The following is a 48,804-nucleotide window of genomic DNA, read 5'->3' as shown; positions in this document are numbered from 1 at the left end:
TCGGCAGCTGCTACACGCGTCGCGCGCTGCAGGCTCGGCAGCTGCTACACGCGTCGTGCGCTGCTGGCTCGGCAGCTGCTACACGCGTCGCGCGCTGCTGGCTCGGCAGCTGCTACACGCGCTGCGCTAAAGGGTTGAGAATTTCAGCACGGTGGATTGCGTGTAGGTTTTGCCTGGATCAAGGCGTGTGGACGGGAAGTCTGGCTGATTCGGCGAGTCGGGATAGTGCTGAGTTTCCAGGGTAAATGCGCTCCAGTGGGCATAAGTCTTGCCGGCCTTGCCCTTCACTGTACCGTCGAGGAAGTTGCTGGTATAGAACTGCACGCCAGGCTCGGTGGTGTACAGCTGCAAGCGCCGGCCGGATTGCGGGTCGCTGACATCTGCGGCGAGTTTGCCAATGTCACCCTTGGCGTCGAGCACCCAGTTAAAATCGAAACCACCCTGTTTTGGTTCGGCAAATTTCAGCTGCGGGTGATCGGCCTTGATGTGTGTGCCGATTGCCGTGGGTTTAGTGAAGTCCATCGGTGTGCCGGCCACCGGCGCCAGTTCGCCGGTAGGGATCAATTTGCCGGTGACGGGCGTGTAACGGCTGGCGTGCAATGTAGCGACCTGCTGCAGTACATCGCCATTACCCGCGCCTGCCAGGTTGAAGTAACTGTGATTGGTCAGGTTCAGCACCGTCGGCTTGTCGGTGGACGCCTTATAATCGATGCGCAGCTCGTTGTTCTCGGTCAGGCTGTAGGTGACCTCGGTTTGCAGATTGCCGGGAAAGCCCATTTGACCGTCCGCCGACAAGTAGCTGAGGGTCACGCCAACTGAATCTTTGTCCTTGGCCGGCTGCGCTTTCCAGACGTGTTTGTCGAACCCCTGAGCGCCGCCGTGCAATGAATTCGTGCCGTCGTTGAGTGGCACCTGATAACGCTTGCCATCCAGTTCGAAGGCGCCGTTGGCCAGGCGGTTGCCAAAACGTCCGATGGTCGCGCCGAAGAACGCGGTGCCTGTCTGATAGCCGTGCACATCATCGAATCCAAGCACGACATCTTCGAGTTTGCCATTTTTGTCCGGCACTTTCAGCGACTGCAAAATGCCGCCGTAGGTGATGACGATGGCCTCCATGCCGTGGCTGTTACGCAGGATGTATTGCTCGACTGGCGTGCCATCATCGGTCTTGCCGAAAGGTTTATGTTCACTGGTCAGGCCGTTGGCCTGGGCGGAGAGAGTGGCAATCATCAGGGACAATCCTAAGCCGTAAAGCGAGGGACGAAATGGAAGCATGCTGACCATCCTTTTGTTTTTGTGATTTATTAGTCATACCAATGATCTGTGTTTTCGATCACAACTTAGATATATAGCTAATCTGGCTCCATTTTCAATTATAAAGTATTACTAATTCGTCATCGGTCGCCGCCGGATCGCGTTATGGACCGTCGGTAATGCACTTTTTCATCTTTCGCGGCTCTATCCTTGGCCAGCCTGCGGCGATCCCCACCGCCGGCCCATGCCAAGTTCATAATCCATGGTTCGAGTTTCACCTCTCCTTTCTGCGCACATTCGCCGCCTCAGTTGGTTGCTCGCCATTCTGTCGATGTTGCTCACGTCCGGCTGCAGCCATCGCGACGGCCAAGGCATCATCACTCAGTTTCGCGAAGGTAAACCCCAGGAGTTCCTGCAAACCAGCGTTGACCGCATGGCGACGCTGGCGATGCGCGATAACCTGGACAGCCTGTATTTGCTCATGAGCAAGCTGTATCTGCGTAATCCGCAAGAGTTGAAGAAGTCCGGTTTTCTCGATGCACGCACGGCGGAAAAGCAGGTTCGAATGGCCATCGAGCAGCAACAGCCGCTGCCGACCCTGGGCGGCAAAAAGGACCTGGCGGCGCTGAGTTTTGCCATGAGTCCGGAGTTTCTTGGCGATCGGGTCGGGGCGTTCATCTATGCCATCGGCAGCATGTTGGTTACCGCTCATGGCAATCGTGTCGAGTTCTATATGACTGATGCGATCAACCCGACATTCGTCAACAACGCCGCGCGCAACATTGAGAAAGCCACGTGGATTCTCAGCCAGCGGCAGAATAAGCAGGGCGAGCCGTTACTGTTTTCAAATGAGATATCGGAGGAGGGCAGCAACCTGAGTTTTGCGGTGGAATTCGGCAAGATCGTGGCGCGCCTGGATCTGCTCACGCAGATGCTGGATGAGCGTTATCGGCGGATCGGGCTGAATTATGCGCAAAGTCTGCTGTTTTTGAATTTTTTGCCGGTGCAGTGAGGGGCTTTCTTGAGTCTTCGTCAGTATTGCCCGCCCGGTTTCGCTGAATGTATTCAGTCCCCGCAGGAGCGAAGCCTGCTCGCGAAGGCGGACTTATGATTTTGCTGGATTCTTGAGGGTGGACCCGGCCCCATGGAGCTGGCGTTCTACGGAACGCAACAACCCCCGTAGCAGCTGGCGCAGCCTGCGTCAGGCTCGGACCGCGATCGGACCGCGATCGGACCGCGATCAGGGCAAGTTCGGCCCCTACAGCTTCACGCGCCCGACCCAATCAGCGAACACCGCTGTAACAAACAATAACCTCGACCTCAGAACAGCGGAATAACGATAGTCCCCATCGTTCTAAGAAGTTATAAGAAAAATCGCTATGCTGCGGGCCAGTTTTTCCCCGCAGTCTGAGTGGATGTCTTGATGGATTTGGTGAACGTCGGGTTGGTCGTGGCAGGGCTGGTGGTGGGTTTCATCGTCGGCATGACGGGTGTGGGCGGCGGTTCGCTGATGACGCCGATCCTGCTGTGGTTCGGCATTAACCCGGCGACAGCGGTCGGCACTGACTTGCTGTACGCCGCCATCACCAAATCCAGCGGCGTTCTGGTCCATCGAAAAAACAAAAACATCGACTGGGCGATCACCGGTTGGCTGACCCTCGGCAGCGTGCCGGCCGTGGCGATGACCTTATGGTTTCTGAGCACGCTGCACACGTCTCCCGATGCGATGAATGCTGTGATCAAGCAGGCACTGGGCTTCGTCCTGTTTGCGACGGCCCTGGCGATTTTTTTCAAGAAGCGTCTGCTGGACTTCGCCCATAAGCGTGCGGGCGGCCATTACAATCCGAGTGGTTCGCGCCTCAACGTGCTGACGGTCATCACCGGTCTGGTGTTGGGCACCATGGTTGCTCTGACCTCGATCGGCGCCGGCGCACTGGGCACCGTGGCGCTGTTCATCCTCTATCCGCTGCTGCCGACCCGCCGCCTGGTCGGTACGGAAATCGCTCACGCAGTGCCACTGACCCTGGTTGCCGGTCTTGGCCACGCCAGCATGGGCAACATGGATTGGCAAGTGTTGGGGTATCTGCTGATCGGCTCGCTGCCGGGCATTTATCTGGGCAGCCACCTGACCGGCCGCATCTCCGATGAAGTGTTACGTCCGTGCCTGGCAACGATGCTGGTGTTGATCGGCTACAAACTGGCGTTCTGACCGCCAGAGGCGCGCAAATCAAACCACCGGCTGTGCGCTTTAGGTGCTACGGTGAAAAGCCAGCCTTCGTCCGCCTCTCGCGAATGACCTGTCGGCATCCCCCGTGATCGACATGACAGAGGTGGCACGTGCATTCCCAATCGGCTCAAGATTACATTCACAAAACCGGGTATTGCCTCGACATATCGTCGTGACTGCGCCGCCCAAGAGCCTGCCGTTGATACTTGACGAGCTGCGCAGTGCAACCACCCGACAGCACCAGACGCTGGAAAAACGCATTCCCTTCTTCACCGACGATCTGCAGGTCTATACCCGCCTGATCATGGCCTATTACGGATTTTACCGGCCCCTGGAAGACTCGCTGTTCAAGGTCGCGATGAATATTCCAGGTCTGGACTGGCTGATTCGCAGCAAAACCCCCTCACTCGAAGCCGACCTCTACGCACTGGGGCTGGATGCACAGGCCATTGAAGCCCTCCCGCTGTGTTCCTTCCCGTCCACAATTCCCTCAGTAGCCGACGTATTGGGCGTGTTGTACGTGCTCGAAGGCGCGACGCTGGGCGGGCAATCGCTGCGCAATGGCATTTATTCGCGCCTTGGTATCGATGAACAGGGCGGCGGGCGGTTTTTTGCGGTGTATGGTGACTCGACATTGCTGATGTGGCGCGGCTTTCTCGCCTGTCTGTATGAGATGCATGAGCCCCAGGATCGCGCGCAGTCGGTGCTGGCGGCCGAGGCTACGTTCAAGGCGTTCGAAGAGTGGCTCGACCAGTGTGGGGTTTTGGTATGAGGGCTGCAGAACTCGACGCCGCGCTGGCCGACTGCGCCAACGAACCGATCCGCATTCCGGGTTCGATACAGCCCCACGGTGTGCTGTTGGCACTCAGCGCGGTCGGGCTGATCATCGAGCAGGCCAGCCGCAATTGTGCGACATTGCTCGGCCATGACGTCGCAGCTGTCCTCGCGCAACCGTTAGCCGTTTTGACGGGTGCGACTGCGGCAGAGCAGGTGCGTCAGGCGCTCTTGGTGGATGATCTGGAAGACGTCAATCCATTGTTGCTGCATATCGGCGGACAACGGTTCAACGGCGTGCTCACCCACCAGGACGGTGTGATCCTGCTTGAACTGGAGCCACTGACCGACCCTGTCGATGATGCGACCGGGCTGCTGAAAACCCTGCGGCGAATGCAGGCGGCCAGCACGCTCGATGATCTGTACCGCGTCAGTGTGGAAGAAATTCGCCGTCTGGCGGGTTTCGACCGGGTGCTCATTTACCGCTTCCAGCCGCAAGGGCACGGACAAGTTCTTGCACAAGCGCTGGGCGGACGTTTGCCCGGCTACCTCGGCCAGTGTTTCCCCGCATCGGACATTCCACCCCAGGCGCGTGAGTTGTACCGGCTGAACTGGATCCGCGTGATCCCCGATGCGAACTATGTGCCGGTACCGATTCTACCCATGCTGCGGCCAGATAACGGACAGCCTCTGGATCTCGGGTTTTCAATACTGCGCAGCGTTTCGCCGGTGCACTGCGAGTATCTGAAAAACATGGGTGTGAGCGCGTCCATGAGCCTGTCACTGCTCGAAGACGGCCAGCTCTGGGGCCTGATCACCTGCGCCCATCCGCAACCGTTGCGGGTCAGCTATCCCGTGCGGGCGATGTGCGCGGCAATCGCGCAACTGCTCAGCGTACAGATCAGCGCTTTGCAAACGCGTGACGAGCAGGCTCAACGAACGCGAAAGTCCGGATTGATCGCGGACCTGACAGCCGCCATGCAGACGGGTCAACAGGATGTGCTGGAAGGCCTGCTGGAACATTCCGACGCGCTGTTGGCGCTGACCGGGGCCAGTGGCGTGGCCGTGCTGATCGGGGATCGCCTTGAGTTGCTTGGCGAGTGCCCGTCAGTCGATCAAGTGCGTGCACTCTATCTTTGGGTCCGCGAGCAATGTCTCGAAACGGCTGCGCCGTTGGTGACCGATCACTTGCAAAGTCTGCACAGCGCCAGCGCTCATTACAGCAACGTGGCCAGCGGCTTGCTGGCGTTCGTGCTGCCAAAACCAGTGGACAACGGCGTATTGTGGTTTCGCCCGCAAGTGCGCTCGAGCATGCAATGGAGCGGCCATCCGGACGAACATTTCATTGACCAAGGGCAGGGAACCCCACGATTGCGTCCGCGCACTTCCTTTGCACTGTGGGAGCAACTGGTCGACGGCAAGGCCCTGCAGTGGACTGCCGCAGATGTTTACGCCGTGGCTGAGCTGCGCCGTCATGCAATCGAAAACGACCTGTCCCGTCAGGTGCGTCGCGAGCATGAAGCGGTGCGCGAGCGTGATGAACTGGTGGCGGTCGTCTCACACGATCTGCGCAATCCCATGACCATTATCATCATGCAGTGCGGAATGATGCAGCGCCTGGTGGCCCGGGACGAAAGTCTGGTTTCAGTACGTCTGAGCGCGGCGTTGGGGACCGTGGAAGAAGCCTCGTCACGCATGAGCAAGCTGATTGCCGACCTGCTCGACAAGTCGAAACTCGATGCCGGTCATTACGCCCTCGAATGCAAACCGCTGGACGTGGTCGATCTGCTGCAGCAAGCCTGCTCGCTGCTGGTCACGCTCACCTCGCATAAAAACATCGAACTCAACTGCACCAGCACGGCTGCGTTGTGCATCAATGCCGACCCCCAGCGACTCTTCCAGGTGTTGTCCAACCTGTTGGGCAACGCGATCAAGTTCACCCCGGCGGGCGGGCGGATTGACCTGCATGCGCGGCAGTCCGGCGACAAAGTGTTGATTTCGGTACGTGATAACGGTGGTGGAATTCTGGCCGTGCATTTGCCACACATCTTCGACCGTTACTGGTTCGTTCGTGACGGTAACATCCATGGCAGCGGGCTGGGTTTGTACATCTGTCGCAGCATCGTGCAAGCTCATGGCGGCCAACTATGGGTGGAAAGCGAGCCGGGGACGGGCAGCGTTTTTACCTTTTCAATCCCCGCATTGGTCATCGATCAAGCAATAAAAAACGGCGGATGAGTCGCGCCCGCTCAGTTGCGCAATGGGCGCGCTGACCTAAGCTTTCAGCCAGGTGAGACATAATCAAAGAGCGTTAACCGGAACGATCACCGCGATGCGCAATCATTAAAGCGTGGATATCAAAAGGAGATGCGCATGCTCAGGTCATTGACCCTGACTACCTTACTGGCTTTCGCCTGCCCTTTGCTCGCCGCCGATGGCGACTCACCGCTGGACATGGACAAGGGCCGGACGCGGCCGCTGATTGTTATTGCGCCGAGCACGGTCGACCCGGCATGGCTGAGCCTGAAAAAGGCCTTGGATGAGCCTGAAAATCGCAAAGGCTTCACTGACCGAAGCATGGTGTTGTACACCGTACTTAATCTGATGGGCCAGCGCGAAGGCAAGGACCTGGGGCCCCAGGACACGGCGGCATTGATCCGCTCGCTGAGGCTGGGAGCTGGCGCAAAGACCAAGGTCATTCTGGTGGGCAAGGACGGCGAGAAGAAACTTGAGCAGTCGGATGACATCGACCTGCAGAAGATTTTCAGCACTATCGACTCAATGCCGATGGCGGAAAAAGAAGCCGCGATGGCGGCGCCGCCGCCAGCTACCGAAGCAGCTCCGCCCCCGGCCAAGGGCGCCAACACCAAACCGGCAAAACCCGCCAAGCCACCGCAGATGCCCGACGATTAAATCGGCGGCCTACGTTCACACTGCACAGAACCCTGTAGCAGCTGCCGAGCACACGAGACTCTGTAGCATCTGCCGAGCACACGAGACTCTGTAGCAGCTGCCGAGCCTGCGAGGCTGCGTCCGGGTGCGCAGCACTCGCCAATGCATTCGCGGTTTACCCAATCTTTCATCATCGTGCCGACGGCGATCGCTGCGCGCTCGGACGCAGCCTCGCAGGCTCGGCAGCTGCTACAAGGACATTACAGGCTCGGCAGCTGCTACAGGGACATCGCAGAACTTGCAGCTGCTATTCGGATTTGGCTGGTTGCGAGAGCGTCGTCAACAGTTGAGAGGCGATTTTGATTCGCTCCGGGATGGGGAAGTTTTTGTTGGCGAGAATCACGATGCCGAGGTCTTTCGAAGGAACGAAAGCGGCGTAAGCGCCGAAGCCGCCGGTCGAACCGGTCTTGCTGTACAGTGAATGATCGGGCTGAAATTGCGGCGGGTTCAGCCACTCGACTTTGTGCGCTTGCATCGCCATTGACGTCGAATTGCCCGCCAGCAATTGCTCAAGCGTCACCGGGTACGGGTAGATCTCCCAACCCAGGCCCTGAGTCATCTCCCCGACCTTGTAGAATCCCGTCTGCGTCGTCGCAATGGCCTTTTGCATCGGCGCTTCGAGACCAGCCGGCCGCAAGTTTGCCTGAACATAACGGATCATGTCCGCCGCGCTGGTTTTGATCCCGTACGCCTGCGAATCCAGCGCGCCCGGGCCAACCCGGACTGGCTGGTTATCCTTGTTGTAGCCCTGAGCATACAAGTCCATCTGATCCGCCGGCACCTCGAGCCAGGTGTGTTTCAGACCGAGCTTGGGCAGAACGGTTTTTGTCATGGCGTCATCGAACGGCGCGCCCATGCGCTGGGCGGCCAAATAGCCGAACAGACCCAGACTCGGGTTCGAATACTGGCGATGGGTTCCCGCCGGGTAAACCGGCTGCCAGCTTTTGAAGTAACCGAACATTTTGTCTGGCGCATCTGCTTCTGCTGGAAACTGCAGCGGCAATCCCCCGGCGGAATAAGTGCCCAGCTGAAGCACACTGACGCCGTCCAAGGCGCTGTCCTGCAGCGTCGGCAGAATCTGACCGGCCTTGTCCGTCAGCGACAGTTTGCCGGTGGCCTGGGCGTAAGCGGCGAGGGTAGCGGTGAAGGTCTTGCTGAGCGAGCCGATTTCGAACAGCGTGTCTTGAGTCACTGGTTTTCCGGCTTCTGTCGAAGTCACGCCATAGCTGAAGAAGCGCGGCTGACCCTTGACGGTGATTGCGACAACGAGACCCGGAATCTGCTGCTGTCGCATCACCGGCTCGACGGCAGCGTTGACCAGGGTTTCGATGCTATCTGCCGCCATGCAGTGGCCTGCGCCGAGCAACGGCAGGAGCAAAGCGCAGAGCGCAAGTTTATTCAGTTTTTTGCCAGGCATGACCGGTCACTTTAGCGAAGTAGGGCGAAAAATCTAAGCAGTCTCCAAGGGTTTGACAACCCTGCAAGCTGACGAGTCTTTTTCCAGACATTACCGCCCGCCGCAATGCTACGATCCTGTTAGCTCTGCTCCCGGATAATCGCCATGCAAGAAGACCTCGACGCGCCTGCCCGCAAGCGCACCCACAATCTGGCCCACGACCTGGTTGCCAAACTGACCCAGAGCATCCTGCTCGGCCAGATGCAGCCCGGCGACAAGTTGCCGTCGGAAAATACCATCGTTCTGGAGCACGGGGTCAGCCGCACCGTCGTACGTGAGGCGATCTCGAAGTTGCAGGCGTCCGGGCTGGTCGAAACCCGCCATGGCATCGGCACGTTCGTGATTGAGCGGGCACCGGAACAGGGGTTGCGGCTGAGCGTCGATACTGCGCTGGGTGTGCGCGGCATTCTGGAATTGCGTATGGGCCTGGAGACTCAGGCAGCGGCTTTGGCCGCAACCCGTCGCACGGTTCAGCAAGTGCAGCAGATGCGTGAAGCGCTGGACGACTATCAACGCCTGCTCGCCAATAGCGACAGTTGCGTCGAGGCCGACAAGCGCTTCCATCTGTTGATCGCCGAAGCCACCGGCAATGTGAGCTTCAGCGAAATCATGCAGCATCTGGGCAACGCGATGATTCCGCGCACCCGGGTCAACGCGGTCGAGCGCGGCGCGGCGGATCTGACCAAGCTGGGTCAATTGGCCAATCTGGAGCACGAGGCCATTCTCAACGCAATCAAGCGCCAGGACCCGGACGCTGCGCGCGCAGCGATGTGGCTGCACCTGACCAATAGCCGCGACCGTTTTCTGGCCGATCGTGACTGACCGCTGGTCTGCTCGACTGCACCTGTCCGCTGGAGCGTTTTCCAAACGATACGGCCCAGAGTTGCTGGACCTCATGAATGAGGTGCGTCATGTCTGACGATTCCATGTTCCAGGGCGGAACGCCCAACACCAATCCCGATGATCCCCTGACCGAATCGGGTATCGATCACGATGCGCCTCCAGGCATGGATCCTTCGCACGATCCAGCTGTCACGGAACGTCCGGATGACTGGAAGGATCCGGCGGCCGGCGAGGACATGCCACCGGCCGACGAGCCTTCGCCGCTCTCCGACGACAGGCGCTGAACAAAAAACCCGGCCAGTGTGCCGGGTTTTTTGTGGGCGGCAGGTTGATCGCGTCATCGTTGTACGCGGGTGAGTTGTGCTCCCACATGCGCTGTCCGCCGCTCCAGATTCAGGGCCAGCACACTCACCAGCACGACCACCGAGCCAACCACTACCATCAGCGTCGGCTGCTCGCCCAAGGCAAACGAGGCAATGCCCATGGCAGTGGGCGGGATCAGGTACAACGTCATCGTCGCGCGGCTCAGGTCCACATGCGCCAGCACGTACGCCCAGGTCAGGTACGCCAGGGCACTGGGAAAGATGCCCAGGCCGATCACCGCCAGTTGCACATCGGGATCCGCGCTGAGTACTTCGCTCATCAGTCCGGGCAGATACACCAACAACAGCAGCGTGCCGAACCAGACCGTGTAACACACAAGCGTCAATCCGTCGTAGCGCCGCGCATGTTGCTTTTGCAGAGCAAAGTAGAAACTCCAGGACAGCGCCGCCAACAAAATCAGCCAGCCGTGAGCGCCGATACTGCCGAACCCTCGATCGCCGGCGACCACCGTGACTACGCCGAGCAAACCCAGGAGTACGCAGCCCCAGCGCCAGGAGCTGATGCTGTCCTTGAAGACGAAGCGGGCGAGCAACGTGCTGAACAGCGGCGTCGATTGCGCCAGCACGCTGGATGCACCGGCGCTGACACCTTGCTGGCCGACGTTCAGCGCCACGTGATGCAGGCTCACTGCAAAAAAACCGAGAACTATCAGCAGCGGCAGATCGCGCAGGTTTGGCAAATGTATGCCTTTTATCGTCGCCACCAAGGCCATGAATGCTGAGGCCAGCAGGAACCGTAGCAACGCCAGATGCCCTGGCTCGTACGCCTGCAAGCCGATGTGGATGCCCGTTGGAGCATAAGCCCAGCACGCCACGACAAAAGCCATGGCCAGGGTGATCCTTACGGGGGAGGCGGTGGCGGGGCGTTCAGCTTGCATGGTCGTTCACCTAAGGGCAGATGCAGGGAGTATCAGAATTCGGACCATTCGCCACAACTGACTTATACTGGCGTTATCGTTCACTATCGGTGATGTATGGAGCTGGCGCAGATTCGCATGTTCAAGACTGTGGCGGACGAGGGCAGCATCGCTCGCGCAGCGGAGCTGTTGCATTGCGTACCGTCGAATATCACCGCCCGGTTGAAATCGCTGGAGGCGGAACTGGGTGTGCCGTTGTTTCTACGCGAAGGCCGGGGACTGCGCATCAGCCCTGCAGGCCAGACGTTTCTGATCTATGCCTCGAAGATGCTTGCCTTGGCGGCGGAAGCCAAACGCGCGGTGGATCCGTCAGCCGAACCCTCCGGCCTTTTGCGCATCGGCGCCATCGAGTCCTCCGCCACCGGCCGGTTGCCGCGCCTGCTGGCGAAATTTCACCAGCGTTTCCCGGCGGTCGCCCTGGAATTGACCACCGGCGCCTGGAGCCAGCTGCTCGATGACACCCTCAATCATCGGCTCGACGGCGCGATTGTCGCGGTCGACGTCGAGCGCTCCCGACTCAGGCGCACACCGATGTACCGCGAAGACCTGCTGCTGATTGCCTCGACATCCATGGGGCCGTTACGCGATGTCGCCGATTTGCAGGACAAGACCGTGTTCATGTGGCCCGTCGGTTGCCCGTACCGCGCGGCGCTCGAGCATTGGTTATCAGGTCAGAGGCAAGCACTGCCGATTGTCAGCCTGGCCAGTTACGGCGCAATCGTAGGGTGCGTCAGTGCCGGCGCCGGCGTTGCGCTGGTGCCTAAAGGCGTGTTCGATCAATACGCCAAGGGTGCCGGTTGTGCAGGTTACGAATTTGCCGAGCTGACCGCCATCGACAACCTGTTTTACTGGCATGAAAACGCCGGAGTGCACCCGGCGCGAGAGGCGTTTGTGGCGATGTTGCGTGAGGAGTTTGCGTAACTGGTGCGCAAGTTCCCAAAGAATGCTGCCTTTGTACACGTGCCCTGCGCGGGGTTTGTCGTTATGGATCTATGCTTGATAACAAACGGATGGCACTCGCGCGCACCGTGGCGGACTAAGCATCAGGTCGCGCAACGCGACCCTGCGGACTGACATGGATTGGACATGAACGAAAAGACATTACAGAACAAATCGCTGGTGATTCTGCTGTCCCTGGTGACCATCGCCTTCATCTGGATTTTGCTGCCATTTTACGGCGCGGTCTTCTGGGCGGTGATTCTAGGGATTGTGTTTGCGCCGATGCAGCGCCGGATGCAACTGCGATTCGGCTGGCAACGCAACATCACCTCGCTGCTGACCTTGAGCATCTGCCTGGTGATCGCGATTCTGCCAGTCATTATCATCAGCGGTTTGCTGGTTCAAGAAGGCGCGATTTTCTATCAGAACGTCGAGAGCGGCAAACTGGACATCGCTGGTTACGTGGCGCAATTCAAGCAGAGTCTGCCCGTATATTTTCAGCATCAGCTGGATCGCTTCGGCATGGGCGAGCTGAACGGACTGCGCGAGAAAATCATCAAAAGTGCAATGCAGGGCGGGCAGGTATTGGCCACTCAGGCGTTCAGTTTTGGCCAAGGCACATTCGAGTTCATTATCAGTTTTTTCATCATGCTGTACTTGCTGTTTTTCTTCCTGCGTGATGGTCCCGAGCTGGCGCGCAAAGTTCGCGCCGCCGTACCTTTGCAGGAAAACCAGAAACGTCGTCTGCAGCTCAAGTTCAACCGGGTAGTGCGCGCGACCATCAAGGGCAACCTGCTGGTAGCCGTCACGCAGGGCGCGTTGGGCGGTTTCATTTTCTGGTTTCTCGACATCCCGAGCGCGTTGCTCTGGGCGGTGATGATGGCGTTTCTGTCACTGCTGCCAGCAGTGGGGGCGGGTATTGTCTGGGCACCCGTGGCCGTGTATTTCCTGCTCAGCGGGATGATCTGGCAAGGCACTGTGCTGGCCTTGTTTGGTGTATTCGTGATCGGCCTCGTGGACAACGTGCTGCGCCCGATCCTGGTGGGTAAGGACACCAAGATGCCGGACTACATGGTGTTGATCTCGACCCTGGGAGGCATGGCGGTGTTTGGTCTCAACGGCTTTGTTATCGGGCCGCTGATCGCCGCACTGTTCTTGTCGAGTTGGGCGATCTTCAGCGAAACCAAACCACGGGTACAGTTGCCTTCCTAAGCGCAGAACCGGCTCTGTCCAATGCGCTGGGACAGGGCCTGAGCGGCGGGCAGCGACGTAAGCGGGCCACTGATTGGCTCGCCGTCCTGCATCAGGTACCAACAGGCGAGCAAGCCCAGCTCCCTGAGTTGAGCGGGTACTGCGCTGCCGATAACGGACATGATCTGAACCTGGGACATGGGTAACCTCCAATCAATCTATGGGGCTACCTTACGGATCCGGCGCGGGTACGAACAATCAACGCTTTCGATAGTCGTCATTGACGCAAGCGAGGCTTGACGGATTCAGTCAACCACCAGGTCAAGCATATGAACAACTTCCTGCTCGCTGAGCAGACCTTTGCGCACCAGGTTTTCTGCCAGCAGCGAAAGCATTTTGGCGTTGCGATGCCCTTCGAGGTGCTTGAGTTCGGTCAGTACGTTGTAGACCTTGGCTGAGGTGCACAGGCCGATGGTGCGGTGGGGGTTTTGTGTAGGCATTGAGCTCGTCCTTGTTTTTATCGACGTGTTTTGACGGACTGATCCAGATTGCGGATTTGTTGTGACATAAATATGACCTTTTTTGGCGGCGCAGGTTATTTGATCGGATCTTGCCAGATGCATTGGCGAAGGCTGTTCCGGTTGCGACGTTGAGGGTTTTCTTAGAGACGGCGTCGACTTCGGAACGCGGAGCGTCCTTGGCGGCATTCCCTCGCGGGCGTGGGAACGATCAGCAGAGGGGCGAGCCTTAGCGAGCCACCGTACGTCAGAGTCGCTTGCGCTTGGTTACTTTGTGCCGGGCCGCGCAGGCTTTTCCGGTAACCCGCTGTAATAGCGGAACCAATAGCAGCCCTGATCGCAACAACGGATATGTACACCTTCAAAATCCACCTCACCCGCACACCGCCACCGCGAGCAAGTTCAGCACCTACAGGTGTGCCGCACGAAGGGTGAAACCGTTAGCGGCCGGACTACCAGCGGCCATGCCCGTGCGGCGGACCGTAATAGCCACGGGGAGGCCCGTAATACCCCCGAGGTGGCCCGTAGTAAACCGGTGGCGGCCCGTAATAGACCGGTTGCTGCACATAGACCGGCGCCGGCTGGTAATAAACCGGCGGCGGCTGTTGCACATACACCGGCTGCGGCTGAGCATATACCGGCTGTTGCACGTAAACCGGTTGCTGAACATACACCGGCCGGTTGCTGTTGATAATGGCCGAACCGACAATCGCCGAGCCGACAATCGCACCAAATACGGCCGGACCTTGCCAGCCGTGACCGCCACCAGCCTCGGCCTGCCCCGCGACAGCAAGCACGCCAATCAGCAAAGCCACTGTGGGCATTCTACGGATCATGATATTTCCTCGATTCTTCGCCCCGGCGCTTGCGTCTGCACTAGACCCAAGGATCGTCGCGGGGATACTTCTTAAGACAGCGGTTTTGCAAAATTCAGCACAGCCGCCGGGTAAATTTTGTGTAAGGTCTGTACCGGTTTCTTTACCGTCGTGCAGTGCCCGCAGGCGTACGCCGATATGATCGATCTGAGCGCGATGGACTGGCTAATCCCGTCCATCGGAAAGTGCAATTTGAAGGAGCTTCACATGCAGATGAACCCCAACAAAGACACCCAGCTGTGCATGTCCCTGTCGGGACGTCCCGGGAATTTTGGTCTGCGTTTTCATAATCATCTTTATGAACAGTTGGGTCTGAATTTTTACTACAAGGCTTTTCGCAGTCAGGACCTACCGGGTGCCGTCGGCGGTATTCGCGCGCTGGGTATTCGCGGCTGCGGTGTGTCGATGCCGTTCAAGGAAGCCAGCATTGCCCTGGTAGACGAACTGGACGCGTCGGCGGCGGCCATTCAATCGATCAATACCATCGTCAACACCGGTGGTCACCTCAAAGCCTACAACACCGATTACATCGCCATCGCACAGTTACTGAACACGCATAAGGTGCCGAAGGCATCGACATTTGCATTGCGCGGCAGTGGCGGTATGGCCAAGGCCGTGGCCAGCGCCTTGCGTGATGGCGGTTACGGCAATGGAACGATCGTGGCCCGAAACCAGCAGGCCGGTCGTGCACTGGCGCAATCGCTGGGCTATGAGTGGCAAGCGGAACTGGACGCGCTGCGGCCACAGATGCTGATCAACGTCACGCCGATCGGCATGACCGGTGGCCCTGAAGCAGATCAATTAGCCTTCGATGCCGAGACCATTGCCGCTGCGCAAACAGTCTTCGATGTGGTGGCAATCCCCTCGGAAACCCCGCTTATCGTGCAGGGCCGTGCGCAAGGCAAACAGATTATAACGGGGCTGGAAGTCATTGCGATCCAGGCACTCGAGCAGTTCGTCCTGTATACCGGCGTGCGCCCGACGGACGAGCAGTTTCAGAAAGCGGTGGCATTCGCTCGGGCGTGAACATTGAGCGGGTGGTGGCTGGGCTGGCGTCTTCGCGAGCAGGCTCGCTCCCACACTGGAGAAAATTCACCGCAGGTGTCGCGCCCAACATCAATCCCTCGTGGAAGCGAGCAGGCTCGCTCCCACACTGGAGAAAATTCACCGCAGGTGTCGCGCCCAACATCAATCCCTCGTGGAAGCGAGCAGGCTCGCTCCCACACTGGGGAAAATTCACCGCAGGTGTCGCGCCCAACACAATCCCTTGTGGGAGCGAGCCTGCTCGCGATGCGCGGGTGCATCCTGACCTGCGGGCGCTGATTCACCGCTATCGCGAGCAAGCTATGCTGCTACACCGTAGGCGAACACCTGCGTTCCCCAACAACCGTGATCGAGACTTTTCTCATGCATCCACCGATTCTCAATCTGGATCAGGTCGAACTGGAATCACTGCCTGAAGCGTTGGCCCCCACGGGTGAAACCGCCGGACGCTATCAACAGCGATTTGCGCGTGTGGGCCAGCAGCTCGGTGCGCAGAAGCTGGGATATCGCTTGTATGTGCTGGAACCGGGCATGCGTGGCAGTCCCTTCCATAGCCATCGGGTCAACGAGGAAATGTTTTACATCGTCGCCGGGGAAGGGCACATCCGCCTGGGTCGCGAGCGATTTTCGATCCGCGCGGGCGACGTGATCGCTTGCCCGTCAGGCGATCAGGAGGCGGCGCATCAGATCATCAACACCAGCGCCGGCGAGTTGCGTTATCTGGCGGTCAGCACCCAGCAGTCGCCGGAAATCTGCGAGTACCCCGATTCCGGTAAATACGCTGTAATGGACAATTTCAAGATCGACGCCGACGGCAACGCCACAGGCTTCGCCGCCATCGCCCGCCCAGCCGACGGCATCGATTATTGGGACGGCGAGTAAGGCACCGCGGCCACACCGATTCCGGTAGCAGCTACCCAGCGCCAAGCCAAGAACTCCGTAGCAGCTGCCGAGCCCGCGCGCCTGCGTCCAGCCAAGAACTCTGTAGCAGCTGCCGAGCCCGCGAGGCTGCGTCAAGCCAAGAACTCCGTAGCAGCTGCCGAGCCTGCGCGCCTGCGTCCAGCCAAGAACTCTGTAGCAGCTGCCGAGCCCGCGCGCCTGCGTCCGCCTGCGCAGCAGTCGTGAAAAATAGGTGCCTCGATCCATCAGGCGTCCTGCGTCAGCGGACGACGACTGCTGCGCACTCGGACGCAGCCTCGCGGGCTCGGCAGCTGCTACAGGGACTGAGTGAGTGCTTACTCCAGTTGGGACAGGCGTTCTTCCAGCGCTGCAATTCGCGCTTCGAGCTCTTCGATACGCTCGACTGAAACGCCGCTGCCGCCACTGCGCTCCGCTGGATTGTGTCGCGCGGCGAGAATTGTTTCGATATCCGCCGGATCCCCCAGCGCATGCATGTAGCGATCTTCGCGTTGCCCGGACTGACGTGGAATCAACAACGCCAACCCGCGAGCGATAAGACGTTCCAGCTGATGCACTACCTGTTCGGCGTCTTCGAACTCATGCATGCGGCCGCTGCGGGTCAACAGTTCGTTGACCGTTTGCGGACCGCGCAAGAACAGCAACCCGGTCAGAATCACCTGCGCCGGAACCAGTTCCAGCGCCTTGTCGACCTTGTGCTCCCAGCGGTCGGCGCGGCTGCCCATCACCAGTTTGGTGAAGCCGCGTCCTTCAAGAGCGCGCAGGCTCTGCCCAACCTGACCCTGGGTCAGGTTCATCACCGGTTCGCGACTGGTTTTCTGATTGCAGGCGATCACCAAGGCATTAAGGGTCAGTGGATAGGTTTCCGGGCTAGTGGCCTGTTTTTCGATCAACGAACCGAGAATGCGGATTTCGGTGCTGTTGAGCCGGGGCTCTTCGAAGGTGGTTTGTTGCTCAGTGCTCATCGCGCTTTCCCTATGCCGTTGATGCTTGCAGTCGAAGCCGTCTAGCGTAATCCTTGCTGGATAAAAGACAAGCCGCAGGAGCGCCGAGCATGGCTATAATCGGCCCACTTTAACCTCCTGTCACAACACGAGACTGCCATGACCATTTCCCTGTACGACGCCTCCGTTCCGGTTTTCAAGCAAATGCTCAACGCCCTGAGCGATGTGCTGAACAAAGCCGAAGCCCACGCCACGGCGAAAAACATCGACCCGAACGCTTTCCTGCAGGCACGTCTGTACCCGGACATGTTCCCGCTGGTGCGTCAGGTGCAGATCGCCGTTGATTTCGCCAAGGGCGTATCCTCGCGTCTGGCCGAGCTGGAAGTGCCGAAGTACGAAGACACCGAAACCACTTTCGCCGAACTGCAGGCACTGATCAGCAAGGTGTTGGCCTACATCGGCGAAATCAAGCCGGAGCAGATCAACGGCCAGGAAGGCATCGAGATCGTTACCCGCCCAGGCACGCCGAAAGAAAAGCGCTTCACCGGTCAGGCTTACCTGCTGAGCTACGGCCTGCCGCAGTTTTTCTTCCACGTCACCACCACCTATGCGCTGCTGCGTCATAACGGTGTGGAAGTGGGCAAGCGCGATTACATGGGCGCGTTCTAAACCGCCGGCTACAAAAAAGCCCGCCAAGGTTCACGCCTTGGCGGGCTTTCTTTTGATGATCTAAAAGATCGTCGGCCTCCGTCCCCGTAGCAGCTGTCGAGTGAAACGAGGCTGCGATCTCTCTAGCTTCACGCCATCCGCGCAGCTTTCTCTTCTTCTCCAAGGCACGCCGCCGCCGTAAACAGCACGTCGGTGGACGAGTTCAGCGCCGTCTCGGCCGAATCCTGCAACACACCGATGATGAAGCCCACCGCAACCACCTGCATGGCGATCTCGCTGGGGATCCCGAAGAGGCTGCACGCCAGCGGAATCAGCAACAGCGAACCACCTGCCACGCCCGACGCGCCACAGGCGCAGATCGCGGCAACAACGCTCAGCAGGATCGCCGTTGGAATGTCCACCGCAATGCCGAGCGTATGCACGGCAGCCAGGGTCAGTACGGTGATGGTGATCGCCGCGCCGGCCATGTTGATCGTGGCGCCCAGCGGGATCGACACCGAGTAAGTATCCTCATGCAGGCCCAGGCGCTTGCTCAATTCCAGGTTGACCGGAATATTCGCCGCCGAGCTGCGGGTGAAAAAAGCGGTGATGCCACTTTCGCGCAAGCAAGTGAGGACCAGTGGATACGGGTTGCGACGCAGTTTCCAGAACACGATCAACGGGTTCATCACCAGCGCCACGAACAACATGCAGCCGAGCAACACGGCCAGCAGGTGCGCGTAGCCGAGCAGCGCGCCGAAACCGGAAGTGGCGAGGGTCGAGGCAACCAGACCGAAGATCCCCAGCGGCGCGAAACGGATCACCAGGCGCACGATCAGCGTGACGCCGTTGGACAAGTCGCCGAGCACTTCACGGGTGGTTTCGCCGGCATGCCGAATCGCAATGCCCATGCCGATCGCCCACGCCAGGATGCCGATGAAGTTGGCATTCATCAACGCGCTGACCGGGTTATCCACAACGCTCAGCAACAAACTCTGCAGCACTTCACTGATGCCGCCCGGCGCCGTCACCGCGACGTCATGGGTGGCGAGCACCAGATTCGAAGGGAACATCATACTTGCAACCACCGCCACCACTGCCGCGGCAAAAGTGCCCAGCAGATAAAGGAACAAAATCGGCCGGATGTGAGTTTCCTGACCGTGCTTATGGTTGGCGATCGATGCCATGACCAGCACAAACACCAGAATCGGCGCGACCGCTTTCAGGGCCGAAACGAAGACCTTGCCGATAAACGCAGTGGATTTGGCCATCTCGGGCGCAAGCAGTGCAAGGACGATACCGGCGATCAGGCCGATGACGATTTGCGTCACCAGGCTCAAGCGTTTCAAACGGTTTAAAAGTGAAGGGGATGGGGCAGTCATAAAACGGCATCTCTGATTTTATTAGGTGCGCGGGCGGCGTGACGGTATCAGGCCAACGCTGGCGAATAGGGTGGGTATCGCAGGCCGCGGACTTTATCACAGCGTCGTCTTTTTCCTTCAGGCCTGTGACGAACTGTCGCCCGTGTGTTCAACGTGATCGACAGGTTCGTGCAACCGCGCGCGGAAACACTCTGTTAACATTACGCATCCTTCTTTCATGTTCCGCCAGTGGGCCTTCGGGCAATCGCTGGTGTTGTCGTTTTCCTGGAGTTCTGCATGCTGTTGCCCATTCTCCTGTTGTCCGCCGCCGGTTTTACCGTGCTGACCACAGAGTTCATCATTGTCGGCCTGCTGCCGGCCATCGCCCGGGACCTGGCGGTGAGCGTTCCCCAAGCGGGATTGCTGGTGACCCTGTTTGCTTTCACAGTCGCCGCTTTCGGTCCATTCCTGACCGCTTATTTCGCCCGGTTCGAACGGCGCAAGCTTTTCATTTCGGTGCTGATCATGTTCGGCCTCGCCAACACGCTGGCGGCGTTCGCACCGAACATCTGGGTGATGGCCTTCGCGCGCCTGGTTCCAGCGCTGGGGCTGCCGGTGTTCTGGGCGTTGGCCAGTGAAACGGCGGTGGACATCGTCGGGCCCGATTACGCAGGGCGCGCCATTGCCAAGATCGGTTTCGGCATCGTTTGCGCCACAGTGTTCGGGATTCCCGTCGGGACGCTGATATCCGACGCACTGGGCTGGCGCAGCGCCTTCGGCATTCTCGCGTTCATCGCCTTTGCCAAAGCGTTGCTGCTGTTTATTTACTTGCCGAAAACCGATCTGCATCAACATCAGGTCAGCTTCCGCTCGCAGTTCAAGATCTTGCGCAGCCCGTTGATGATCGGGCATGTGCTGCTGTCGGTGCTGGTGTTCAGCGGCATGTTCACTGCCTATACCTACCTGGCGGACATTCTCGAGCGCCTGGCCGGCTTCAACGGCACGGTGGTCGGCTGGTGCCTGATGGGTTTCGGCGCGGTCGGGCTGATCGGTAATTCGCTGGGCGGCCGCGCGGTGGACCGTCATCCGCTGATCGCATCGATGACGTTCTGCGCGTTCATGATTGCCGGCATGGTGACGCTGGTGCCGAACATTCATTCGCCGCTGGGGCTGGCGGCGGCGATGGGTATCTGGGGCGTGACCCAGGCCGCGTTGTTCCTGGTCAGTCACGTACGCTTGATGAAAGCAGCGCCTGAAGCGCCAGCCTTTGCCGCATCGTTGAACATCGCCGGGGCTAACCTCGGCATTGGCCTTGGCGCCATGGTCGGCGGTCGGGTGATCGACAGCGTGGGCCTGCAAGGTCTGGGTTTTGCGGCGGCCGGTTTTATTCTGCTCTCGATTTTGCTGGCGATGGCGCTGATGACGTTCAAACCGCGCGAAGTTTGCGCCTGAGCCGTCAAATATCGGTAAACAGCTCGCGACGAGCACCCTCGGTGATGGCGACAATGCCAGGGTGCTTGACCTTGCGCTCTACGGAAATGGCGTAAAACGATTCGGTCACCGCGTCGGTCTGGCCGATCAGCACCACGCCGTACTGGCGTTTCACCTCGTCCGCAATCACGCTCGGACCAATGAAAATCCCGCTGCCTGATTGGCCGAATGCCTGCATCAAGGCGCTGTCATCGAACTCGCCGACGATGCGTGGTTGAATCTGTTGTTCGGCAAACCAGCGCTGCAAACGACTGCGCACCACGGTTTCCGGACCTGGAATCAACAGCGGCGCGCCGTGCAGACTGTGTGGAAAGTCGTTCCCGTATTGAGCCGCCAGCGCGGCGGTGGCGAAGAAACTGATCCCGCATTCCCCAAGCTTCTGGCTGTAACCCTTGATATCCAGATGGGTCGGCATCGGGCTGTCGGAGATCACCAGGTCGAGGCGCTGAATCGCCAGGTCGGCGAGCAAGCGCTCAAGCTTGTCTTCGCGGCAGGTAATGCGCATCGATTCGCTCAATTCCATGGTCGGCGCGATGAGGCGATACACAATCGATTTGGGCACCACGTCTGCGACGCCGACGCGAAACAGGATCTGCTGCTCGTTCGGCTGTGCCCGCAGCATTAATTCCAGTTCGCCCCCCAGTTGAAACATCTGCTCGGCATAGGGCAGGGTCTGGCGCCCGGCCTCAGTGAGTTCCAGTTGCCGACCGACGCGCTGAAACAATTCCACTCCATAGGTTTGTTCGAGCAAGGAAATTTGCCCGCTGATGGTTTGTGGGGTCAGGTTCAGTTGCTCGCAGGCGCGCACGATGCTGCCGGTCTTGGCCACTACCCAAAAATAATGCAGCTGTCGGTAATTGAGCATGTGTCCTCTCTCATGTCCCGAGTCATGACCCCTGTCATGCCCACTGTCATGCCCACCGTCATGAACACCGTTATGACTCCTGTAGGAGCTGTCGAGTGAAACGAGGCTGCGATCTTTTGACGTTGTTTTTGAAACAAGATCAACGGATCGCAGCCTCGTTTCACTCGACAGCTCCTACACGCTCCTGCAAGTGAAAAATAGCCAGTAGGTCTGGGTTCGTATAAACCGAAGTATACCCGGTAAAAATACGAATTTTCCTGAACTGTTCGCCTCCCTAGAATGCCTCGCTATCAACGGGCCACCGTTTCGGCGCGTTTCGTTCTATCGAGGAAGCTTCATGAAGTTTAAGACCACCGCGCTGTTGTTTACGTCTTTACTGATTCTGGCAGGGTGCGACCAGGCTGAGAAAAGCGCGCAACAACTGATGGGCAAGGCTGCGGAGACCGCCAAACAAGCGATCGACGACACCCACAAAGCTGCCGAACAGGCGATCAGCGATGCCACCGGCGGATTGATCAGCAAAAAAGAGCCATCGGTCGAAGACAAGCAAGATCGTGAATCTTCGTCCCAGGAAATCTAAACCGTCTAACGAGTCAGGACTGACCCATGGAATACCTTTTAGAACTTGCTGCAAGCCCTACTGCCTGGGTCGCCCTGGCCACCCTGGTCGTGATGGAAATCGTGCTGGGCATCGATAACCTGATCTTCATTTCGATTCTGACCAACAAGCTGCCCGAGCAGCATCGGCAGAAGGCGCGCCGGATCGGTATCGGCATGGCGCTGATTCTGCGCCTGGCATTGCTGAGCACTATCGCGTTCATCGTCCAGTTGACGACCCCGGTGATCGAGATTCTCGGCCACGCGTTCTCCTGGAAGGACATGATCCTGATCGCCGGCGGCCTGTTCCTGTTGTGGAAAGCAACCACCGAAATCCATCACAGCATGGACCCGGCCCCGGAAGATCCAAAGTCGGCCACTTCGACCGTCACCTTGGGTTTCGCCGCAGCCATCGGGCAGATCCTGATGCTCGACATGGTTTTCTCCATCGACAGCATCATCACTGCAGTCGGCATGACCGAGCATTTGCCAATCATGATCATTGCAGTCGTGGTCTCGGTGCTGGTGATGTTGCTGGCGGCTGATCCACTGGCCAAGTTCATCAACGACAACCCGACGGTCGTGATGCTGGCACTGGGCTTCCTGATCATGATCGGCATGACGCTGATCGCCGAAGGTTTCGGTGCTCACGTTCCGAAAGGCTACGTCTACGCGGCGATGGCATTCTCGGCGACGATCGAGGGTTTGAACATGATGTCGCGACGGGCCAAGCAAAAGCGTGTCGCTGCTAAAGCATAAGTTGCGCTAAACACAACGGCCGTCCGGGCTCGAGAGAGTCCAGGCGGCCGTTTTGGTCTGGATGTCGAGCGGGGCAGGTCAGTGTGCGGTCACGTGTCCGCCGTCCGGTTTATCAGTTTCAAGCGCAGGTGTCGGCCGAGCGGGGTGGTGATGGTGTCGGCGAGTGATGCGCAACACGCCCCACAACATGGAGGTAGCCACCGCCAGCCAGCCGGCAATCAACATCACTATGGTCATCGTCAGGCTCATCGGTGCCTCCTTCTTCGCCCTGCAGCAGGCGCACACGCTTCTCAAGTGACAGTCTAGTCGCTGGCGTGTTTCAGGCTATTGACCAAAGGTCGCCCGGCACCAACCCCTTCGCTCTATTGAATCCGTCGAACTGCCGGTAAAGGCTATACCGCTGCGGTGAGGCATCCTATGATCGACGCCCGAGCCGGGAGCCTTTATGCCTGGCGCTTGAACAGAGAGTGATGATGGTCTTTTCGCGAATTGCAATCGTGGCATTGGTGGTTGGCTGCCTCGCAGGATGCGCGGGCAGCGTGGCGCCAGAAGTAAAGCGTCTGCCGGAGCGAGTTGAACTCAGCGGGACGTTTTACCGAGGGCAGGATTACCAGAGCGGTCCTCAGGTTCTTGCCAGTCTGTTGTCACAACGAGGCATCGTGATTACTCCGGGTCTGCTGGAAAAACCGCTTCGGCTACCCGGGGCCGAGGCGCATCTACAGGAGAATATGCAGAAGCTGGCGCGAGAGTACGGGATGATCGTATATCCCCTCGACAGTCAACTGTCTGCCCTGTTGACCCAGGTTGCCGCCGGCCATCCAGTGATGGTGCGTTTCACCGAGGGTTCTTTATTTTGGTCAGGCCCGCGTTACGCGATTCTGGCCGGATATGATCGTCAGAAGCAGACAGTGCTGCTGCGCGCCGGAATGAATCGCCGGGCGTTGATGGGCTTTGCTGCATTTGAATCTGCTTTCAAAGACGCGGGTGGTTGGGCCGTGCTGATTCAAAAACCCGAGCAGATTCCAGCTGAGGTTGACCCGCAGCGTTGGCTCAACGCAGCCAGCGAGTTGGCTCGGACAGGGCAGGAGCCAGCGGCCGCACGGGCGAAAACAGCCCTGAAAGCGCGATAAGCCCGCTCGTCATTTATAGGGCACTGTTGCGCCAGGTGACTCTCTAAGGATGCAGACGCGGATGTTCCGGGTCAGATTTCCAGGAGGTGTACATGGCTGATTCCAAAACCCCCAGCGGTCCGCATTCGTCGGAGCATTCGTCTGGAGATGACTTGGGTTTCGACCCGGATTCGCCGGATGCAGCGGATCCTGCGGTTGATCCCGTCGGGCCGGCGATAGCTCCTCTGGATAAAAAGCCCGACGACGATTCAAAGGCCCCAGCCAAGCCTTACGATCCGCTTGGCGATTTGAAACCTTGAGCTGAGTGAGGTGCGTATGTCTATCGATTCGAGTTTTAATGACGAGCGTCCGCAGAGTGTTCCGACCACGCCTGAAGATGATCTGGATCCGGTCATGGATCCGAACAGCCCCTTGCGCGATCCATTGGCAAGGCCCGTCGTGACGCCGGGACAGCACCCACCCGGGACTCGCGATCCAAGTGTCGGTGACGGGATTCCCGACGACGATCAGATGCCGCTTCCAAACGACTGATGCTGGATAAAAGAAAGCCTCGATAATCGAGGCTTTCTTTTGCGGCGGCTGTTTGTCTTGCGCAATTACTTGGACGCGTCGGCCACACCCCTTGGGCGCTGCTTGAGGTTCTTGTCGGATTTGTACTGCAAGGCAACCGAAGGCACATCAGCACTCTTGCCCGTCTCTACCCAACTGCGAATTCGACTCGCATCGGCAAAATGTGTGTATTTGCCGAAGGCATCGAGAATGACCATCGCCACAGGGCGATTACCCATCTTTGTCACCAGTACCAGGCAATGACCCGCCGCATTGGTAAAGCCGGTCTTGGTCAGCGAAATATCCCAATTGGGCTTGTTCACCAAATGATCGGTGTTACGAAAACCCAGGGTGTAGTTGGGTTTGCGGAACGAAACGGTCTTCTCTTTGGTGGTGCTCAGCTCGGTCAGTAATGGGTATTTGTGAGCCGCGACCAACAACTTGCTCAAGTCCCGGGCGGTGGAAACATTGCGTGGTGACAGCCCGGTAGGCTCTACAAAATGCGTACTGGTCATGCCCAACGCCTTGGCCTTGGCGTTCATGGCTGCGATGAACGCGACATAGCCGCCCGGGTAGTGATGGGCGAGGCTGGCAGCGGCACGGTTTTCCGAAGACATCAGTGCAATCAACAGCATTTCCCGGCGCGGTAGCTCGCTTTTGAGCTTGACCCGGGAGAATACGCCTTTCATTTCGGGCGTGTCGCTGATGTCGATGGACAGGTACTCGCTCATGTTCTGACGAGCTTCCACTACGATCAATCCGGTCATTAACTTGCTGACCGAGGCGATCGGCACGACGACGTCAGGGTTGCTGGCATAAATGACTTTGTTCGTTTGCAGGTCCAGAAGCAGTGCGCTGCCGGAAGCGATCTTCAATTGCTTGCTATCTCGCGGCGCCGAGGTGGTTTCGGCGGCATTGACCGTCGGCGTGATGAACGTCCCTGTAAATGCAAAAAAAAGACTCAGGATGGAAAGACGAATTTTCACGCTGGCAGACTCATAAAGTGGTGATAGGCCGTTTGTAACGGGCTATTTCTTAAAAGCGGCACATTCTGGAGTATGGCTGAATAACTGTCGATGACTGATCATTGTTCAGTTGAAACTCATTGAGAACTGCTGATAAGCAGGCCGTTTCGCCAGGTGACATGATCATTTTTGTGCAAAAAAAACCCGCCATTGGCGGGTTGATCGGACACGACGGGTTGAAGCTCGCTCGCCGCCTCAGCCGTGCAAGGTTTCCGCGGCGTACAATGTATTTTCCAGCAGGCAGGCGCGCGTCATCGGGCCAACACCCCCGGGTACCGGCGTGATCCAGCCGGCGCGGGGCAGAGCGGTTTGGTAAATCACGTCGCCGACCAGCTTGCCATCGTCCTGACGATTGATGCCGACGTCGATCACGATCGCGCCTTCTTTGATCCATTCACCTTTGACCAGTCCCGGCTTTCCGGCAGCGACCACGACCAGATCGGCGCGGCCGACGTGGCCGGCCAGGTCTTTGGTGAAGCGATGAGTGACGGTGACAGTGCAGCCTGCCAGCAGCAATTCCATGGCCATCGGCCGGCCGACAATATTGGAAGCACCAACGACGACAGCGTCCATCCCGTAGAGATCGGCACCGGTGCTTTCCAGCAAGGTCATGATGCCTTTCGGCGTGCATGGGCGTAGCAGGGGAATACGCTGGGCCAGGCGGCCGACGTTATAAGGGTGGAATCCGTCGACGTCTTTGTCCGGGCGAATGCGCTCGAGCAATTTCGACGCATCCAGATGCTCAGGCAGGGGCAGCTGCAGCAGGACGCCGTCAATTGCCGGGTCATCATTGAGCCGATCGATCAGATCGGTCAGCGCTTGCTGAGTGGTTTCGGCAGGCAGGTCGTAGGCTTGGGAAAGGAAGCCGACCTCTTCACAGTCTTTACGCTTGTGCGAGACATAAACCTGAGAGGCAGGATCGCTGCCGACCAGGATCACCGCGAGACCGGGAGTGCGCAGGCCTTGCTGGCGACGCTCGGTGACGCGTTTGGCGATCTGCTGGCGCAGGCTGGCGGCGATCGATTTGCCGTCGATTAGTTGTGCAGTCATTGCGCGTGATTAACCATCGAGAGGGGAAAAAAAGAGAACGCATTCTCGCATGCCATGCGGTGAGGGCAAAGGCGCTTGGTCTGCAAATTCCCCTAACCCCTTTAATTAAATGATTTTTTTTTAAAAAAGAGTTGACGACCCTCAGGGCCGCCTATAACATTCGTCGCACTTGTCGGGCACAGCCTAGCACTGGTTAAGAAGGTCGAGCAGAGTTGAGGTTTAATTCGGCAAGACTGAAAGCACTTAGTTTGTAATCGTCCAAGAATACAGATTAACAAGGCGCCCGTAGCTCAGCTGGATAGAGCATCCGCCTTCTAAGCGGATGGTCGCAGGTTCGAGTCCTGCCGGGTGCGCCATTAGGCAGCTTTGGCACAAGTAAGGTAACACGGCAATATGGTGGGCGTAGCTCAGTTGGTAGAGCACGGGATTGTGACTCCCGTTGTCGAGGGTTCGATCCCCTTCGTCCACCCCATATTTAGAAAGGCGCCAGACTTGCAGTCTGGCGCCTTTGCTTTAAAAGCTTGATGCGGATGTGGTGGAATTGGTAGACACACTGGATTTAGGTTCCAGCGCCGCAAGGTGTGAGAGTTCGAGTCTCTCCGTCCGCACCATTACAAACAGCTATTTAATAGCAGAGAACGGCGCAGCACCTGAAAAGGGCTGCGCCGTTTTTGTTTTATAAGTCGCAATTTCCAAAGCGGTCGCAGGATCGGATCGCAATGATGGGTCGGTATTCGCAGATGTGTTTCTCGATGATGCCGATTCGTCCGTCGGTCCCCTTGCGGGGTCGGCTGTCAGGGAGAGATTGCCGAAGTCTTCTATATATAGAAGGATGGATGCAGAGCCCTGGCTTGAAGGCTGTATTTGCTAACAGGGCGAGGCACAACCGTTTGTCCCCGCCTACTAAATTGCCTGCTGCGTTTTTACCCGTTTTCAGTAGGGTGACTTCTTGAGTTTGACCCACTAGAATGCATGCCCTTGATTCTGGGGTCGGAAACGGCCGGCTAACGTCTGTGCAACGAGGAATATCCATGCAAGTTTCTGTTGAAAATACTTCTGCTCTTGAGCGCCGCATGAGCATCACCGTGCCGGCTGAGCGCATCGAGACTCAGGTCAACAAGCGTCTGCAGCAGACTGCCCAAAAGGCCAAGATCGCTGGTTTCCGTCCAGGCAAAGTGCCAATGAGCGAAATCAAGCGTCGTTTCGGAGCAGATGCGCGTCAGGAAGCTGTCGGCGATGTGATCCAGTCTTCGTTCTACGAAGCTGTTGTCGAGCAGAAGCTGAACCCGGCTGGCGCTCCTTCCATCGAGCCAAAATCCCTGGAAGCTGGCAAAGACCTGGAATACGTTGCTGTTTTCGAAGTGTTCCCTGAGTTTACCGTTGCCGGTTTCGAAGGCATCGCCGTTGAGCGCCTGAGCGCTGACGTAGCGGATGCCGATCTGGACAAGATGCTGGACGTGCTGCGCAAGCAGAACACCCGTTTTGAAGAGAACGATCGCGCTGCCCAGAACGAAGACCAGTTGAACATCGATTTCGTCGGCAAGGTTGACGGTGAAGTGTTCGCTGGCGGCTCCGCCAAAGGCACCCAGCTGGTGCTGGGTTCCGGCCGCATGATCCCTGGCTTCGAAGACGGTCTGGTTGGCGCTAAAGCCGGCGAAGAGCGTGTTCTGAACCTGACCTTCCCGGAGGACTACCAGAACCTCGACCTGGCCGGTAAAACTGCCGAGTTCACCGTGACCGTGAACACTGTGTCCGAGCCAAAACTGCCTGAGCTGAACGAAGAGTTCTTCGCCCAGTTCGGCATCAAGGAAACCGGTCTGGAAGGCTTCCGCACCGAGGTTCGCAAGAACATGGAGCGCGAGCTGCGTCAGGCGATCAAATCCAAGGTCAAGAATCAGGTAATGGACGGTCTGCTGGCCACCAACCCGATCGAAGTGCCAAAGGCGCTGCTGTCCAACGAAGTTGACCGTCTGCGCGTGCAGGCTGTTCAGCAGTTCGGTGGCAACATCAAGCCTGATCAGTTGCCAGCCGAGCTGTTCGAAGAACAAGCCAAGCGTCGCGTGGTGCTGGGCCTGATCGTGGCTGAAGTGGTCAAGCAATTCGACCTGAAGCCAGACGACGCCCGCGTTCGCGAAATGATTCAGGAAATGGCTTCGGCTTATCAGGAACCAGAGCAGGTTGTGTCCTGGTACTACAAGAATGACCAGCAGTTGAACGAGGTTCGTTCGGTTGTGCTGGAAGAACAAGTTGTGGATACTGTTCTGCAGAAAGCTAGCGTGACCGACAAATCGGTCTCTTACGAAGAAGCAGTCAAGCCGGTAGAAGCTCCACAAGCCGACTGATCGTTTTTGCGATAAGAAGCACACACATAAGCCAGCCTTCGAGCTGGCTTATGTGTATTCAAGACATAACTATTTGGGAGTGACTGCAGAGCATGTTCCGTAATTCGTATATTCAGCAGAACTCTGATATCCAGGCTGCTGGCGGCCTGGTCCCGATGGTTGTCGAGCAGTCTGCTCGTGGCGAGCGCGCCTATGACATCTACTCCCGTTTACTCAAGGAGCGGGTGATCTTTCTGGTGGGTCCGGTAGAAGACTACATGGCCAACCTCATCTGTGCGCAATTGCTGTTCCTTGAAGCGGAAAACCCGGACAAGGACATCCATCTCTATATCAACTCCCCGGGCGGTTCGGTGACGGCGGGCATGTCGATCTACGACACCATGCAGTTCATCAAACCCAACGTCTCGACCACCTGTATTGGTCAGGCGTGCAGCATGGGCGCGTTTCTTCTGACCGCCGGTGCTACTGGCAAGCGTTACTGCCTGCCAAATTCTCGCGTGATGATTCACCAGCCACTGGGCGGTTTCCAGGGCCAGGCTTCGGACATCGAAATCCATGCCAAGGAAATCCTCTTCATCCGTGAGCGCCTGAACACGCTGATGGCCAAGCATAGCGGGCACACGCTTGAAGAAATCGAACGTGATACCAACCGCGATAACTTCATGAGTGCAGAGGCCGCGCGTGAGTACGGCCTGATCGATGAAGTGATTACCCAGCGCCCAGCTTAAAATACACAGCTCAAAATAGGCTTGGTCGGCTGGTCTGATCACCGGCGGGCTTGAAAAAGCCCGCAAGAGCCTTCATCTTGTGTTGCAAGCCTATCGGATTTGGATCGAACGAATGACTGACACCCGCAACGGCGAGGACAACGGCAAGCTGCTTTATTGCTCCTTCTGTGGCAAAAGCCAGCATGAAGTGCGTAAGTTGATTGCCGGCCCCTCGGTGTTTATCTGCGACGAGTGCGTCGACCTGTGCAATGACATCATCCGTGAGGAGGTGCAGGAAGCCCAGGCCGAAAGCAGCGCGCATAAATTGCCTTCGCCTAAAGAAATCAGCGGCATCCTTGATCAGTATGTGATTGGTCAGGAGCGTGCAAAAAAGGTTCTCGCCGTAGCGGTCTACAACCACTACAAGCGCTTGAACCAGCGTGACAAAAAGAATGACGATGTCGAACTCGGCAAAAGCAACATTTTGCTCATTGGTCCGACCGGCTCGGGTAAAACCCTGCTTGCCGAAACACTGGCCCGTTTGCTGAACGTTCCGTTCACCATCGCCGACGCAACCACCCTCACCGAGGCGGGTTACGTGGGTGAAGACGTCGAGAACATCATTCAGAAGCTGTTGCAGAAGTGCGATTACGACGTGGAAAAAGCCCAGATGGGCATTGTCTATATCGATGAAATCGACAAGATCTCGCGCAAGTCTGACAACCCGTCGATCACCCGGGACGTTTCCGGTGAAGGCGTGCAGCAGGCCCTGCTCAAGTTGATCGAAGGCACGGTCGCTTCCGTTCCGCCGCAAGGTGGTCGCAAGCATCCGCAGCAGGAATTCCTGCAGGTCGACACCCGTAACATCCTGTTCATCTGCGGCGGCGCATTCTCTGGTCTGGAAAAGGTTATCCAAAACCGTTCCACCAAAGGCGGAATCGGTTTCAACGCCGAAGTACGCAGCAAGGAAGAAGGCAAGAAAGTCGGTGAATCACTGCGTGAAGTCGAGCCTGACGATTTGGTCAAGTTCGGTCTGATCCCGGAGTTCGTTGGCCGTCTGCCAGTACTTGCGACGCTGGATGAGCTGGATGAGGCTGCATTGATGCAGATTCTCACCGAGCCGAAAAACGCTCTGACCAAACAGTATGCCAAGCTGTTCGAGATGGAAGGCGTAGACCTGGAATTCCGGGCCGACGCACTCAAATCGGTTGCCAAACGTGCCCTGGAACGTAAAACCGGTGCCCGTGGACTGCGCTCGATTCTCGAAGGTGTATTGCTCGACACCATGTACGAAATTCCCTCGCAGTCCGAGGTGAGTAAAGTCGTGATCGATGAAAGCGTTATAGAAGGCAAATCCAAGCCACTGTATATCTACGAAAACAGTGAGCCAGCTGCCAAGGCTGCGCCAGACGCTTGAGCGTCACGCGGCTGAATAAAGAAGGGGCCTTCGGGCCCCTTTGCTTTTTGCGTTTTTTAACACTGTGTTTGCGCTTGTTTTTTTTGAAGGCAGCCCCCATCTTGGTTTCAAGCTTACATCCATCTGTTTACGGCCTTATGGCCGCCGTAGAGGCGAAATCATGAAGACAACCATCGAATTGCCTCTCCTGCCATTGCGCGATGTCGTGGTTTATCCGCACATGGTTATCCCGCTGTTCGTGGGGCGCGAGAAGTCCATCGAAGCCCTCGAGGCAGCGATGACGGGCGACAAGCAGATATTGCTGATTGCCCAGAGAAACCCGGCTGACGACGATCCCGGTGAAGACGCGCTGTATCGCGTAGGTACGATTGCCACTGTCCTGCAACTGCTCAAGCTGCCAGACGGCACGGTCAAGGTTCTGGTCGAAGGTGAGCAGCGGGGCGCCGTTGAGCGTTTTAGCGAAGTGGATGGCCACTGCCGCGCAGAAGTGTCCCTGATCGATGAAGTCGACGCGCCGGAGCGCGAGTCGGAAGTGTTTGTGCGCAGCCTGCTGTCCCAGTTCGAGCAATATGTGCAGTTGGGCAAGAAGGTCCCGGCTGAGGTTTTGTCGTCGCTCAACAGCATCGACGAGCCTGGGCGTCTGGTCGACACCATGGCCGCGCACATGGCATTGAAGATTGAGCAGAAGCAGGAAATCCTCGAAATAATCGATCTGTCTGCCCGGGTCGAGCACGTCCTGGCATTGCTGGATGGCGAGATCGATTTGCTGCAAGTCGAAAAACGCATTCGCGGACGTGTCAAAAAACAAATGGAGCGCAGCCAGCGCGAGTACTACCTGAATGAGCAGATGAAGGCCATTCAGAAGGAGCTCGGCGACAGCGACGAAGGCCACAACGAAATCGAAGAGCTGAAAAAGCGCATCGATGCTGCCGGTCTGCCTAAAGATGCTCTGGCCAAAGCCCAAGGCGAGCTGAACAAGCTCAAGCAAATGTCGCCAATGTCTGCAGAAGCGACAGTGGTGCGTTCCTACATCGACTGGCTGGTGCAAGTGCCGTGGAAAGCCCAGAGCAAAGTGCGCCTGGACCTTGCCCGTGCCGAAGACATCCTCGATGCCGACCATTACGGTCTGGAAGAAGTCAAAGAGCGGATCCTTGAATACCTCGCCGTGCAAAAGCGCGTTAAGAAGATTCGTGGACCGGTTTTGTGCCTGGTCGGTCCTCCAGGCGTAGGAAAAACCTCGCTGGCGGAATCGATTGCTCACGCCACCAACCGCAAATTCGTGCGCATGGCCTTGGGCGGTGTACGCGATGAAGCGGAAATTCGTGGTCATCGCCGGACTTATATCGGTTCGATGCCAGGAAGATTGATTCAAAAGATGACCAAAGTGGGCGTTCGCAACCCGCTGTTCCTGCTCGATGAAATCGACAAGATGGGCAGCGACATGCGTGGCGACCCGGCGTCGGCGTTGCTGGAAGTGCTCGACCCCGAGCAGAACCACAACTTCAACGATCACTATCTGGAAGTGGACTACGACCTGTCCGATGTGATGTTCCTCTGCACCTCGAACTCGATGAACATTCCGCCGGCTTTGCTGGATCGTATGGAAGTCATTCGTCTGCCGGGTTACACCGAAGACGAGAAGATCAACATCGCGGTCAAGTACCTCTCGCCGAAGCAGATCACTGCAAACGGCCTGAAGAAGGGCGAGCTGGAATTCGACGCTGAAGCCATCCGCGACATCATCCGTTACTACACCCGCGAAGCCGGTGTGCGCGGGCTTGAGCGCCAGATTGCCAAGGTCTGCCGTAAGGCCGTGAAAGAGCATGCGCTGGAAAAACGCTTCTCGGTGAAAGTCACTGCGGACATGCTGGAACACTTCCTCGGCGTGCGTAAATTCCGTTATGGCCTGGCTGAATCGCAGGATCAGATTGGTCAAGTGACAGGCCTGGCATGGACTCAGGTCGGTGGCGAATTGCTCACCATCGAAGCGGCGGTTGTGCCGGGTAAGGGTCAGTTGATCAAGACCGGTTCGTTGGGCGATGTGATGGTTGAATCCATTACTGCAGCACTTACCGTCGTGCGTAGCCGGGCGAAAAGCCTGGGCATCCCTCTCGACTTCCACGAGAAGCGCGACACGCACATCCATATGCCGGAAGGGGCAACCCCGAAGGACGGCCCTAGTGCCGGTGTGGGCATGTGTACGGCGCTGGTTTCGGCACTGACCGGCATTCCGGTACGCGCGGATGTCGCCATGACCGGCGAAATCACGTTGCGTGGTCAGGTTCTGGCCATTGGTGGCCTGAAAGAGAAACTGCTCGCAGCTCACCGTGGCGGCATCAAAACGGTGATCATTCCAGAGGAGAACGTGCGCGATTTGAAGGAAATTCCTGACAACATCAAGCAGGATCTTCAGATCAAACCGGTTAAATGGATTGACGAGGTCCTGCAAATTGCGCTGCAATACGCGCCGGAGCCCCTGCCAGATGTGGCCCCGGAGATCGTCGCAAAGGATGAAAAACGCGAGTCTGACTCTAAGGAAAGAATTAGCACGCATTAATACGCATTTGCCTGAGGGGCTTGTTGACAGCTTTTTAGAGCCCTTGTTATAAAGCGGCTCTTAAGTGTCTGTAGGCCATTCAGCACTCGTTTTTGCTTTCACCAAAAAACTTAGAATCATACTCAAATAGATATAAGGGGACTTAGAGTGAACAAGTCGGAACTGATTGATGCTATCGCTGCATCCGCTGATATCCCGAAAGCTGCTGCTGGCCGTGCGCTGGACGCTGTAATCGAATCCGTCACTGGCGCTCTGAAGGCCGGTGATTCTGTTGTCCTGGTTGGTTTCGGTACTTTCTCCGTGACTGATCGTCCGGCTCGCATCGGTCGTAACCCACAGACCGGTAAGACTCTGGAAATCGCAGCTGCCAAAAAACCAGGCTTCAAAGCCGGTAAGGCGCTGAAGGAAGCTGTCAACTAAGTCAGATTCAGGTTTTTGCCTATCCGGGTCGGGGTCATGCCTGACCTGGCAGCGGAGCGGGAGTCCAGTCGGCGAGTCGCCGGTCCGAGACGCCGGGGGTCGCACGTTCGAACCCTTGGTCCGCTCCGCCAGTTACGAGAAGGCGCATCCTCGGATGCGCCTTTCTTCTATCCGGATTCTACCCACGCTCCACGGTTGCCTAATTTTGAAGTTCAACCGTTTCTGGGGGACGCATGCTGCAGAATATCAGGGACAATTCACAAGGCTGGATTGCCAAAACCATCATCGGGATCATCGTTGTGTTGATGGCTTTTACCGGTGTAGAGGCCATTTTTCAGGCCACGACCAACAGCCAGAACGCGGCTGAGGTCAATGGTGACGAAATCACCCAGAACGAGCTGAGCCAAGCGGTTGACATGCAACGCCGCCAGCTCATGCAACAGCTGGGTAAGGATTTCGATGCTTCTTTGCTCGACGAGAAAATGTTGCGCGACTCGGCCCTCAAAGGCCTGATCGACCGCAAGCTGCTGCTGCAAGGCGCAGAGGAATCGAAATTCGCCTTCTCCGAAGCAGCGCTGGATCAGGTGATCCTGCAGACGCCGGAATTCCAGGTGGACGGCAAGTTCAGCGCGGAGCGGTTTGACCAGGTGATTCGTCAACTGGGGTACAGCCGTATGCAATTCCGTCAGATGCTGACTCAGGAAATGCTCATCGGTCAGTTGCGCGCCGGTCTGGCTGGCAGCGGTTTTGTCACCGACGCCCAAGTGCTCGCGTTTGCCCGTCTGGAAAAGCAGACTCGCGATTTCGCTTCCCTGAACGTCAAGGCTGACCCGGCAGCGGTCAAAGTGACTGAAGAGGAGGTGAAGGCCTACTACGATGAGCATGCGAAGGAATTCATGACGCCTGACCAGGTGGTCATTGACTACATCGAGCTGAAGAAGTCTTCCTTCTTTGATCAGGTAGCGGTCAAGGACGAAGACCTGCAAGCTGCGTATCAGAAAGAAATCGCGAACCTCTCGGAGCAACGTCGAGCCGCGCACATTCTGATCGAAGTGAACGACAAGGTTACCGAGGCGCAAGCCAAGGCGAAGATCGAAGAAGTGCAGGCGCGTCTGGAGAAGGGCGAGAAATTCGAGGCATTGGCCAAGGAGTTCTCCCAGGATCCGGGTTCGGCTACCAATGGCGGTGATCTCGGCTATGCCGGTCCAGGTGTCTACGATCCAGCGTTCGAAACCGCGCTGTACGGTTTGACCAAGGATCAGGTGTCGGCGCCGATTCGCACCGATTTCGGTTTCCACCTGATCAAGCTGTTGGGCGTGGAAGCGCCTGAAGTGCCGACATTGGCCAGCCTGAAAGACAAGCTGACCCGCGAGCTGAAGACCCAGCAAGTCGAGCAGCATTTCGTCGAGGCGACCAAGCAACTGGAAGATTCCTCGTTCGAAGCGTCTGACCTGGCTCAACCGGCCCAGGATCTCAAGTTGACCGTGCACACTTCCAAGCCTTTCGGCCGTGAAGGTGGCGAAGGCGTTACAGCGAACCGAGCCGTGGTCACAGCCGCGTTCAGTCCGGAGGTGCTGGATGAGGGTGCGAACAGCACCGCGCTCGAACTCGATCCCGAAACAGTGATCGTCTTGCGCGCCAAAGAGCACCTCAAACCGGCGCAACTGCCGCTGGAAAACGTCGCCGCTGCGATTCGCAGTCAACTGGCAAAAGAGCACGCCAGTGCTGCTGCCAAGACCAAGGCGGATGAGCTGATCGCCAGCCTGCGCGAGGGCAAGACCCCGCTGGACAAGGCGATTGATGGCCAGGGCTGGAAAGTGACGACTGCCGCGACGCGTGCTCAGGAAGGCGTTGATCCTGCTGTACTGCAGGCACTGTTCCGCATGCCGAAACCGGCGACGCCGGACAAGCCGACGTTCAGTAGCGTTACGCTTGCCGATGGCAGCTTGGTGATCGTGCGCCTCAACAGCGTCAACGATGCCGCAGCACCTTCCGATGAAGAGAAAGCTCAATACCGTCGCTTCCTCGCTTCGCGCATTGGCCAGCAAGACTTTGCAGCTTTCCGCAAGCAGCTGGAAGCCGAGGCGAAGATCGAACGTTTCTGATGTTTGATTGATCTGCCTGTTGCACCAAAACCCCGGTCTGAACGCCGGGGTTTTTTATGCGCGCGGGAAAATTCCGCGGCGTCCATCGGTCTGGAGCATCACTGGCGACCTTTTCCGGGAAATTGCAGTCAGTAACCGGGTAACTGTTTCAAGACGCTAATGGGTGCGACGCTAAGCATCGTTCTGTTGCACAATACGCCCCGAACCGTTTTCCTCAGGATGTTTAATGTTTAAATCAATTCCCATGCGCGTTGTCGGACTGGCTTTGCTGCTGGCCGTTGCGGCCGGTTGCTCGTCGAAGAAAGCCGAGATCTATGAGCATGAGAACTTCGATGACTCTGGAACCTTTTCGCGCAATTACCCGGTGACGGATGCGCAAACCTGCGAAGCCGCCCGTCGGGCGTTGCTCAGCCAGGGCTACATCATCACCAGCAGTGATCCGAAGTTGGTCAGCGGACATAAAAGCTTCCAGCAGACCGGCGAGACGCACATGGAGATCAGCTTCAACGTAGTCTGCGCCGATGATGGCAGTGAGGGGCACCACGCCACCGTGTTTGCCAACGCCTTGCAGGACCGTTATGCCCTGAAGAAGACCAACAACTCGGCCAGCCTTGGAGTGGGGGTATTGGGATCGGTGTCGATGCCTATTGGCTCGTCCGATGATTCGATGGTCAAGGTTGCCAGCGAAACCGTTTCTTCGGCCAAGTTCTACGAGCGCTTTTTTGCCCTGGTCGAGCTGTTCCTGCCACCGGAAGCGAAGAAAGCTGCGCATATTACCGAGAAGCCTAAAACCGACCTCGGTATGCCGGAGGTCCAGGCCGCTCCAGCCGCTCTGACCCCCGCGCCGACACCTGCTCCGGCCGCCACCCCCGTGCCGGCACCTGTGGTCGAACCAGTGACTGCGCCGGTCACACAACCTGAGCCTGCCCCGACGCCATCGGCTTCCGAGCCATTTGCTCCGCCAGCAGAAACAGCGCCGATTACACCTGACGAAACCTACGAGCCTGCGCCGTCGTCCGAAACCATCACGCCACCACCGCAATCCGACCTGCCGCCGCCGTCGGAACCGATCTCGACGATGCCTCAGTAAGCGGTGGCGGGATGCCGGGATCGGCCTTCAACGATCCCGGAACAGCTTGCCCGTTGATCCGCGTCAATCCCGGCAGGAGTTATGCCGCCGCAACGAAAAAATCCTGTGATAAATCTCTGACTGGCTGCTACGTTTTATCAAGTAGCCGCGCGCTGTTGTGCCTGCGTCATTTTTCTTTCACGCGGGCACTTTATGCTCAATCAACAGGTCATTAATTCAGGCATTTTTTTCTGAGCGTGGAGGATTGAATATGGACGAGTATCAAGAAGAGCTGCTTGAGTTCCAGGCATTCGAACTGGACCCGCTGGAGCCTGCTGAAGACGCAACCGAACTGTAGAACTCAGGCGGTTTGACGATGGCTACGGCGAAATTCGCCGGGCGTCTTTCCGCTCCAGCGTTTGAAGGCGCGCTGGAAGGCTTCGGCCGATGCGAAACCCAGCAGGTACGCGATTTCGCCGAATGCCAGTTCGGTGTCGCGAATGTAAGTCATGGCCAGGTCACGACGAGTGTCGTTGAGAATCGCGCGAAACTGGGTGCCTTCTTCAGCCAGCTTGCGGCGCAGAGTCCAGGTAGGCAGTTTCAAGCGTGCCGCCACCTCTTCGAGGTCGGGCTCCCGGCCACCATTGAGCAACGGCCCCAATAGTTGAGTGATACGTTCACGCAAGCTGCGGGTGCGGGTCAATTGCTCAAGTTCTCGTTCACACAGTTGCAGCAAGTGACGCCAGGTGCTGGGGCAATGCAGTGGGTTTCGCAGCGCGAGGCTCCCCAGGCTCAGGCGCAGTTGATTCTGTTCGGCACCGAATTGAATCGGACAGCAACCCAGCGCTGCGTAAGCATCCACGTAATCGGGTTGTTGGAATTCAATTTCGATGCGTTCGGCCTGCAACGCAGTGCCGCTGACGCTGGACAATTGCTGCAGCCATCCAGCGATGATCGAATCCACGACGAAGCGGTTATAGGTGTTGTAAGGGCTGATGGAGTAGAACCGCAGCCACGCACCCTGGGTGTCCTCGTGAAAACTCGATTGCCCGCGGTAGTTGGACCCGTACAACGCTTCGAAGCGAATCAGGCAACGGGCCGCTTCCCTCACGGTTGGCGCCTGCGCGGCGGTAACGCCAGCGAGACCCGCCTGGCTCAAGCGGCTCAACCGACCCATGCGCAAGCCCAGTGCCGGGTCCGCAGTGAGCTGGATTGCGCCGTGACCCAGGCGCATGTAGCGCGGTATGGACAGGCGGGCTCCGGCTTCGCTCAGACGCGCCGGGTCAAGGCCATATTGTTCGAGCAAGGGGTGCGGGTCGATGTCGTGGCTGCGCATGGCGTCGGCAAGGCTGTGGACGAAACCTACCGACAGATCCCCGAGGCGCATCGGCAGCGGTTTCATGGTTACAGCCAGATATTCAACAAGCGCGCGCCGCGGCTGTTGCCGTCCGCGAAGTGCTGGCCGTTGCTGCTGAGGAAGCTCTGGCCGGCGCTGGCCTGGTCCCAGAACTGACCGCGCAGGAATACGCTCATGCCGGCAATGGCCTGACTGCTCGGCGGCTGCGCGGTCAATGTCAGGCGATGCCAGGCCTGGCCCTCGCTGAGCTCGCCGGCCTTGAGGCTTACGGAACCCGGCGTGGACAGGCCTTTATAGCCGCGCCACGGTTTATCCCAGGTGCCGCGCCCGGAAACAAACGCCGGGACCGCCACCAACTGAGCATTCTGGCTATCGAGCTTGCGGTAGTTGGCCGGGTACCAGCTGTCGCTGCCGATCAACACGCCCAGGCGCCCGGCCGGGGTGTCGACGACATTGAGGGTATGTTCACCATTGGCCTTGATGACGTCATGTTCAGCAAAGATCGGGTGCATCTGGCGTTGCGGCTGGCCGATCGGCAGCCCGTCGCGGCCGAACACCACGCTGCTGTTGTACAGCGGACCGCCACCGATTTGCAGTTTGCCGTCGATGACTTCAGGTTCGGGCAGGACGATGGAGCCGGCGACCAGGGTCACACGGAATTCCTTCGCCAAACCGCCGAACAGCGCCTGGTAATCTTTAGCCATGCGGCTGGCTTTCATGCGCAGATGCGCGTCATCCAGGCGATTTTTGCCCTCGGCACTGATCAGCGCGCGCGCAAACTGCAGCGGGTTGCTGACCGCCAGCCAGTTCATGGCTTCCTTGATGGTCGCCGCCTGGTACAACTCGTCTTTCTCACCGCTGACCATCAGCCAGGTACCGATGTGTTCCGGCAGGACGACGATAGTTTTTTCGTTCAGTAAACCCTGTTGTTGCGCTCTTTGCAGGTAAGCCGCGAGTTTACGATGCAAACGCTCGGGGCTTTGATAGTCGGTGGGAAACAGTTCGGGCTGAACGCCCAACAGGTTGCCACGATCGGCGGGCGTGCCCTGATCGACGGCGAGGTCGATGCGCAGGTCGGAGAGATAATGACCCGCCGGGCGATCCGCGGCCCACATTGCGTAGGTCGTCAGGGCGGCAATCAATGCCATGGAAAATGTCAGGTACAGAAGTTTGCGCATGGGGAAACAGTCAACGGCCGTCTACAGGATTCGGTGACTAGGGTAGGGCCCCTACCTGCGCTTGCCAAGGGTTGCTGCGCATTTGGATCAATAAGTTGTCAGTTACGGTCATTGAGCCACCGCAGCCATGCCCCTAGGCTGTGCGCATGACAGAGGGGCGCCGCAGAGTGCCCACACCTTTTCCGTGATCGCTCGTTGTGGAGTTACTGATGACCGCCGCTCATTACCCGCATCTGTTGGCCCCGCTGGACCTGGGTTTTACTACGCTACGCAACCGCACTCTTATGGGCTCGATGCACACCGGTCTCGAAGAAAAACCGGGTGGTTTCGAGCGCATGGCCGCGTATTTCGCCGAACGCGCCCGCGGCGGCGTCGGCCTGATGGTGACGGGCGGGATCGGCCCGAATGACGAGGGCGGCGTGTACTCCGGCGCCGCCAAGCTGACCACCGAGGAAGAAGCGCTCAAGCACCAGATCGTCACGCGCGCCGTGCACGAGGCGGGCGGCAAAATCTGCATGCAGATCCTCCATGCCGGACGTTATGCCTACAGCCCGAAACAGGTCGCGCCAAGCGCCATTCAGGCGCCGATCAACCCGTTCAAGCCTAAGGAGCTGGATGAGGAGGGCATAGAGAAGCAGATCAGCGATTTCGTGACGTGCTCGGCCCTGGCGCAAAAAGCCGAGTACGACGGCGTCGAGATCATGGGCTCCGAAGGCTATTTCATTAACCAGTTTCTCGCGGCTCACACCAACCACCGCACCGACCGCTGGGGCGGCAGTTACGAAAACCGCATGCGCCTGCCGGTGGAAATCGTCCGTCGCGTGCGCGAAGCCGTGGGCCCGAACTTCATCATCATCTTCCGTCTGTCGATGCTCGATCTGGTCGAAGGCGGCAGTACCTGGGATGAAATCGTTACGCTGGCGAAAGCCATCGAGCAGGCCGGTGCGACGATCATCAACACCGGCATCGGCTGGCACGAAGCACGGATCCCGACCATTGCCACCAAAGTGCCGCGCGCCGCATTCAGTAAAGTGACGGCCAAGTTGCGTGGTTCGGTGAGCATTCCGTTGATCACCACCAACCGCATCAATACCCCGGAAGTCGCCGAGCAGATCCTTGCCGAAGGCGATGCCGACATGGTTTCCATGGCCCGACCGTTCCTCGCCGACGCTGATTTTGTCAACAAGGCCGCTGCCGGTCGGGCCGATGAGATCAATACCTGCATCGGTTGCAATCAGGCGTGCCTCGATCACACCTTCGGCGGCAAGCTCACTACATGCCTGGTCAATCCGCGCGCTTGTCATGAGACCGAGCTCAATTACCTGCCGGTGCAACAGATCAAGAAGATCGCCGTGGTCGGCGCCGGTCCTGCCGGTTTGTCCGCCGCGACCGTTGCCGCTGAGCGGGGCCATCAAGTGACGTTGTTCGATTCCGCCAGCGAGATCGGCGGCCAGTTCAACATCGCCAAGCGCGTGCCGGGCAAGGAAGAATTCTTCGAGACCTTGCGTTACTTCAATCGCAAGCTGCAGACCACCCACGTCGAGGTGTGCCTGAACACCCGCGTCGACGTGGCGCAACTGGTTGCCGGCGGTTATGACGAAATCATTCTGGCCACTGGCATCGCGCCGAGGACCCCCGCAATTCCCGGCGTCGAGCACGCCAAGGTGCTGAGCTATCTCGACGTGATCCTCGAGCGCAAACCCGTGGGCAAGCGAGTCGCCGTGATCGGTGCCGGCGGTATCGGTTTCGACGTGTCGGAATTTCTGGTGCATCAGGGGTTGGCCACCAGCCTTGACCGCGCGGCGTTCTGGAAAGAGTGGGGCATTGATACGCACCTTGAAGCTCGCGGCGGTGTCGCCGGCATCAAGGCAGAGCCGCATGCGCCGGCGCGGGAGGTGTTTCTGCTGCAACGCAAGAAATCCAAGGTGGGTGACGGTCTCGGCAAAACCACCGGCTGGATTCATCGCACCGGTCTGAAGAACAAGCGCGTGCAGATGCTCAACAGCGTCGAATACCTGAAAATCGACGATGAAGGTTTGCACATCCGCATCGGTGAAACCGGCGAACCGCAAGTCTTGCCAGTGGATAACATCGTGATTTGCGCTGGGCAGGATCCGCTGCGCGAGTTGCACGATGACCTGGTGGCGGCCGGGCAGAATGTGCACTTGATCGGCGGCGCGGATGTCGCTGCGGAGCTGGATGCGAAGCGGGCAATCAATCAGGGTTCGCGGCTGGCTGCGGAACTCTGACATCAGGCAAACCCTTGTAGCAGCTGGCGCAGCCTGCGTCCGGCTTGTGTAGCAGCTGGCGCAGCCTGCGTGCTCCTTGTGTAGCAGCTGGCGCAGCCTGCGTGCTCCTTATGTAGCAGCTGGCGCAGCCTGCGTCCGGCTTTCGCCCAGTAAGTAATGTGAGACTGCTGCGTCCGGCTCGAACCGGACGCAGGCTGCGCCAGCTGCTACATAAGGAGCTCGCCAGCTGCTACACAAGGAGCACGCAGGCTGCTACACAAGGAGCACGCAGGCTGCGCCAGCTGCTACAAGGATGTGCTGGCTGTTAGAATTCGCTTTTTGCAGAATGCGCGGAGCTGATGCTTTTCTCTTCCGGTTGGCTACCGAAAGCCCCCCTCCAACCTCTTCACCTCGATTGGCTGACTCGATCAGGCATCGAGGTGGCCATACTGCGCCTGGACCAGATTGACCCGCTGATCAGCGGCAACAAATGGTTCAAGCTCATCGAACACCTCAAAGCCGCTGACCTAGCCGGGGCCAACGGCATCATCAGCCTGGGCGGCGCGCATTCCAATCACCTTCATGCACTGGCGGCGGCGGGCAAACGTTTCGGGTTTACCACCGTGGGTCTGCTGCGTGGGCATGCACAGATAACGCCCACCGTGCAGGACTTGCAGGCATTCGGGATGCAACTGCACTGGTTGGGTTACGGCGGTTATCGCGCGCGTCATGAAGCGGGTTTCTGGACGCCGTGGCTGGCGCAATACCCCGACCTGCATCCCATTCCCGAAGGTGGCGGAGGATTGCCCGGGGCGCGCGGTTGCATGCAGTTAAAGGCGATGGTTGGCGAGCAGCTGAAGAGTCTGGGTTGGGACGACTACGACGGCTGGTGGCTGGCCTGCGGTACCGGCACGACACTGGCGGGATTGGTACTGGCAGAGGCGGGGGATCATCCGGTATACGGGGCGCTGGCTGTACCGGGTGATCACGGCGTTGCGCAGTGTGTCGATGCTATTGTGCAAGCAGCGGGTTTGTACGCACCTGCCTATAAGTTGCTGGAGGCCAGCCTTGGTGGTTTCGCCAAAATCGATCCGCTGTTACTCGAATTCATTGATCAGGCTGAACGGACCAGCGGCATCGCGCTTGAACCGTTGTACACCGGTAAAGCGCTGCTGGCGCTCAGGCAGCAGGTTGAAGCCGGGAAGTTCGCAACGGGTACGCGTCTGATCTTTGTTCATACCGGCGGTTTGCAGGGGCGACGGGGTTTTCCATCAGTGTTAGCCGGGTGAGCAAAAAGTTTTCCCCGCAACGGACATGTTTAGATGTTTGTCTCCGGTGATGGTTCTAACGTGCAAGTGTAATCATATGTTGTTTATGTTTTGTATTCGGAGAAATTTTACCTGTTTAAAAAATCTGATTATTGTTTGGTTGTAAGTTTGTCATGGGGACAAGCTGTTAGAGCTCGAACATTTGTACGAGCTGGTATGGCGCTTATAAGTATGAAAATGATAAAGGATTACAAACTGTATGCCGGTGCTGCAAAGCAACTTATGACTATACAGTCACCGACTAAACAACCAATGAAGAAACCCACGAAAAATCCTCCTGTAACCGGCAGTCCATCCCTGAAGCCGACTTCACCGAAGCGGCCGACTCCTTTGAAGAAACCGACTCGATCGAAAGCACCGACCCCACCGAAGCAGCCTGAGCGCGGTAAATCACCGGGCAAGTCTGGCTTGCCGAGAGGGAATCGGCCAAAGCCCGAAAAGCCAGTGGCGCCTGTTCGGCCTCAATTGCAGTGGCCAACGCTCAACATCACCCTCGATCCGGTTGCCCTTTATAATTTGCTGAACACCTTGGGCAGTATTAAAAACGGAGACGGAACAACTTCCTTGGCCGACGGAAGCCTGATCAGTGCCGATGAAAATTCGGTGAAACGCCCGGACGGTATTATTCAGCACACGGATGGAAGGGTTGAGTATCCAGACGGTCGGATTGTATGGCCAGATGAAACGATTGAATATCCAGACGGTCATCTGGTTTGGAAAGATGGTACTGAAAAGTACCCCGACGGCCGTGTAAAATATTCGGACGGCTCAATGTTTGATGCCAGCGGTGATCAGATAAATTGGGAATAAACTGTGTTTGGTTGAAGACACGCTGATATGTCTGTAACGCAATAATCGCTGGTTTAGTGTCGTTATTCCCGTTCCTGTTAAAAAATGCCGTAGCATTCCCTCGCTACGGCTTTTTTATGGACGGAATTTATGCAGTCTGCGGCATTTCGCCTTTTGCCAATCGCTGATTGATGTCGGCGATCACTTCCGGCAGATCGGTAATGGTGTCGATCATGTAGTGCGGACGCGAGCCTTCGAACAGGGCGTGGATGCGCTTGCGCTCGCTGGCCAGTTCTTCGCTGCCAAGCGCGCGATAGCCTTCATAGTCCAGCCCCAGCGCATTGCCCGAGCAGATCAGAGCGACGGTCCACATGCCGGCGCGACGACCTTCGAGGATGCCGGGCACGGTGTCATCGATCTTCACGCACGCGGCCACGTCGTCGATGCCCAGCGCAATCACGTTCGCCAGTGCCTGCGCCGGCCATGGACGTCCGTTCGGCACTTCGTCCGTTGCCACGACGTGGTCGGCCACGTAGCCGTTGGTGGCGGCCAGCTCGACCACTTTGTCCATGACCTGTTTCGGGTAACCCGAGCAGGAACCGATTTTGATCCCTTGCGCGCGCAGATTGGCGATGGTTTCCAGCGCGCCGGGAATCAGCGCCGAGTGCTCGGCAATTTTCTCGATCTGCAGTGGCATGAAACGCTCGTAGATCGCAGTGACGTCTGCGTCGGTCGGTGTGCGACCGAAGGCTTTGCGGTAACGCTCGGCCACTTGTGGCTGATCGCACAGCGTGCGGATGTGATCCCACTTGCCCATGCCCATCGGCCCACGGGCTTCTTCTATGGATACCTGGCCGTCGAATTCAGCGAAGGCTTCGACGAAGATCTGCGTCGGCGCGAACGAGCCGAAATCGACCACGGTGCCGGCCCAGTCGAGGATGGCGGCTTGGAGTTTGGTTGGGTGTGTGTAGTTCATGATTGGAAGATTCCTCTATTGGCTATTTTGGAAGGCGACTCTTGGTGGGAGCGAGCCTGCTCGCGAAGGCGGTGGATCAAACGGCATCAATGTTGAATGTCTGGACGCTTTCGCGAGCAGGCTCGCTCCCACAGGGGAAGCGCTGTAGATCAGGTGTCCATGACTTCCATCTCGCGCAGCACTTCAGCGACTGCCGCCACAGCTGCATGCATGTCGCTCTGGTTGACGTGACCGATGCAGCCGACGCGGAAGGTTTCAACCTGGGTCAATTTGCCGGGGTACAGAATGAAACCTTTGGCCTTGACGCGTTCGTAGAACTCCTTGAACTGGTAACGCGGGTCTTTTGGCGCATGGAAGGTGACGATGATTGGCGCCTGGATCGCGGCCGGCAGGAAGCTGCGAATGCCCAGCTCGGCCATGTCATCAAGCAGTACTTTGCAGTTGGCGGCGTAGCGTTGATGACGCGCCGGCAAGCCACCTTTCTCGTTGTATTGCAGCAACGCTTCGTGCAGTGCGGCGACCACATGAGTGGGCGGCGTGAAGCGCCATTGCCCGGTTTTCATCATGTAGGTGTGCTGGTCGTAAAGGTCCATCGCCAGCGAATGCGAGTTGCCGGCGGCGTTGGCCAGCGATTCTTTGCGAGCGAAGACGAAACCCATCCCCGGGACGCCTTCCAGGCATTTGCCCGAGGCGGCGATCAGCGCATCGAATGGCACTTTCTGCGCATCCACCGGCAGTGCACCAAAGGAGCTCATCGCGTCGATGATCAAGCGTTTGCCGTGTTGCGCGATGACCTGCGCGATATCCGGCAATGGGTTGAGTATGCCGGTGCTGGTTTCGCAGTGAATCAGTGCGACGTGAGTGATGCTCGTGTCGGCATGCAGCAAACGGTCAACGTCGGCGGCGGTGGTCGGTTCGTCTTCAGCGGTTTCAAAGGTGCTCAAAGGGCGGCCGAGCACTTCGCAGATTTTCGCCAGGCGCTTGCCGTAGGCGCCGTTGATCAGCACCAGCACTTTGCCGTCGCGCGGCACCAGAGTGCCAATCGCCGCTTCGACCGCGAAGGTGCCGCTGCCCTGCAACGGTACGCAGTGGTGACTGACGCCGCCGTTGATGATCGCCAGCAATTGTTCGCAGAGGCTGGCGGTCAGTTGATTGAAGCGGTCATCCCATGAACCCCAGTCGACCATCATCGCCTGGCGAGTGCGGTGCGATGTGGTCAACGGGCCGGGTGTGAGCAGGATGGGTTCGGCAGTACTCATTCTCGTGTTCTCGCAATCGATGGGATGAAGCTACGGGACTTAAATTGCAATTTGCCGAGCTATCAATCAAATTGTTTGTTGTTATGCCAGCCATCAGTGAGGGTTATCCATGAACCTGTTTCAGCTGCGCGCCTTCGATGCCGTGGCGCGCGAGGGCAGTTTCACCCGCGCCGCAGCGCGGCTGTTCATCAGTCAGCCGGCGGTCACCGGGCACATCAAGGCCCTGGAAGAGCATTACCAGATCACTCTGCTGAGGCGCACCGCGCGGCGGGTCGAGTTGACGGAGGAGGGCACCAAACTCGCCGCGATCACCCGCGCGATGTTCGGCCTGGCCGAGGAGGCGCAGGTGATGCTTGAGGCCAATCGGCAGTTGCTGACCGGTCGCCTGGAAGTGGCGGCAGACGGGCCGCACATGGTGATGCCGATGCTGGCCAGTTTGCGTGCGCGCTATCCGGGGATCACCGTCAATCTGCGTCTGGGCAATGCGCAGGAAACTCTGGCGGCGTTGTTGTCTGAGCATGCCGACGTCGCGGTGCTGACTGAAGTCGAGCCGCGCAAGGGCCTGCATTTGAAAGCATTGAGCGAATCGCGAATTTGCGCACTGGTGCCGGACGGTCATCCCTGGGCGCAGAAATCGAAGGGCGTGCAACTCAAGGAACTGGATCAGGTGATCATGGTGTTGCGTGAACCGAGTTCGATCACCCGACGCACTTTCGATGACGCGTGTGCGCAAGCCAAGGTCAGCCCGCGGGTGCTGCTGGAACTGGACAGCCGCGAAGCGGTGACGGAAGCGGTCGCCGCAGAACTGGGCGTGGGCGTGGTGTCATCGCTGGAAGTCAGCCACGATCCGCGCGTGGTGGCGGTGCCGATTATCGGCGAAGGCCTGGTCAACCGGCACATGATGGGGTGTATGGAACGGCGGCGGGATTTGCGTTTGATTCAGGCGTTTATTGGTTTGGCACCGTAGGAGGACGAATGCTGCCGGTGTTCGATCAACCGTCGCCCTATGCCGGATTGCTGAAGCACAGCCTCGATGGTGCAGGGACTGGACAATGCCTGGACGCGCTCGCCACTGGTCAACGGGCTATGGGCCTGCTCGCGCCAGAGCCTATTCGCTGCATCGATTCGCTGATGGCGCGCAACGCCATCCGCCGCAAGGAGCGTACCGAAGACCACGGGCGTCAACCGCGCCATCTGGACGTGCGTCTGGCCAGAGTTGCTGTCGCGGCAGGGAAGGCCGATAAGGGCTAGCGGTTGATCAGCCAGTCGAACAACAGACGATCATCACCGCCGGGTCGCCGTGCGGCGGGGGTTGGCGGTGCGCTCGCCATGGCGCATAACACCGGGCGGTCGGGGTCGCTGTCGAGAAAACTGACGAACACCCGAGCACCCCCGACGGGCAGTCTGGCACTATCGCTGTTACCCATCTGCGCGGTGAGGACGATGGGCACCCACATGCCGCAGGATTCATCCCCGTCGCACGCGCCGACGGGCCACAATCTGACGGCGATCCGTCCTTGCTCATCCACACAGGCAGGCTGGCCGATGGGTCCCAGCACTCGCGCCGGCTGATAGCCCGGGATGGCGGGCCTTTGCTGTGTCAGCGGCGGGCGGAACTCCGTGGACCAGGGAATAGCGGTGAACCTGTTTTTGTACGCCCAGGCGGCTCCGGCGGTGTTCTCGGTCAACAGTGCTGACGGCTGCCCGTGGTGCCTGACTTCGGTCAGCAACCACTGATCATTGAAATTCGCCATCGCATGCTCGGATATCTGCACAATCCGGCCGCTGCGCATTGCGCTGTGCTCGCTTTGCCCCTGGATCTGCCGATGCCCACAGCGCAGGCGCTCGAGGGCCCGTCGACTCGACTGCGCTCGATCATGATGATCTGCAGCGCGGTGGGCCATGACCGGCGCAGCGGTGTGGCGCTGGAACAGTTCGCTGATCACTGGAGCGTTTGCCGGGTGTGGAGCGTTGGCGCAAAACCCTATCAGCAGCGGTTCCTGGGGTAAGCTCGTGCTGTCATCGGCAAAGACCAGCACATGCCCGTCACGCTGGTGCTCGAAGTGATAGTGGATGCCTTCTTCTTCGCAAAGCCTTTGCACAAAACTCAGATCACTTTCATCGAACTGGATGCAAAAGGGCCGCTGCGGATAGCGCGCTGCGGGTAGCTCAAAGCGGTAGCTGCCGACGGGCAGGGCATTTTCCTGCAGCAATTGGAGCAGAATCGTCGGCACATCGAGCTGATGAAAGACCCGGCGGCAACGGATCCCGTCGAGGTGCTGCAGGTGCGGCACCAGCACCAGTTTGTAGCTGTCCCCGTGCTGACCGCGGTGCTCACGAGTGGCGCTGTGTACGATCCCAT

45 protein-coding genes, 3 tRNA genes and 2 pseudogenes (1 of these 50 running past the window's edge) are annotated in these 48,804 nt (G+C 58.3%); 33 read left to right on the top strand and 17 right to left on the bottom strand.

Annotated elements, in window-relative coordinates:
• Positions 1-126 precede the first annotated feature (126 nt).
• The gene (locus F8N12_RS13825) at positions 127-1,275 is read right to left on the bottom strand and encodes an aldose epimerase family protein (RefSeq protein WP_150580917.1); all 1,149 of its coding nucleotides are present in this window, start codon (positions 1,273-1,275) and stop codon (positions 127-129) included.
• 241 nt (positions 1,276-1,516) lie between these two features.
• On the opposite strand from F8N12_RS13825, the gene F8N12_RS13820 reads away from it, so the two are divergent.
• The 5 genes from F8N12_RS13820 to F8N12_RS13800 all read left to right on the top strand — a co-directional run bounded on the left by F8N12_RS13820 (position 1,517) and on the right by F8N12_RS13800 (position 7,168).
• A complete protein-coding gene (locus tag F8N12_RS13820; protein ID WP_150580916.1) occupies positions 1,517-2,266 on the top strand; it encodes a hypothetical protein in 750 nt (249 codons plus the stop codon).
• A 411-nt stretch (positions 2,267-2,677) separates the two neighbouring features.
• A complete protein-coding gene (locus F8N12_RS13815; protein WP_028624626.1) occupies positions 2,678-3,463 on the top strand; it encodes a sulfite exporter TauE/SafE family protein in 786 nt (261 codons plus the stop codon).
• A 190-nt stretch (positions 3,464-3,653) separates the two neighbouring features.
• Positions 3,654-4,253: a biliverdin-producing heme oxygenase gene (locus F8N12_RS13810; RefSeq protein ID WP_224787704.1), complete on the top strand. Its 600-nt coding sequence runs from the start codon at positions 3,654-3,656 to the stop codon at positions 4,251-4,253.
• Positions 4,250-6,493, top strand: coding sequence for an ATP-binding protein (locus tag F8N12_RS13805; protein WP_150580914.1), 2,244 nt, complete (start codon positions 4,250-4,252; stop codon positions 6,491-6,493). The genes F8N12_RS13810 and F8N12_RS13805 overlap by 4 nt, the downstream gene beginning before the upstream one ends.
• Positions 6,494-6,628: 135 nt before the next feature.
• Positions 6,629-7,168 carry a DUF4174 domain-containing protein gene (locus F8N12_RS13800; protein ID WP_150580913.1) on the top strand — a complete coding sequence of 180 codons (540 nt, stop codon included), beginning with the start codon at positions 6,629-6,631 and terminating at the stop codon, positions 7,166-7,168.
• 286 nt (positions 7,169-7,454) lie between these two features.
• On the opposite strand, the gene ampC is transcribed toward F8N12_RS13800, so the two are convergent.
• Positions 7,455-8,624, bottom strand: a complete 1,170-nt coding sequence (ampC, locus tag F8N12_RS13795; RefSeq protein ID WP_150580912.1) for a class C beta-lactamase — start codon at positions 8,622-8,624, stop codon at positions 7,455-7,457.
• 144 nt (positions 8,625-8,768) lie between these two features.
• Between ampC and F8N12_RS13790 the strand changes: the two genes are divergently transcribed.
• Entirely contained in the window at positions 8,769-9,485 is a 717-nt protein-coding gene (locus tag F8N12_RS13790) for a FadR/GntR family transcriptional regulator (RefSeq protein ID WP_150580911.1), read from the top strand.
• Positions 9,486-9,574: 89 nt separating this feature from the next.
• A complete protein-coding gene (locus F8N12_RS13785) occupies positions 9,575-9,790 on the top strand; it encodes a hypothetical protein (protein WP_150580910.1) in 216 nt (71 codons plus the stop codon).
• Between the two features lie 53 nt (positions 9,791-9,843).
• On the opposite strand, the gene F8N12_RS13780 is transcribed toward F8N12_RS13785, so the two are convergent.
• Positions 9,844-10,767, bottom strand: a complete 924-nt coding sequence (locus tag F8N12_RS13780; protein WP_150580909.1) for a DMT family transporter — start codon at positions 10,765-10,767, stop codon at positions 9,844-9,846.
• A gap of 96 nt (positions 10,768-10,863) precedes the next feature.
• On the opposite strand from F8N12_RS13780, the gene F8N12_RS13775 reads away from it, so the two are divergent.
• Positions 10,864-11,727 carry a LysR family transcriptional regulator gene (locus F8N12_RS13775; RefSeq protein ID WP_150580908.1) on the top strand — a complete coding sequence of 288 codons (864 nt, stop codon included), beginning with the start codon at positions 10,864-10,866 and terminating at the stop codon, positions 11,725-11,727.
• A gap of 165 nt (positions 11,728-11,892) precedes the next feature.
• Positions 11,893-12,957 carry an AI-2E family transporter gene (locus F8N12_RS13770; protein ID WP_150580907.1) on the top strand — a complete coding sequence of 355 codons (1,065 nt, stop codon included), beginning with the start codon at positions 11,893-11,895 and terminating at the stop codon, positions 12,955-12,957.
• Here the strand turns inward: F8N12_RS13770 and F8N12_RS13765 are convergent.
• The 3 genes from F8N12_RS13765 to F8N12_RS13755 form a co-directional block, all read right to left on the bottom strand.
• Positions 12,954-13,136, bottom strand: coding sequence for a hypothetical protein (locus F8N12_RS13765; RefSeq protein ID WP_150580906.1), 183 nt, complete (start codon positions 13,134-13,136; stop codon positions 12,954-12,956). The genes F8N12_RS13770 and F8N12_RS13765 overlap by 4 nt on opposite strands.
• A 105-nt stretch (positions 13,137-13,241) precedes the next feature.
• A complete protein-coding gene (locus F8N12_RS13760) occupies positions 13,242-13,436 on the bottom strand; it encodes a hypothetical protein (protein WP_150580905.1) in 195 nt (64 codons plus the stop codon).
• A gap of 470 nt (positions 13,437-13,906) precedes the next feature.
• On the bottom strand, positions 13,907-14,290 hold the full coding sequence (locus F8N12_RS13755) for a hypothetical protein (protein WP_150580904.1): 384 nt from the start codon (positions 14,288-14,290) through the stop codon (positions 13,907-13,909).
• Between the two features lie 246 nt (positions 14,291-14,536).
• Between F8N12_RS13755 and F8N12_RS13750 the strand changes: the two genes are divergently transcribed.
• Positions 14,537-15,355, top strand: coding sequence for a shikimate 5-dehydrogenase (locus tag F8N12_RS13750; protein WP_150580903.1), 819 nt, complete (start codon positions 14,537-14,539; stop codon positions 15,353-15,355).
• Positions 15,356-15,736: 381 nt separating this feature from the next.
• Positions 15,737-16,255, top strand: coding sequence for a cupin domain-containing protein (locus F8N12_RS13745; RefSeq protein WP_150580902.1), 519 nt, complete (start codon positions 15,737-15,739; stop codon positions 16,253-16,255).
• A 353-nt stretch (positions 16,256-16,608) separates the two neighbouring features.
• On the opposite strand, the gene F8N12_RS13740 is transcribed toward F8N12_RS13745, so the two are convergent.
• A complete protein-coding gene (locus F8N12_RS13740; protein ID WP_150580901.1) occupies positions 16,609-17,256 on the bottom strand; it encodes a YceH family protein in 648 nt (215 codons plus the stop codon).
• Positions 17,257-17,394: 138 nt separating this feature from the next.
• Between F8N12_RS13740 and F8N12_RS13735 the strand changes: the two genes are divergently transcribed.
• Complete coding sequence (locus tag F8N12_RS13735; RefSeq protein ID WP_150580900.1) at positions 17,395-17,904, top strand: DUF1993 family protein; 510 nt, start codon at positions 17,395-17,397, stop codon at positions 17,902-17,904.
• Between the two features lie 128 nt (positions 17,905-18,032).
• On the opposite strand, the gene sstT is transcribed toward F8N12_RS13735, so the two are convergent.
• Positions 18,033-19,265 carry a serine/threonine transporter SstT gene (gene sstT, locus F8N12_RS13730; protein WP_150580899.1) on the bottom strand — a complete coding sequence of 411 codons (1,233 nt, stop codon included), beginning with the start codon at positions 19,263-19,265 and terminating at the stop codon, positions 18,033-18,035.
• A gap of 276 nt (positions 19,266-19,541) precedes the next feature.
• Between sstT and F8N12_RS13725 the strand changes: the two genes are divergently transcribed.
• Positions 19,542-20,696, top strand: coding sequence for an MFS transporter (locus F8N12_RS13725; RefSeq protein ID WP_150580898.1), 1,155 nt, complete (start codon positions 19,542-19,544; stop codon positions 20,694-20,696).
• Between the two features lie 4 nt (positions 20,697-20,700).
• Here the strand turns inward: F8N12_RS13725 and nhaR are convergent, their stop codons facing one another.
• Entirely contained in the window at positions 20,701-21,600 is a 900-nt protein-coding gene (nhaR, locus tag F8N12_RS13720) for a transcriptional activator NhaR (RefSeq protein ID WP_150580897.1), read from the bottom strand.
• A 337-nt stretch (positions 21,601-21,937) separates the two neighbouring features.
• On the opposite strand from nhaR, the gene F8N12_RS13715 reads away from it, so the two are divergent.
• Both F8N12_RS13715 and F8N12_RS13710 read left to right on the top strand, forming a co-directional pair.
• The gene (locus F8N12_RS13715; RefSeq protein ID WP_150580896.1) at positions 21,938-22,180 is read left to right on the top strand and encodes a hypothetical protein; all 243 of its coding nucleotides are present in this window, start codon (positions 21,938-21,940) and stop codon (positions 22,178-22,180) included.
• A 26-nt stretch (positions 22,181-22,206) separates the two neighbouring features.
• Entirely contained in the window at positions 22,207-22,956 is a 750-nt protein-coding gene (locus F8N12_RS13710) for a TerC family protein (protein ID WP_150580895.1), read from the top strand.
• A gap of 78 nt (positions 22,957-23,034) precedes the next feature.
• On the opposite strand, the gene F8N12_RS27635 is transcribed toward F8N12_RS13710, so the two are convergent.
• Positions 23,035-23,205, bottom strand: a complete 171-nt coding sequence (locus F8N12_RS27635) for a hypothetical protein (RefSeq protein ID WP_191623166.1) — start codon at positions 23,203-23,205, stop codon at positions 23,035-23,037.
• Between the two features lie 168 nt (positions 23,206-23,373).
• Here F8N12_RS27635 and F8N12_RS28120 point away from each other — a divergent pair.
• The 3 genes and pseudogenes from F8N12_RS28120 (at position 23,374) to F8N12_RS13695 (ending at position 24,617) form a co-directional block, all read left to right on the top strand.
• Positions 23,374-24,086: pseudogene (locus F8N12_RS28120) on the top strand (peptidase C39 family protein).
• Positions 24,087-24,178: 92 nt separating this feature from the next.
• Positions 24,179-24,385, top strand: coding sequence for a DUF6021 family protein (locus tag F8N12_RS13700; protein ID WP_150580893.1), 207 nt, complete (start codon positions 24,179-24,181; stop codon positions 24,383-24,385).
• A 16-nt stretch (positions 24,386-24,401) separates the two neighbouring features.
• Entirely contained in the window at positions 24,402-24,617 is a 216-nt protein-coding gene (locus F8N12_RS13695; protein ID WP_150580892.1) for a hypothetical protein, read from the top strand.
• A gap of 65 nt (positions 24,618-24,682) precedes the next feature.
• Here F8N12_RS13695 and pbpG read toward each other — a convergent pair whose 3' ends face one another.
• Entirely contained in the window at positions 24,683-25,621 is a 939-nt protein-coding gene (gene pbpG, locus F8N12_RS13690) for a D-alanyl-D-alanine endopeptidase (protein ID WP_150580891.1), read from the bottom strand.
• A gap of 234 nt (positions 25,622-25,855) precedes the next feature.
• Positions 25,856-26,710, bottom strand: a complete 855-nt coding sequence (folD, locus tag F8N12_RS13685) for a bifunctional methylenetetrahydrofolate dehydrogenase/methenyltetrahydrofolate cyclohydrolase FolD (RefSeq protein WP_150580890.1) — start codon at positions 26,708-26,710, stop codon at positions 25,856-25,858.
• A 279-nt stretch (positions 26,711-26,989) separates the two neighbouring features.
• Here folD and F8N12_RS13680 point away from each other — a divergent pair.
• From F8N12_RS13680 to F8N12_RS13635, 10 genes are all read left to right on the top strand, one after another.
• Positions 26,990-27,066: transfer RNA gene (locus tag F8N12_RS13680), tRNA-Arg, on the top strand.
• A gap of 40 nt (positions 27,067-27,106) precedes the next feature.
• Positions 27,107-27,182 (top strand) — tRNA-His (locus F8N12_RS13675).
• Between the two features lie 54 nt (positions 27,183-27,236).
• A tRNA-Leu gene (locus F8N12_RS13670) sits at positions 27,237-27,321 on the top strand.
• Positions 27,322-27,741: 420 nt separating this feature from the next.
• A complete protein-coding gene (tig, locus tag F8N12_RS13665) occupies positions 27,742-29,052 on the top strand; it encodes a trigger factor (RefSeq protein WP_150580889.1) in 1,311 nt (436 codons plus the stop codon).
• A gap of 92 nt (positions 29,053-29,144) precedes the next feature.
• A complete protein-coding gene (clpP, locus tag F8N12_RS13660) occupies positions 29,145-29,780 on the top strand; it encodes an ATP-dependent Clp endopeptidase proteolytic subunit ClpP (protein WP_028623746.1) in 636 nt (211 codons plus the stop codon).
• A gap of 112 nt (positions 29,781-29,892) precedes the next feature.
• Positions 29,893-31,176, top strand: coding sequence for an ATP-dependent Clp protease ATP-binding subunit ClpX (gene clpX / locus F8N12_RS13655; protein WP_007946893.1), 1,284 nt, complete (start codon positions 29,893-29,895; stop codon positions 31,174-31,176).
• Between the two features lie 160 nt (positions 31,177-31,336).
• On the top strand, positions 31,337-33,733 hold the full coding sequence (gene lon, locus F8N12_RS13650; protein ID WP_028623747.1) for an endopeptidase La: 2,397 nt from the start codon (positions 31,337-31,339) through the stop codon (positions 33,731-33,733).
• A gap of 147 nt (positions 33,734-33,880) precedes the next feature.
• On the top strand, positions 33,881-34,153 hold the full coding sequence (locus F8N12_RS13645; protein ID WP_002552737.1) for an HU family DNA-binding protein: 273 nt from the start codon (positions 33,881-33,883) through the stop codon (positions 34,151-34,153).
• 233 nt (positions 34,154-34,386) lie between these two features.
• Positions 34,387-36,258, top strand: a complete 1,872-nt coding sequence (locus F8N12_RS13640) for a SurA N-terminal domain-containing protein (protein WP_150580888.1) — start codon at positions 34,387-34,389, stop codon at positions 36,256-36,258.
• 226 nt (positions 36,259-36,484) lie between these two features.
• Positions 36,485-37,348 carry a DUF2242 domain-containing protein gene (locus F8N12_RS13635; protein ID WP_150580887.1) on the top strand — a complete coding sequence of 288 codons (864 nt, stop codon included), beginning with the start codon at positions 36,485-36,487 and terminating at the stop codon, positions 37,346-37,348.
• A gap of 340 nt (positions 37,349-37,688) precedes the next feature.
• On the opposite strand, the gene F8N12_RS13630 is transcribed toward F8N12_RS13635, so the two are convergent.
• Complete coding sequence (locus F8N12_RS13630) at positions 37,689-38,729, bottom strand: AraC family transcriptional regulator (protein WP_150580886.1); 1,041 nt, start codon at positions 38,727-38,729, stop codon at positions 37,689-37,691.
• Between the two features lie 2 nt (positions 38,730-38,731).
• Positions 38,732-39,862 (bottom strand): carbon-nitrogen hydrolase family protein, encoded by a 1,131-nt coding sequence (locus tag F8N12_RS13625; protein ID WP_150580885.1) that lies wholly within the window; start codon positions 39,860-39,862, stop codon positions 38,732-38,734.
• A 209-nt stretch (positions 39,863-40,071) separates the two neighbouring features.
• Here F8N12_RS13625 and F8N12_RS13620 point away from each other — a divergent pair, with 209 nt between their 5' ends.
• The 3 genes from F8N12_RS13620 to F8N12_RS13610 all read left to right on the top strand — a co-directional run bounded on the left by F8N12_RS13620 (position 40,072) and on the right by F8N12_RS13610 (position 44,228).
• The gene (locus F8N12_RS13620; protein WP_150580884.1) at positions 40,072-42,111 is read left to right on the top strand and encodes an FAD-dependent oxidoreductase; all 2,040 of its coding nucleotides are present in this window, start codon (positions 40,072-40,074) and stop codon (positions 42,109-42,111) included.
• Positions 42,112-42,449: 338 nt separating this feature from the next.
• Positions 42,450-43,379: a 1-aminocyclopropane-1-carboxylate deaminase/D-cysteine desulfhydrase gene (locus F8N12_RS13615; RefSeq protein ID WP_150580883.1), complete on the top strand. Its 930-nt coding sequence runs from the start codon at positions 42,450-42,452 to the stop codon at positions 43,377-43,379.
• Between the two features lie 210 nt (positions 43,380-43,589).
• Positions 43,590-44,228, top strand: coding sequence for a hypothetical protein (locus F8N12_RS13610; protein ID WP_150580882.1), 639 nt, complete (start codon positions 43,590-43,592; stop codon positions 44,226-44,228).
• Between the two features lie 127 nt (positions 44,229-44,355).
• Here the strand turns inward: F8N12_RS13610 and phnX are convergent, their stop codons facing one another.
• Together phnX and F8N12_RS13600 are read right to left on the bottom strand one after the other, a co-directional pair.
• A complete protein-coding gene (gene phnX, locus F8N12_RS13605; RefSeq protein ID WP_150580881.1) occupies positions 44,356-45,183 on the bottom strand; it encodes a phosphonoacetaldehyde hydrolase in 828 nt (275 codons plus the stop codon).
• A 149-nt stretch (positions 45,184-45,332) separates the two neighbouring features.
• Complete coding sequence (locus tag F8N12_RS13600; protein ID WP_150580880.1) at positions 45,333-46,442, bottom strand: 2-aminoethylphosphonate--pyruvate transaminase; 1,110 nt, start codon at positions 46,440-46,442, stop codon at positions 45,333-45,335.
• A 109-nt stretch (positions 46,443-46,551) separates the two neighbouring features.
• Here F8N12_RS13600 and F8N12_RS13595 point away from each other — a divergent pair, with 109 nt between their 5' ends.
• Together F8N12_RS13595 and F8N12_RS13590 are read left to right on the top strand one after the other, a co-directional pair.
• A complete protein-coding gene (locus F8N12_RS13595) occupies positions 46,552-47,409 on the top strand; it encodes a LysR substrate-binding domain-containing protein (RefSeq protein WP_150580879.1) in 858 nt (285 codons plus the stop codon).
• Positions 47,409-47,693 (top strand): annotated as a pseudogene (locus F8N12_RS13590) (hypothetical protein); the annotation flags it as partial. The gene F8N12_RS13595 and the pseudogene F8N12_RS13590, both read left to right, overlap by 1 nt.
• On the opposite strand, the gene F8N12_RS13585 reads toward F8N12_RS13590, so the two are convergent.
• Positions 47,690-48,804, bottom strand: partial view of a type VI secretion system Vgr family protein gene (locus F8N12_RS13585; protein ID WP_150580878.1) — the 3' portion only. The gene runs 205 nt beyond the window's last position; the window shows 1,115 of its 1,320 coding nt (coding positions 206-1,320); its start codon lies beyond the right edge, outside the window; its stop codon occupies positions 47,690-47,692. The pseudogene F8N12_RS13590 and the gene F8N12_RS13585 sit on opposite strands and share 4 nt — an antisense overlap.

This window comes from Pseudomonas fluorescens (genome assembly GCF_902497625.1).
In the GTDB taxonomy this organism is placed as follows: Bacteria; Pseudomonadota; Gammaproteobacteria; order Pseudomonadales; family Pseudomonadaceae; genus Aquipseudomonas; species Aquipseudomonas fluorescens_BQ.
This window is presented reverse-complemented; position numbering and strand designations above follow the sequence as displayed.

Bases quoted from the DNA above. Each gene is read 5' to 3' on its own strand.
- F8N12_RS13825 (WP_150580917.1), bottom strand. From the start codon at position 1,275: ATGCTTCCATTTCGTCCCTCGCTTTACGGCTTAGGATTGTCCCTGATG.
- F8N12_RS13820 (WP_150580916.1), top strand. From the start codon at position 1,517: ATGGTTCGAGTTTCACCTCTCCTTTCTGCGCACATTCGCCGCCTCAGT.
- F8N12_RS13815 (WP_028624626.1), top strand. From the start codon at position 2,678: ATGGATTTGGTGAACGTCGGGTTGGTCGTGGCAGGGCTGGTGGTGGGT.
- F8N12_RS13805 (WP_150580914.1), top strand. From the start codon at position 4,250: ATGAGGGCTGCAGAACTCGACGCCGCGCTGGCCGACTGCGCCAACGAA.
- F8N12_RS13800 (WP_150580913.1), top strand. From the start codon at position 6,629: ATGCTCAGGTCATTGACCCTGACTACCTTACTGGCTTTCGCCTGCCCT.
- ampC (WP_150580912.1), bottom strand. From the start codon at position 8,624: ATGCCTGGCAAAAAACTGAATAAACTTGCGCTCTGCGCTTTGCTCCTG.
- F8N12_RS13790 (WP_150580911.1), top strand. From the start codon at position 8,769: ATGCAAGAAGACCTCGACGCGCCTGCCCGCAAGCGCACCCACAATCTG.
- F8N12_RS13785 (WP_150580910.1), top strand. From the start codon at position 9,575: ATGTCTGACGATTCCATGTTCCAGGGCGGAACGCCCAACACCAATCCC.
- F8N12_RS13780 (WP_150580909.1), bottom strand. From the start codon at position 10,767: ATGCAAGCTGAACGCCCCGCCACCGCCTCCCCCGTAAGGATCACCCTG.
- F8N12_RS13775 (WP_150580908.1), top strand. From the start codon at position 10,864: ATGGAGCTGGCGCAGATTCGCATGTTCAAGACTGTGGCGGACGAGGGC.
- F8N12_RS13770 (WP_150580907.1), top strand. From the start codon at position 11,893: ATGAACGAAAAGACATTACAGAACAAATCGCTGGTGATTCTGCTGTCC.
- F8N12_RS13765 (WP_150580906.1), bottom strand. From the start codon at position 13,136: ATGTCCCAGGTTCAGATCATGTCCGTTATCGGCAGCGCAGTACCCGCT.
- F8N12_RS13760 (WP_150580905.1), bottom strand. From the start codon at position 13,436: ATGCCTACACAAAACCCCCACCGCACCATCGGCCTGTGCACCTCAGCC.
- F8N12_RS13755 (WP_150580904.1), bottom strand. From the start codon at position 14,290: ATGATCCGTAGAATGCCCACAGTGGCTTTGCTGATTGGCGTGCTTGCT.
- F8N12_RS13750 (WP_150580903.1), top strand. From the start codon at position 14,537: ATGCAGATGAACCCCAACAAAGACACCCAGCTGTGCATGTCCCTGTCG.
- F8N12_RS13745 (WP_150580902.1), top strand. From the start codon at position 15,737: ATGCATCCACCGATTCTCAATCTGGATCAGGTCGAACTGGAATCACTG.
- F8N12_RS13740 (WP_150580901.1), bottom strand. From the start codon at position 17,256: ATGAGCACTGAGCAACAAACCACCTTCGAAGAGCCCCGGCTCAACAGC.
- F8N12_RS13735 (WP_150580900.1), top strand. From the start codon at position 17,395: ATGACCATTTCCCTGTACGACGCCTCCGTTCCGGTTTTCAAGCAAATG.
- sstT (WP_150580899.1), bottom strand. From the start codon at position 19,265: ATGACTGCCCCATCCCCTTCACTTTTAAACCGTTTGAAACGCTTGAGC.
- F8N12_RS13725 (WP_150580898.1), top strand. From the start codon at position 19,542: ATGCTGTTGCCCATTCTCCTGTTGTCCGCCGCCGGTTTTACCGTGCTG.
- nhaR (WP_150580897.1), bottom strand. From the start codon at position 21,600: ATGCTCAATTACCGACAGCTGCATTATTTTTGGGTAGTGGCCAAGACC.
- F8N12_RS13715 (WP_150580896.1), top strand. From the start codon at position 21,938: ATGAAGTTTAAGACCACCGCGCTGTTGTTTACGTCTTTACTGATTCTG.
- F8N12_RS13710 (WP_150580895.1), top strand. From the start codon at position 22,207: ATGGAATACCTTTTAGAACTTGCTGCAAGCCCTACTGCCTGGGTCGCC.
- F8N12_RS27635 (WP_191623166.1), bottom strand. From the start codon at position 23,205: ATGAGCCTGACGATGACCATAGTGATGTTGATTGCCGGCTGGCTGGCG.
- F8N12_RS13700 (WP_150580893.1), top strand. From the start codon at position 24,179: ATGGCTGATTCCAAAACCCCCAGCGGTCCGCATTCGTCGGAGCATTCG.
- F8N12_RS13695 (WP_150580892.1), top strand. From the start codon at position 24,402: ATGTCTATCGATTCGAGTTTTAATGACGAGCGTCCGCAGAGTGTTCCG.
- folD (WP_150580890.1), bottom strand. From the start codon at position 26,710: ATGACTGCACAACTAATCGACGGCAAATCGATCGCCGCCAGCCTGCGC.
- tig (WP_150580889.1), top strand. From the start codon at position 27,742: ATGCAAGTTTCTGTTGAAAATACTTCTGCTCTTGAGCGCCGCATGAGC.
- clpP (WP_028623746.1), top strand. From the start codon at position 29,145: ATGTTCCGTAATTCGTATATTCAGCAGAACTCTGATATCCAGGCTGCT.
- clpX (WP_007946893.1), top strand. From the start codon at position 29,893: ATGACTGACACCCGCAACGGCGAGGACAACGGCAAGCTGCTTTATTGC.
- lon (WP_028623747.1), top strand. From the start codon at position 31,337: ATGAAGACAACCATCGAATTGCCTCTCCTGCCATTGCGCGATGTCGTG.
- F8N12_RS13640 (WP_150580888.1), top strand. From the start codon at position 34,387: ATGCTGCAGAATATCAGGGACAATTCACAAGGCTGGATTGCCAAAACC.
- F8N12_RS13635 (WP_150580887.1), top strand. From the start codon at position 36,485: ATGTTTAAATCAATTCCCATGCGCGTTGTCGGACTGGCTTTGCTGCTG.
- F8N12_RS13630 (WP_150580886.1), bottom strand. From the start codon at position 38,729: ATGAAACCGCTGCCGATGCGCCTCGGGGATCTGTCGGTAGGTTTCGTC.
- F8N12_RS13625 (WP_150580885.1), bottom strand. From the start codon at position 39,862: ATGCGCAAACTTCTGTACCTGACATTTTCCATGGCATTGATTGCCGCC.
- F8N12_RS13620 (WP_150580884.1), top strand. From the start codon at position 40,072: ATGACCGCCGCTCATTACCCGCATCTGTTGGCCCCGCTGGACCTGGGT.
- F8N12_RS13615 (WP_150580883.1), top strand. From the start codon at position 42,450: ATGCTTTTCTCTTCCGGTTGGCTACCGAAAGCCCCCCTCCAACCTCTT.
- F8N12_RS13610 (WP_150580882.1), top strand. From the start codon at position 43,590: ATGAAAATGATAAAGGATTACAAACTGTATGCCGGTGCTGCAAAGCAA.
- phnX (WP_150580881.1), bottom strand. From the start codon at position 45,183: ATGAACTACACACACCCAACCAAACTCCAAGCCGCCATCCTCGACTGG.
- F8N12_RS13600 (WP_150580880.1), bottom strand. From the start codon at position 46,442: ATGAGTACTGCCGAACCCATCCTGCTCACACCCGGCCCGTTGACCACA.
- F8N12_RS13595 (WP_150580879.1), top strand. From the start codon at position 46,552: ATGAACCTGTTTCAGCTGCGCGCCTTCGATGCCGTGGCGCGCGAGGGC.